Raw genomic sequence first — 55,276 nt, 5'->3', positions numbered from 1 at the left:
TTTCTGCCGGACCCGGTGAGGCGAGGACTTCGTCGTCGCGGACGATCGCGACGATAGAGGCGCCGGTTCGGGTGCGCGTCCTGGTGTCGCCGAGAGGGCGGTCGACGAACGGGCTGCCGGGCCGGACGGTGACCTGGCCCGCGTTGAGGCCAGGCACTTCGCGGGTCAGGTCGGCGAAGCGTTCGGCGATCCGCGGTGCGCCGAGGATCTGGGCGAGCGCCTCGGCCTCTTCGTCGGAGAGCCGGAACACCTCCTGGGCCTGGTCCGGATCGTGCCTGGGATAGACAACGACTTCAAAGTCACCGGTGCGCCTGGCGACAACGCCGATGCGGTCGCCGTCGCGATTCTCGAACTCGAATCGCAGACCGACGCCGGGCAGCAGAACCTCTTTGACATCCATGGGGTTCATACTTCCCGGCCGCGCATCGACTTATGTGCGAACTTCTGCCGATTCGGTGGCGACTCGGCGTGCGGCGGGCTCCCATCCCGGCGGGCCGAAGATATAGCCCAGTCGGTCGCGCCAGCGCGTCGCGTGGCGCACATCGCGGGCAATCGCCACGTATTCGAACGTCTCCAGCTTCCAGATGTTGAAGGTGCCCACCTGTTTGGTCAGGCCGTAGTGCGGCCGGGTGGTCTCCGCCTGAAACGACCCGAACGCCCTGTCGAAGAGTATGAAGATCCCGCCGTAGTTGCGGTCCAAATACTGCTTGTCCATGCCGTGGTGCACGCGGTGGTGTGATGGCGTGTTGAAGACGAATTCGATTGGCCGCCAGAGCTTGTCGATGCGCTCGGTGTGAATCCAGAATTGGTAGACCAGATTGATCGAGAAGGACAGGAACACCAGCCACGGCGGAACGCCGAACAGCGGCAACAACGCCCGCAGAAACACATCGCCGCTGATGTTCCACTTCTGCCGCAACGCCGTGGCGAAATTGAAGTACTGACTTGAGTGATGGGCCTGATGGGTGGCCCAGAAGATGCGCACCCGATGGGCCATCCGGTGATACCAGTAATAGAGGAAGTCGACACCGACGATCGCGATCACCCACGTGTACCACTGGCCCGCGGGCAGATGCCACGGTGCGACGTAGGCATAGAGCGCCGCATATCCCAGCAGGGCGACAAAGTTCAGCACGCCGCTGGTTCCGACGGATACCAGCCCCATCCAGATGCTGGCCCACGCGTCGGCTCGGTGATACGCACCCGACGGTGGCCGCTCGGCCTCGATGTGGGCGAGCTTGCGGGCCGCGGTCCACTCGATGATCAGAAACAGGATGAAAAACGGGACCGCATACATCACGGGGTCGTGCATCAACGGCGGCAGCACATCCGAAAATGTCTTTGCCAAGTCCACGGCGGTACCTCCGCCATGAGTTTAGCTGGCGCGCCGCTAGCGGAAGCTCAGCACCTCAGTGCCCCATGCCGACCGGATGTGCAAGTCGACGTCGTTGACGACGGAGTCGTGCCGGTCGATCACCAGGCAGGCTCGATCAGCATCCTGATACGGCAGCCACTCCGGCTCACCGTCGAGCCCGAGCGGCTTGCCCTGTGTCGTGAAGTTGCGCCAGCGGGCCTGGATGCGCTGCGAAACCAGCTTGCCTGTCTTCATGCCGCCGAGCCTGAACGTGGGGTCCTTGGGGCCGGCGACGAGGTTGCCCCAGACGAAGGGCAGCTCGGTGGCATGCGCACCAGACAGTCGCAGTAGCCGCAACATCGGTGTGGCCCAATCGAATCGGTACAGATAGACCGGCGCGACAGTGCAGTGCCCCTCGGCCAGCCACACCGTTGGCATCCGGAATCCGACGTCGCGCGCAACGCCCATCCCGCGGGCCTTACCCTTCAGGCCTGGGTACGCCGTGTTGATCTGGTCGTCGCTCGGCAACACCAGATGTGGTTGCTCGGCGGCGATCTGGGTGAACATCGCGTTGATCGCCTCGGGAGTGATGGGCATCAGCGGTGACTTCATCCACCGGAACAGCGCCGCCTCGTGCTTGTTCGTGCCGATGATCAGCGGAACGGGATGCGACCGCCCCTCGCGCGCCAACTTGACCGGATGATCGGGCACCAGATCACCGTCGACGATCGGGGCGAAAGCCAGTGTGCCGGGACACTGCACCGGCACATCGTTGAATAACGAGCGCGACGCCTTAACGAGAACCTCAACGGGCGCATCGGTCAATCGGTCGATGTCGTTGTCCCCCAAGCCAAGTGCGGCCAAATACTGGCGGGCCACGCTGCGGGCGCGGATCGGGTCGTAGATCGAGGTGGCCGGTGAGCTCTGCGCGATCGCGCCTGCGAACAGTCCCTCGGCGGCGGGGCTCGTCAGCAGGGTGGTGATGATGCCTGCGCCCGCAGACTCGCCGAACACCGTGACGCGGTCGGGGTCGCCACCGAAGGCGGCGATGTTGTCGCGGACCCAATGTAGGGCGTGGAGCACGTCGCGCAGTCCGAGGTTGCTGTCGAACCGGCGTCGTGGCGTGGAAAACGACGACAGATCGAGGAATCCGAACGCGCCGAGGCGGTAGTTCACGGTGACGACGACCACATCGCCTGCCGCCGCCAGCACGCGGCCGTTATACAGCGGCTGATTGGCCGACCCCAGAACGTAGGCGCCGCCGTGGATCCACACCATCACCGGCCTGCGGGCGCCGTCCGTAATATCCGACGACGCCCAGATGTTCAGCGTGAGGCAGTCGTCGCCCTGCGGCGCGCCGAGGTCGATCGGAATCCGCGGATCGACGGGCTGCGGGCACACCGGTCCCAGGGCGCTTCCGTCTGCGACTTCGGTCCACGGTTCGGGCGGCTGTGGTGCGCGCCACCGAAGTTCGCCGGTCGGCGGGGCGGCGTAGCGCACCCCTAACCACGACGTCACGGCATCGTCGTCGACGCCGCGGACGGGTCCGTAAGCGGTATCCACAACGGTGCTCATATTTCGAGGTTACCCATGGCTAGTACAGCTAACCGGGAGATTCGCGTCACGTGTCGCGGGTAACCAATCCTCGGTTACGTTCGTTGCGTGCGGAAGTGGGTGCTGTTGATCGCGGCGATCGCGGTCGAGGTCGCGGCAACACTGTCTTTGCGGGCGTCGCAAGATCATTCGGCGTGGTTGGTGGTGGTGGCGGCCGGATACCTCGGGTCGTTCATCTTGCTGACGATGGTGCTGCGGACAGGCATGCCAGTCGGGGTGGCCTACGGCATCTGGGGCGCCTGCGGCACGGCGGCCACGGCGGTGCTGGCCGCCGTGATCTTCGGAGATCCGTTCACCTGGCCGATCGTGGTGGGCATCGGGCTAATCATCGCCGGTGTGCTGCTAGTGGAGTTCGGCTCGCAGCGAGCCGCCGCGGACGAATCGTGATGTGGCTGGCGCTTGGCGCCGCGATCATCGTCGAAGTCTTTGCCACGCTGTCGCTTCGCGCCTCCGACGGGTTCCGCAAGAAGGCGTGGATCGCCCCCGTCGTCGCGGGGTATCTCGCCTGCTTCTATCTGCTCTGGCTGTCCCTGTCGCTGGGCATGGCGGTTGGCATCGCCTACGGCGTATGGACGGCCTGCGGCGTCGCCCTGGTCGCCGTCATCGCCCGCTACCTGTTCGACGAACCCCTTACTCCGGTGATGATGCTAGGCATCGGGTTCATCATCGCCGGCGTACTCACGATCGAGATGGCTGCCGCCGTGCACTGAGCGCACCGGCCAGTGCCATCACCGTGAGCCCCGCGATTGGAACGCTCAGTAGACCGACGCGCAGGCTCGTCGCATCGGCAACGACACCGACAAGCAATGGCGCACCGAAGAAGCCGACCCGCATCAGCCACGTCACCACCGTCAACCCGGTGCCTGGGCGGATGCCTGGCAGCTGATCGGCGCCGTGCATGGCGGCAGGTATCAACGTCGCGACACCGAGGCCCGCTGCGGCGAAGCCGGCAATGGTGCCGGGCACACTGGGAAATGCCAGCGCGGCACCCATCCCCGCGGCCGACACGAAACCGCCCGCTCGCACTACCGCCCGCTCGCCGAAGCGATCGACCATCCGGTCGCCAATCGTTCTGCCGATGAACATGAAGCCCACCAACGCGATGTAGCCGAACACCGCGACCGCCCCCGGCGCATCGAGCGTGTCACGCAAATACAGTGTGGCCCAGGAACTTCCAGCATCCTCGACGGTGGCTCCCGCGATCGCTATCACCACCAGGGCAACAAGCGTCGCGTATACCGCGAGGCCCGCGCCTTCCCCGCCCGCTGAGCGCGCCGTCGGATGGTCGTCGTGGTCGGGGCCGCGGAGTAGATATGGATAGGCGACCAAGACAACCGCGCTGAAGACGACACCAGCGATCAACAGGTGCGTGGTCCTCGGCATGTGTATGGCGATCGCGCCTGCACCCATCAGACCGCCGAGGATCGCGCCGACCGCCCAGACCGCGTGGAAGGAGTTGATGATCGAGCGGCCGTAGTTGCGTTGCACGCGAAGGCCGTGCGCGTTCTGGGCGACGTCGGTGATCGCGTCCGAGGCGCCTGCGATGAACAGCGCGGCGGCCAGCATGGGGGGTGTAGTGGCTAGGCCCGCAACGACGACGAACGTTGCGATGCCGATGGTGCCGACCACCGCGACCCGAGATGAGTGGAACCGGCGGATCAGGGCCGCTGCCGCCAGCCCAGCGACCAGAGCGCCCCCAGAGAACGCCGCGATCGCCACGCCGTAGACCGCGTTCGACAGATGCAGGTCGGTCTTGATCTCGGGATAGCGCGGCAACAGGTTGGCGAAGAGCGCCCCGTTGGTCAGGAAAAGCGCCGCGACCGCGACCCGGGCCCGCCGGTCCTGCGCCACCCCGTCGACATTACTTGCACGCGTGGTTCAGCAGCGCCTCGCTGGTGTCCCATAGGTCGCGCGCCTTGTCGCGGTCGTAGGAGTCCGCCGACGACTTGATGGGCCGCTTGCCCTCGAAGTACTGGCCGCTGACCCCGTCAAAGCGCGCGTCGTTGACGAGCGAGGCGAGATGCCGTCCGGAGGCGCGAGTGCTGTTCACGTGCGGCAACACACGCAGCGCGGGGAACAGGTAACGCCACGCGAGGCGCCCCAGCGGCGAATAGTCGCGGGCCAGGCCGGAGCCCGGCATCAGGCCGGGGTCAAACGCGTTGACGGTCACCCCATCACGCCCGCAGCCGAGCCTACGGTCCAGTTCGTAGGTGAACAGCAGGTTGCACAGCTTCGAGGTGGTGTAGCGGCGGCGGCCGTCGGGGTCCGCCGACTTATCCGGACGTGCGAGGTCCTCGGCGGAACTATAGCGGGGATCGGGCATGCCGGTGAGCTTTGTCGGATCGTGAGTTCCGCTGCTGACGACCACGATTCGCGCCGGGGGCGTCAGTGTGTCGAGAAGGCCGTGCACCAACGCGAAATGGCCAAGGTGGTTGACGCCGAACGTCATCTCGACGCCGTCCTCGGTCCACTCGGTGCCCGACACCACCTGGAGGCCCGCGTTGCAGGCGATGGCCTGCAGTGGCGGAAGTGCCTCGGCCGCAACGTCATCGGTGAACGCACGCACCGACGTCAACGATGCGAGGTCCATCGGCATCACTGTGCAGCGCTCCGGCTCGCCTAATACCTCGACGGCCGCCGTGCCACGAACTATGTCTCGGACCGGCAGCACGATGTGCCAGGACGGGTCACTGCCCAGCAGTGCGCGCGCGCATTCCAGACCGAGGCCCGACGTGGCGCCGGTGATGATCGCTGTCCGCGTATTCACTTTTCCTCCAACAGAATTGGGATCAGAGCCGACACGGCCTGGACCAGCCGGCGGTACATCTTTGCGACATCGGTGCCGTCGGGTTCCAGATGTTCGGCGAAGTAGACGCCGTCCGACAGTGCCACGGCCACGGCGGTCAGCTCGGTGACCACGCGGTCGGCCTTCGCGTGCGGCACGCCCGCGGGCAGCAGCTGGGTGATCGCATCGCGGAACTGGCCGATGGCGGTGTCGCGTACGCGGCGGATCACATCGGCCACCGCCGGATCGTTGCCGCGCTCGAGCGACAACATGTAGAACAGCCGAAGAAAATCGGGATGCTGCGCTTGCAGCCTCGACACCACGGCCAGCTGCGCCTCGACGTCTTCTGCCGTTGGGATTGCCGCGAAGAACCGGTCGGCACCGCGCTGCATCACCGCTGCGAGCACGCCTTCCTTCGACCCGAAGTGCCAGTAGATCGAGCTCGGGGGCAGGCCACAGGCCCTCCGGATGTCGCTGATCGAGGTCGCGGCGTAGCCGCGCGTTGACATCAGTCGCTCGGTGGCGTCGAGGATGACCTCGCGGGACTGCTCGCCCTGCTGCTGTTTCTTCGTCAGGTGTGTCTCTGTAGGGATCATTACAGACAGACGGTAGCAGGTGGCCCAATATGAAGCCAGTGCGGATTTCGCGGACTTTTCTCGCAGTCAGTTCACGTTCGACGAAGCGATGGCAGGCTCATGGCTGTGTCTTTCAAGCCGACCGTCCACACCGACGTGTCCACCGACGAGTTGCTCGGCCTCTTCGCGCCGGGCAGCGCCCTCGACGGCGACGGCACGCTGACCGTTGGGGGGTGTCGCCTCGACGCGGTGGCCGAACAGTTCGGCACGCCGGCCATCGTCGTCTCCGAAGACGCCCTTCGGCAACGGGCCCGCGACTATCTCGCCGCGTTCCGCGACCGATGGCCGCGCTGCGACGTGGCGTTTGCGTCAAAGTCGTTCCCGTGCACCGCTGTTCAACGGGTAATGGTCGAAGAGGGATTACATCTCGATGTCGCGGGCGGAGGCGAAATCCTCACCGCACTGAAGGCAGGCGCCGACGCCGGCAAGCTCGTCCTGCACGGCAACGCCAAAAGCGACGAAGAACTCGAGCTGGCCGTCAAACACGGTGTCGGCCTGGTCGTGGTAGACAACTTCGACGACATCGACAGGCTCGAGCGCATCGTGCCCGTTGGGCATCAGCAACCGTGCCTGGTGCGGGTCATCCCCGGTGTCGAGGCCGCTACCCATGCCTCTCAGGCGACGGGCCACGCCGGTTCGAAGTTCGGCCTGATGCCCGACGACGCCCGCGACGCGATCGGCCGGATCGAGCGCAGTGCCAAGATGCGTCTCGACGGCGTGCACACCCACGTCGGGTCGCAGCTGCTCAACGTCGAACAGCTCGCCCAGGCCGTCGAACCCATCGCGAAGCTCGGCACTTTCGACGTCTACGACCTCGGCGGCGGCCTCGGCGTCCGCTACACCTACGACGAAACCCCGCCCAGCCTCGACGACTACGCCGACGCGATGGTCACCCAGGCGAAGGCGCTGTTGCCCGCCGGGGCACGCATCATCGTCGAGCCTGGCCGCAGCATGGTCGCCAACAGCGCGTGCACGGTCTACCGGATCACCACGGTCAAGCGCGGTGTGGTGACGCATGTGGCCGTCGACGGCGGCATGGGCGACAACCTGGAGGTGTCGCTGACCGGGCAGCGGTTTGAGGCCGCAATCGTCAACCGGGTCGGCGGCGGTGAAATGGTCAGCGTCGTCGGCAGGCACTGCGAATCCGGCGATCAGCTCGTCGACGGCGTCCCACTGCAACACCCGGCGATCGGCGACCTGCTCGCCATCCCTGTCACGGGGGCCTACTGCTACACAATGTCCAACCAGTACAACGGCGCGCGCCGAGTCCCGGTTGTATTCGCCCGCAACGGGTATGCCCGGCTTGTGGTGCGACGGGATACCTGGGACGACTTGTTGATGCGCGATGTCGATTAGAAGCGGGCAGGATGGGCGGAATGTCTGAGCTGCCTGCCTCGCTCGTCGAGTTGGCGCGCCGCTACGGCGTGGCAACCGAATACGAGAACTGGACCGGCAGGCAAACCGTCGTTGCCGACTCCACGCTGATCGCGGTGCTCGACGCACTCGGCGTGCCTGCCGCGACCGAGGACGAGCGCACCGCTGCGTTGCGGGCGCACGACCGCGACTACTGGGAACGCGCGCTGCCGCCGGCCATCATCGGTCGCTCGGGGGTGGCGTTGTCGTTCTGGGTCCATGTCACGCACGGCGACTCCGTCGGTCTGTGGCTGCGACTGGAAGACGGCAGCGTGCGGACCGGCCTTCGACAGCTCGAAAACAACAGGGCGCCTTATGATCTCGGTGATCGGCTGGTTGGCGAGGCCACCTTCGAGCTGCCTGCCGACCTGCCGCTCGGCTATCACCAACTGCATCTGCAGATCGGTGGCGCCGATACCAGCACGCTGGTCATCGTCTCCCCCGCGTCTCTCGAACTGCCTGCCAGGCTTGGCCCGAGCCGGGCGTGGGGACTGGCCACGCAGCTGTACAGCGTGCGCTCGCAAAGGTCTTGGGGCGTAGGCGATTTGACCGATCTGACCGACCTCGCGGTGTGGTCGGCATCGCAGCACGGCGCGGCTTTCGTTCTCGTCAACCCGCTACACGCGGCGGCTCCTACCCCGCCGATGGAGCCGTCGCCCTATCTGCCGACATCGCGGCGGTTCATCAACCCCTTGTATCTGCGTGTCGAGGCCATCGACGAATTCGCATACGTCCGCCAGCGCGGCACTGTCCGCAAGTTGCGCCTCGACGTGCAGGCGCTCGCCAAGAAGGCCAAACTGATCGATCGGGACGCCGCATGGAAAGCCAAACGCGCCGCGCTGGAAAGCGTGTACAAAGTCGAACGCTCGGCCGGGCGCGAACTGGCCTACGCCGCCTATCGTCAGCGCGAAGGCCGCAGCCTCGACGACTTCGCCACCTGGTGTGCGCTCGCCGAGCAGTACGGCAACGACTGGCACCAGTGGCCGGAAGAACTCCAGCACCCTTCGAGCCCTTCGGTCGCGGAGTTCGTCGCCAAACACGCCAAGGCCGTCGACTTCCATCGCTGGCTGCAATGGGAGCTCGATGACCAGCTCACCGCAGCGCAGGCCACCGCCGTCCAGGCCGGAATGGAACTCGGCATCATGCACGACCTCGCGGTCGGCGTGGATCCCAACGGCGCTGACGCATGGGCGTTGCAGGACGTGCTGGCGCTCGGCGTCACCGCAGGTGCGCCGCCCGATGCGTTCAACCAGCTCGGTCAGGACTGGTCGCAGCCGCCCTGGCGGCCCGACCAATTGGTAGACCACGCCTACGAGCCGTTTCGAGCATTGGTCAACGCCGTACTGCGGCACGCGGGTGGCGTTCGGATCGACCACATCATCGGCCTGTTCCGGCTGTGGTGGATTCCCAAGGGCGCCCCGCCGACCGAGGGCACCTATGTGCGCTACGACCACGAGGCGATGATCGGTGTCGTGGCGCTCGAGGCGCACCGGGCCGGCGCTGTGGTGGTCGGCGAAGATCTCGGCACGGTCGAGCCCTGGGTGCGCGATTACCTGCGCGAACGCGGGTTGTTCGGCACCTCCATTCTGTGGTTCGAGGCCGACCGCGACGGTGCAGGCGGACCGCTGGCCGCCGAGAAGTGGCGCGAGTACTGCCTGTCGGCGGTGACGACGCACGACTTGCCGCCGACGGCAGGCTACCTGGCTGGCGAACATGTGCGGCTGCGAGAGGAGCTCGGCCTGTTGACCCGGCCTGCTGCCGAGGAACTCGCCGCCGACCAGGCCCAACAGGGAGCGTGGCTGGGCGAGCTGCGCCGGGTGGGCCTACTCGGTGCGGATCCGAGCGTCGACGAGATCGTCCTCGCCCTACACCGATATCTCGGGCGCACCCCCTCCAAGTTGTTGGCGTTGTCGCTCGCCGACGCGGTCGGCGATTTGCGCACCCAGAATCAACCGGGCACCACCGATGAATATCCAAATTGGCGGGTGCCGCTGCGGGGCCCCAACGGGCGAAAACTCCAGCTCGAGGACGTTTTCACCGACTCTCGGGCGGCGGAGCTGGCCGAGGCGATGAAACAGATCGTGCATCCCCCGGTGTAACGCTGAGCGACCCGTCACCGGTTTCACAATTGTCACGGCTGCGATATGTTCGCACCGCACCGACTTAGGGAGAGATCACGTGAAGAAGCTCGTTGCGCTCAGCGGTGGCCTCGTCGCCGCAGGCTCGGTTGCTCTGATCGGCGCTGGTGTCGCTCTCTCGCAGCCCGCACCGGACCCGAGCTCGATGAACGTGGTCGGCGAGCCGTACCAGAAGGCGTTGATGATCCTGAAAAGCCAGGGCGTGAAGGCGTATTTCGGCGGTTCGTTCGGCAGCGTGCTCCCGCAGGCGCAGTGCCTGGTGAATGAGCAGAAGATCACCGCGGGCCACCGGATGCTGTTGATGCTCGACTGCAGCCAGAAGGCGGCCGACGAGCTGGCGGCCATGGGTCCGTCCGGTGGGCCGACCGTCGGCTCCAACGGCGTCACCACGGTGACCCCGACGCCCGTCGTGCCGATTCAGGGCGCCCCCGGCGCGGGCACTCCTCCGGGCTGAGGTTCAACAAGCCTTTTCAGATTCTTCAGCGTCTGGGTCATGTTGCGCCCGACCTGACGTGCCGCCACGCGATCGGCGATGATCCCGAGCAGGTTGCCCGCAGATTCGTAAGCCAGCCGGAAGACGACCTTAGTGCGACCGTCGCCCGTGTCGCGGATCCGGAACCGGCCGCGCAGCGAGACGCCTGAGACTCCGATCCACGCCAGGTCGTGGGCCGGGTCGAACTCCGAAACCTCGACCAGCCCACCGATCGGCACCGAGCCGATCTTCCAGTGCACGGTGTACCGCCCGCCCTTGCCGGCCGGACCGTCGGTGACGCGCTCCCAGCGCTCGAGGCTGGCCATGAACTCCGGATAGCAGTCCGGGTCGCTGACCACCTTCCACACGGTGTCGGGGTCGGCGTCGATGACGCAGTGCCGTTGGACCCTCATCAAGCACCTCGCTTCTTCGCGCAAGCGCTCATCAGCCGATCACCGGGAATCGACGTTCATCAGCGAGCCGGTCGACGCCGGCCTGAAGACTCTCAAGGACCTGCTTGTGCACGACCTCGTCGTCGCCATCGACCTCAATCGGGTCCTGCACCTCGATGGCGATCTTCGTCGGCAGCGGTAACCGCGGCACCATGTCACTGACGACAAGACCCCACGGTGGAGCCAACAGAATGGGGACGCTCTTCAGGCGCGCCAGTTTGTCGACCATCAGCAGCTTGGCGAGCCACTGCCCGCGGTCGAGGAAGAGGGCCGCTTCCTGGCCGCCGATGGAGGCGACGGGCACTATCGGCACACCGGCCTCTCGCGCGAGTTTCACGTAACCCTTACGACCACCGAAGTCGACCTCGTGGCGTTTCCACGATGGCCGGAACACCTCGTAGTCGCCGCCCGGGTACACCAGCAATGCAGCGCCGGATTCCAGTGCCAGCATGGCGTTGTCATGATTGGCGGCGACGGTGCCGAACTTGCGCAGCGAGCCCAGTCCTGGCATCGATACGACCAGATTGTGCGCGAGTTGGTAGAACGGACGCTCAACACCGAAGTACGAGCAGAACGCCAGCGTGAAGACGAACGTGTCGGGCGGAAGGTTGCCGCCGCTGTGATTGCCGACCAGCAACACCGGTCCCTCGCGCGGGATCCGGTCAAGGCCGCGGACCTCGGCGCGGAAATACAGCGACGCCAGCAGCCAGAGGCCGGGTAGCTGCTCGCGGATGTAGTCCGCGTCCCGCTGGTCCAGATCAGCCTTCGGCACCCGCGACGAAACCTGGCGCTTTGTCCATTCGAGTACATCGCCCATCCCCACCATGACGCAGACGTATACCCAGCCGGGTGCGTGCTCAGTCGCGATAATTCGCTTCGGCACTACCTGCTACCCGCGTTCCCACATACTTCCCTAGACTCCCGACGCACGCTGCGGCCACATCGCACCGATGAGGAAATCGACCCTGGTCCCGTCCAGATCCAGGCGCGCGACGTTGCCCCCACCGCCGGAGCCAGTGCCGCCACCGACCGTCGTCATCGGCGCCAACTGCACTCCCGCAGGCAGCACGGCAACGACTGCCGATGGCACCACCGCGTACTGCTCCATCCTGCAGCCAAGCGGAACCACCGGTGGTCATTGCAACAAGGCGACATCCCCAGTCCCACGGTGACAACCCAGGCGAGCGAGACACCACTGCCGACCGAGGACGAGTCTGCGATACGCACGTGCATGCAGCAGACCGGGAAGACACGGATTCAATGCTGGGAAGAAATCCGACGCAGCAATGGTCGTCCGGTCCCGTGAAGTTCGCCGTCATAGCGCCCGCCGCGGCCCGTGTGAGCCCTACACCCTCCCGAGGCGTGCCCGCTCCACACACTCAAAAGGGTTAGCCCGGGTAGTTCTGGCACTCGGTAATAACGGTTTCGACCGTAGATTGCTTGCCATGACCAGCTCTCGAGCGCGTCGAGGACTTTTTACCGCCTGCCGCGATCACGGGTGCAAAGCGGGCGATGCCGGTCGGACGGTCCATGTCGTCGTAGATCGCATCAATGCCACCCCGGGCAAAATAGGCTTCGTGCCAGAAGCCGGTTCCGCCAGAGTCTTTGATGAACTGCTGCCACCAGAGCCTGTGTGGCTCCGAGCGGGTCCACCGTTCCAGGCTGTCTAGGTCGCGCCAGTATTGGCGCATCCCGAGGTGGGGCGGGACCAGCGACCAGATCAGATCGTCGTGTAATAGTAGGCCGTCGGGTTGCTGTTTCCAGGACTTCTGGATCTCTGGTCCGAGCCCGAGCATGCGGACCAGCCCACGCAGACTCCGAGCGCGCATCCCCAGGTAAACCACAACAAGGTCCGGAAACCCGCTTAGGTCAACTGTCTGCCGTTCTACGGTCATTGGTCCTCCTAACCAATCTTGTCCGTGCAATCGCCAGAGCCGGCCGATTCTGCGTCGGTGGCGAAAATGGCTGCGGTTGTGAAGGGTTCGATGTACTGCCGTAGTTCGATTAGGAAGAGGGCGTGCTGATCGAGTCGGGTGTCTTGGTCGGAGGCGGGTTCCCACTTCTGGACGAGCCGCGCTCCACCGTGATCGCCGACGGCAACAACAACGACCACTCCATGTGCCACAACGCAGGATCGGCCGCCGACCGTGTCGGCGTTGGTGACATGGATGCTGGCGTGGACGCTACGCGGCCCGGTGTGAATGATTCGTGCGCCGGCTTCGATGGCGTCGCCGACGAAAACGGGTTGGTGGAACCGGATCCCGGCGATGTAGGACGTGATGACTTCGCTGCCGGTCCAACCGACTCCGCACGCGTAGGCCGCTTCGTCGATCCAGCGCATGACTCGGCCGCCGCGGACGTTGCCGTCGCTGTCGACGTCGGCAGCAGCAGCGCGGAAGCGCAGCGTGGTGCGGGGGGCGGTGCTCCCGTCGGTATAGCTCATGGCATCCATGGCGCCTTCGATGCGTCGGCGCATCCGTACCCGCGCGCGCGCCTGCCGGTGTCGTTGGAGGTCAAGCATCGTGACCGGCGTCCACCGAGGGACTTCGACGGGGTTACCGCCGGTATCGACGGCCACGAAAACGATTGAGCACTGCGCAGTTTGACCTGCTTTGGCGAGGCTGGGGTCACCGGAGCAGATGGTAACGAGGATGTGCATGCTGCTTCGCCCCGTATAGACGAGGTCGGCATGCAGTTCGACGAGTTCGCCGAGGCCGATGGGCCGTTCGAGGTGCAGGTTGCCCACGGACGCGGCAACGCAGTGACCGGCACACCACTGCGCGGCGGTGGCGTAGGCGGCGGTGTCGATCCACTCCAGCAGCGTGCCGCCATCGACGAAGCCGACGTCGCCGACGTCAACGGATTCGACGTGAAAGCGATGGATTATCTTGTGGCAGAAAGCTTTCTGCTGACAGTGCTGCGCGGTTAGCTCTGTCAAGTCGATCCATCGGTCGTGTCCTGCATGTGTCGCCTGCATCTTGATGACCCCCTCTTACCGTGGTTGAAGCCATGATGCATGGGCGCCACGGCGCACGGAATAGAAGCGGTTCGAATCCTGACGTTTCCTTGCATGATTCACAGATATCGTGAGCCGATTCCGGGGTGTCGCCGGTCGGCTAGACGCGAATCTGAGGATTGCGCGAGGAAGCACAGCGATGACGGCGGGTAGAGACCTTGTCGAGATGCCTGGTGGATAAAGCGATTCGGCCCCTCGGCGACCGGCTGCACCGCTGAGCCGACCTGACCGGTCGGAGTCGCGGTCGTCGCCGGCCAGCTGTACGCGCGGTAGAACAACTCTTCGAGCGAAAACCGCCCCCGTCAGGTCCACATCAGGGCCCAACGGCCTCGCACGTACCCGGCGCTGGGACGCAAATATGTGGATTGTGCAAGGAATCGTCGTGATAGGGACGGTTGGGCTTTCCTGGCTGTGACCGCACCCACAAGATCAGCAGCACTGCAGGCCAACAAAGGGGATGGAGAATCATGCAGACAGAACAGCGTCACACCGGTGAAGCGCCGACCAGGTCGGTGGCCGGCAACGTGATTCGGGGTTCACTCGGCAATTTGATCGAGTGGTATGACTGGTATGCCTACGCGGCGTTCAGCATCTACTTCGCGAGCGTGTTCTTCCCGTCGGGAAATCAGACCGCGCAACTGTTGAACACCGCAGGCATTTTCGCGGTCGGCTTCCTCGTCCGGCCGCTCGGCGGCTGGATGTTCGGTAGATACGCCGACCGATTCGGCCGCCGCGCGGCGTTGACGCTTTCGGTGACGCTGATGGGCATCGGTTCTCTCGGGATCGCCGTCCTGCCGGGGTACGCCCAGATCGGCGCCCTGGCGCCGATCCTGCTGGTCGAACTCCGGCTGCTGCAAGGGCTGTCGCTGGGAGGCGAATACGGCACCTCTGCAACGTATTTGAGCGAAGTCGCCACCCCGCACCGTCGCGGCTATTACTCCTCATTCCAATACGTGACGCTGACGAGCGGCCAGCTTCTGGCGCTGGGTGTGCAGATCATCTTGCAGCAGTTCCTCACCTCGGCGCAGATGCACGGCTGGGGTTGGCGGATCGCGTTCGTCATCGGAGCGGCGGCCGCGGTGACCGTGATGTGGCTACGGCGCACGATGGACGAGTCGGAGAACTACAAACTCGCCGTCCGGGAGAGCGCCGCGGACGGCGAACGCGGCAGCCTGAAGCTGTTGCTCTGCTATCCGCGGGAGTGCCTGACCGTCGTCGGTCTTACGCTTGGCGGCACCATCGCGTTCTACACGTTCACGACGTACATGCAGAAGTTCATGATCAACACGGCCGGCTTGCCGAAAGAGCAGGTGACGTGGATCAACTTCGTCGCGCTACTGATCTTTGTGTGCATTCAGCCGGCGTTCGGCGCATTGTCGGACCGGATCGGCCGGCGACCGCTGCTGATCGCGTTCGGGGTCGGCGCGACGCTGTGCACCGTCCCGCTGCTCACCGCCGTATCGCACGCGCGCTCCGCGCTGCCCGCGTTCGGGCTGATGATGATCGGCCTGTTCATCGTGTCGGGCTATACGTCGATCAATGCCGTGGTGAAGGCGGAGTTGTTCCCCGCCCGGATCCGCGCGCTGGGCGTCGGCGTGCCCTATGCCCTCACGGTCGCGATCTTCGGTGGCAGCACGGAGTACGTCGCGTTGGGCTTGAAGAACATCGGTCACGAAAGCTGGTTCTTCTTCTACGTCGCCGGCGCTGCGCTGATCTCGCTGTTGGTCTATGTCTTCATGGGCGAATCGTCGCGGCGCTCGCAGTTGGAGCGCGAAACCCGTGAGCTCGATCCCCGGACACGAGAACAGGCCAAAGTCGATGAGGTTGTGGCCGACCCTGCTTAGCATCAGCGCCATGCAGGTGCTGCTTGTCGAGGATGACGAGGGGGTCGCGTCGGCGCTGGCCGAACTTCTCGGCCACGCCGGCGCGTCGGTCATCCACACCGTGCGTGGCTCCGATGCCCTGCATCGGGTCAAGGGTTGCGATCTGGTGTTGCTGGATTTGGGACTGCCCGATATGGACGGCCTGGATGTGCTGCGTACGCTGCGGCGGGCGTCGGCGGTACCGGTGATCATCATGACCGCCCGAGACAGCGACGGCGCGGTGGTGCTCGGGCTACGCGCCGGGGCCGACGACTACCTCGTCAAGCCCGTCCGTAAAGCCGTGCTGCTGGCCCGGATTGAGGCCGTCATGCGACGCATGCGCCGCGTCGGGGGCGACGCCTCGGTCTCACCGGGTCCGGTGGTTGCCGGTCCCGTCACCATCGACCGCGAGCGCCATGAGGTGACGGTTGACGGAACCCGGCAACCGCTGACCAAGACCGAGTACCAGATTCTTGTCACACTGGCCGCCCGCCAAGGGGAGGCGGTGAGTCGCGAGGAGTTGATGCTCGAAGTGTGGGGCACCGCGGTGGTTGGCCGGTCGCGGTCATTGGACTTCTTCATTGGGCAGATCAGGGCAAAGCTGACGGGGCTTCCGCTGCAGACGGTGCGCGGGTTCGGTTTTCGGCTGGACGCCTGACATGGGCCTGCGGGTTCGCGCCATCCTCGTCGTGCTGTTGCTTGCGGCGGTGGCGGCACTGGCCGTACCTCTGACACTGAGTCTGGCGGATCGCCGCACCGCGGCCCTCGCCGCCGAACGCGACCGCCAGCTCGCCGCGCTGGCCGACGCGGCCGCCAGTCCAGATACGCCGTTGCAGCGCCTGGTCGACCGCTACTCCGAGGTGTACGGGGAAGGTCTGCTCATCGTCGACTCCGATGGGCACACCCTGGCATCACGCGGACTTGACGTCTCCGACCCTGGCGTCTCGACAGCGACAACCCACGCTCTCGTCGACGCGCCTGCGTCGCAGTGGGATCCCGTTCTTCCCTGGGACAGAGACCGGCTTCTGGCCACCGCGGGCCTGCGACGCGATGGGGAACTTGTCGGCGCCGTCGTGTTGGCGGTCGACCCGAAGGTGGCAGCGCGCAACGTCGCGGTCGGCTGGCTCTGGGTGGCAGCCGGCTGTCTGGTCTTGCTCGTGCTGGCCGTGGTGGTCGGACGCTCACTTACCCGGTGGGTGCTGCGCCCACTGGACGGGCTGGAGCGCGCCGTCGCCGAGATGACCGAAGGGATCGCCGGGCCGCCCGCAGATGTGGCGGGGCCACCTGAACTGCGTCACTTCACCGCGGCGTTCAACACGATGGCACAGGTGGTGTGGGCGTCGCTGGACCGTCAACGGCGGCTGATTGCCGACGCGTCGCACCAGTTGCGCAATCCCCTCGCGGCGGTTCGTCTGCGCGCCGACACCCTCGAAAACTACCTGATCGAGGACGGGTGGCCGACGTACAGCGCGCTGTCCGCGGAGCTGGACCGTTTTGAAAACCTGCTGGAACAGCTGTTGCGCCTGGCCCGCGCTGAGCAGGTAAGCGGCAGCCGCAAAGTCGGTCTAGCCACCACGGCAGCAGGGTCGGCCGACCTCGCGGATGTGATCGCCGAACGCGTGGCGTACTGGCAGCCGATTCTCGACAGTGAAGACCAGCTACTGGACAACCGTTCGAATCATCCTGGGCCGGTTGTGCAACTGGCTCGCCATGATGTGGAGCAGTTGCTTGATGTTGCGCTGGAGAACGCGCTGCGCTACGCCGGATCGGGCGCCACGGTCACCGTGTCAACTGCACATGCCGGCGATGCCGTCGAGTTGATCGTGAGCGACGACGGCTGCGGACTGCCCGACGAGGACCTTGCGCGGGCTGCTACCCGCTTCTGGCGAGCCGAAAACGACGGCGGCGGGACCGGCCTCGGACTGGCGATCGCCGCCGAGATCACCGCGGGACACGGTGGGACGATCTCGGTGGAAAAGGCTCCAGAGGGTGGCGTTCTGGTCCGTTACCGGCTTCCAGCGGCAGGTGAATCAGCATGAGGTACAACCGGTCTGGGGAGTTGAGTCGTCGCACATTCATCGCCGCGACAGCGGCGTTGGTCGCCGCATGCAGCATCCGAGGCGACCCCAGCGGACGCGTGCGGCTCGCCGCAGGACAACGGGGTGGACTCTATCTGGCGTTCGCCCAGATTCTCGCCGACCGCGTCCAGGCCCGCTACCCGGGCATTACCGTCGACGTGGTCTCGACAGAGGGCAGTGTCGACAACATCGCGCTGCTCCGCACAGGGGATGTCGACATGGGGCTTTCGCTGGGCGACGTTGCCGAGCGGGACCGCGCCGCCAGCCACGTCGGCACCGCACCGCTGGCGGTGGCCCGGGTATACGAGAACTATCTGCAGGTGATCGTGCGCGAATCCGCTGCAGCGAAACAGCTTTCAGACCTCGAGGGCCGGCACGTCTCTATAGGCGCCCCTGGAACCGGCGCCGCGGTGACCGGCCAGGTGCTCTTCGATGCTGCTGGCCTGACCGGGCGCGTAGACACCCGAGGATATCGCCTGCAGGAGGGACTATCTGGGCTCGCGGACGGCACTCTTGACGCAATGGTGTGGTCGGGCGGCGTACCGACACCGGCGATCGCCGACCTCGACGCGACATTGCCGCTGCGAATGCTCGACATCGGCACACTGGCAGTACCGATGGCCGACAGCTCCGGTTATCCCTACCTCGCGCGCCGAGTACCCAGCGGCGAGTACGTGCCTCCCGGCATACGGACCATCGGTGTGCCCGACCTGCTGCTGTGCCGCCAAGACACTGCCGCCGACCTGGTGGGCGCAGTCGTGGACGTACTCGCCACTGACGCACCGCAATTAGTACCGCCCTACGTTCGAGGGCTGCAGTACCTCGCCCCTCCCACGATGATCCAGACCGGTCTCATCCAACTGCATCCGGCCGCCGTCGACGAGTACCGCAGGCTGCATGGTTGAACGTGAATCTGTGAATCGTGCAAGGAAATTCGCCGTAGGACCCATCTTCTCTTCCTGGCCGAGGTGATTGGCGACACCATAGGGATTAGACAGCACGACCGAGGGGGAGACAATGATCAAGAAAGCGTTGACGTGTGCCACGTGAACCTGGCGAATCTACCGATTGCACAAGGCTTCCGGCTCGCAGAAATCATGTCCATTTCTCGGCAGCGATGATCGCACGACACACGGCGATGACGATGCCGACGCCCCGACGGGAGACACCACATGGCCACCAACGGAAAGGCATTACTGGCCGGGGCAATCGCCGGGCTGATGGTCATCGGCGTGGCCTACTGGTGGAACCGGAGCGACGACCATGCCCCGCGACAAGGCTGTGCCACCGTTGTGGTGATGGCGTCGGTCGAAAAGGCTGACCTGATGGGCGAAGCCGCCAACCGATACAACACCTCCGATCGCCGCGTGAATGGAAGCTGCTACGGAATCACCATCACTGCAACGGCTTCCGGCATCGCGGAGTCCAGGCTTGCCGAGGCCGGCTGGGACACGGCCTGGGGTCCGGCACCGGACGCCTGGTCACCGGCGGCGTCGACGTGGTTGCAACTGCTCCGCCACGACCGCACCGCCCACGACCGACCCGACGTCCTGCCCGCCAAGGCGGAGTCGGTGGTCTCCACACCGATCGTCGTGGCGATGCCCGAGCCGATGGCGTCTGCGCTGGGCTGGCCCGATACCGCGATCGGCTGGGCCGACCTGCTCAACCTCGCCAATCACCCTGAAGGGTGGGGCGTTAAAGGCCATCCGGAATGGGGAGCCTTCAAGTTGGGCAAGACCAACCCCAACATCTCCACCACAGGCCTGTCCGCCACCGTCGGGGTATTCGTAGCTGCCACCGGCATGTCCGGCGACCTGACCCTGGACACCCTGAAAGATCCGCGCGTGCGCAGTTTTGTTGCCGGCGTGGAGAATTCGGTCACACACTACGGCGACACCGCGCTCACATTCCTGACCAACTTACAACGCGCCGACGACGCCGGGTCGGCGCTCGGCTACGTCGGCGCGGTAACCGTCGAAGAGAAGTCCGTCGCGGACTACAACAACGGCAACCCCACCGGCAATCTCGAGGCCGCCGGCCAGCACGGCAGGCCGCGAGTCCCACTGGTCGCGATCTATCCCAAAGAGGGAACGCTCAACAGCGACAACCCGTTAGCGGCGCTGCAAGCGCCGTGGTCAGATGCGGGTAAGCAGGCCGGCGCCAAGGACTTCCTGGCATTCCTGCGCGAGCCCGCGCAGCAACAACTATTTACCGACGCCGGATTCCGCAGCTACGACGGCCATCCCGGTAAGGCCATCTCCGATGCCAACTATTTGCACGCAGACATTGGCGTTCCCATACTCGCCCCGCCGAGCCCGCCGGTCCTGGCGGCGGTCCGCGCCACCTGGGCCGAACTGCGAAAGAAGGCGCACCTGTTGCTCGTGCTGGATGTCTCAGGGTCAATGGGACAGTCGACCGGCGGCGGCAAGACCAGGCTGGAGCTCGCGCAGGCCGCGGCGGTACATGGCCTGGGCCAGTTGTCCGACACCGATGAGGTCGGGTTGTGGATATTCCCGGACGAAGGCCAGGTGTATTGGCAATACCTGCCTATCGAGCCGCTTGGCCCACAGCGAACGGAGATGACCAACCGCATCCAGCAGCTGATCCCGTCGGGCGGCACACCGCTATACGCCGTCACACGCAAGGCAGCCGAACAGGCCCGCACGACCGCGCGTGCGGACACGATCAACGCCATCGTGGTCATGACCGACGGCAAGAATGAGAATCCGGACGACACCGATCTCGACGGACTGATCCGCCAACTCACTGACGATGCTTCCGAGGACGGCGTTCGGGTCTTCACCATCGCGTACGGAAAGGACGCCGACCTGGACACTCTTAAACGCATCTCCGAGGCCTCGCGAGCCGCCGCATACGACGCCTCCGACCCGCTGACGATCGACACCGTGTTCACCAACGTCCTGTCGAACTTCTAATGGCGAACAACGGCTTTCGGACACGCTTGCTGGTGAGCATGCGCGACCCGTGGGTACTGCTCTGGTCGATTTTCGACGGCGCAATGACGTGGGCGTGTGGTGTTCCCATTCCGTTGGCCGCGGCCAGCGCAGCCGTGACGCTCGGCACGGCAGCAGGGTTCACTGCTCTGGGAACGAAATATCGCAAGACACCTGCCCGGACGCTGCGCGTCGGCACAGGGCAGCACCGGCTGATCGACCTGCTCGACGGTCACGTGCGCTCACTGCAGGCACTGCAGCGCAACGGCCTACCGGTTGTCGCGCAGCCGAAGGCGCAAGACGCACTTGGTGCCGCCGACGCCGCCCGCCCCTCCTTACTGAAGATGGCCGGAGCGGTGGACACCCTCGACGAGGCCATCTCGGCCGCCCGCAAAGTAACCGGCCAGGGCGAACACGCGGCAGAGACGATCAACAACACGGTCGGCCGACTGACGGAACGGCGGGCCAAACTCATTGGAAAGCTCACTGCTGCGGTAGATGAGGTTGCCACCGTATACGCCGGGCTACTAGAACTGTCGGCCACAGCACTCACCATGGACGTTTCGTTGGACGACGAAGACCTCGGCGCGATCAACGACTCAGTGACCGTGCTCCAGATGACCCTGGCCGAACTGGAGGCCGACGCGACGAAGCTATCGAACGAAGCCCTGCGTCAGGCCTCTGCGTAGAACGAACTGATCGCCACCAAACCGGACCGAACAGTTCCGCCGGCGACTCGACACGGGTTAAGTTCATCGGTCATCCGCCAGAACTTGAATCCATCCCCGTCATCCGGAGTCGCATTTGACCAGCAACAGTCCATCTCATGCCGACCATCTTGGCCTGACGTGAAGTTCGCCGTCGTCGCCCCCGTCGCGGCGGGCATCACCGCCGATCCTGGCTGGATGTCTGCCTTCGCCCGACATGTCGAAGCCTGTGGATTCGAGTCGATCGTGGCGGTGGAGCACACCGTTCTGATGGCGCAGTACGACAGCCTGTACCCCTATGACGAATCCGGGCGGGTCGAACTGCCCGCGGACTGTCCAGTCCCCGATCCACTAGGCCTGCTCGCGTTCATAGCCGGCCAAACGGAGAGCCTGGGCCTTGCCACAGGTGTTCTGGTGCTGCCCAATCACCATCCCGTTGGTCTGGCCAAGCGTGTGGCCACGGTTGATGCGCTGTCGGGCGGACGGCTTCGGCTCTGCGTCGGAGTGGGTTGGCTCAAGGAAGAGATCGAGGCCTGCGGCGCGGAGTTCGCCAGCCGCGGGCGTCGCGCGGATGAACAGATCGAGGTGATGCGGCTGTTGTGGGACGACCGACCGCAGGGCGCGAGCTTTCACGGTGAGTTCTTTGAATTCGACTACGCCGCTTGCTATCCCAAACCCGTCGGTCGGGTACCGATTCACATCGGCGGGCACAGCACCGCGGCCGCCCGCCGGGCGGGGCGGCTGGGTGACGGCTTCCAGCCGCTCGGCGTCGGCGGACCCCGATTGGCCGAACTGATCCGGATCATGCGCGACGAGGCGACAACGGCCCGCCGCGACCCGAATGCGCTCGAACTGTCGCTCGGCCACCTGGTCACCAAGATCGACGGTGACCGCGCCGACAAACTCGCGGGACTCGGCGCTGACAGAATCGTGCTCGCCATGCCGCCCGCAACCGATCTCGGGGAGGCGTGTGACGAGTTGTCGGCGTGCGCCCAACGGTTGGGGCTGATGTCATGAGCCTCAACGCTTTTGATCGGCTCGCCCTGGCCGATCTGGTGCACCTGTACGCATCGGCAGTGGACGACCGGCGGTTCGACGATGTGGTCGAGTTGTTCACGGAGACTGCGGAACTACGACTGCCCGATCCGCCTCGATCGCTCGAGCCGGTGCATCGTCACCACGGGCGCGACGGTGTTCGCGCAGCGATGGCCGCACTGGCCGCGGTGAACCGAACAGAGCATGCCATCGTCGGCGAGGTGTACGCCGCAAGGGATGACGACAGTGACTACGCGCTGGGGCGGATCACCTGTATCGCTCATCATTGGTCGGTCAGCGGCGAGCAGATCACCGACCTGGTCTGGCATCTGCGCTACGACGACGAGTATCTGCGCACCCGCGCGGGTTGGCGCATCCATGGCCGAGCCCTGACCATCAACGCTATCGAGACCCGTTCGGTGCGCCGTCTTCGAGGGCGGCCATGAGGCGGTCGAGCAGGGGCCGCTGACCCTTCAGCAGCTTCACATTGGCCTCGGCAACGGAAAACCAACCGACACGGTCGATTTCGGGAAATTCGCGGATGTTGCCCGATCCTTTCGGCCACTCGAGTTCGAAGGTGTTGCTGACCGTGCCGTCGAGGTCGAGGTCGCCGCGAACGGCGAACGCCGTGATCACCTTGCCGCTCGGCTGCTTCAACGGCGCGAAGTCGATGCGCGGCCCGTCGGGCGGCGTCTTGCCGAGTTCCTCCTCGAACTCGCGCTGCGCGACGGTCCACGGATCCTCACCGTCGACATACTCCCCCTTCGGAATCGACCATGCCCCTTCGTCTTTGCGTGCCCAGAACGGGCCGCCGGGATGGCCGATCAGCACCTCGACGCCGCCGTGGGTATTCCGGTACAGCAGCAGCCCCGCACTCAGCTTCGGCATCAGACCGGCGTCGGCTCGCTGATCTTGACCAATGTCTTTCCGATGTTGGCCCCGGTGAACAACCCGTTGAGGGCGTCGACGCATGATTCGATGCCTTCGAAGATGGTCTGGCGGTGCACGAGCTTGCCGTCGGCCTCCCACTGTCGCAACGAGGCGAACGCTTCGTCGAAGCGGCCCCACTCGTCGAGGGCGTTGAAGCCCTGCATGGTCGCCGTCCTCGACAGCAGGTTGACGTAGTTGGCAGGGCCGGGGTGCTCTCCGGTCAAATAGCTGGAGATGACGCCGCACAGCACGACCCGCGCCTTCGGCGCCAGCCGGCCGAGCACCGCGTCGAGGATCGGCCCGCCCACGTTGTCGAAGTACACGTTGACGCCCTTAGGGCAGTGCTCCTTGAGCGCGCCGGCGACATCGCCGGCCTTGTAGTCGATGCACGCGTCGAACCCGAAGTCCTCCACAACCGCCTTGCACTTGCGCGGTCCGCCTGCGATTCCCACCACCCGCGCACCGGCGATTTTAGCGATCTGCCCGGCCACCGACCCCGTCGCGCCTGCCGCCGCCGACACCACCACGGTCTCCCCCGGTTGGGGCTTGCCGATGTCGGTCATGCCGAAGTAGGCGGTGGCACCGGTTGGGCCGTAGACGGACATGATCGCGAGTTGGTCGGTCTCCCCTGGGATGGGTGTGGTGAAGATGTCATCGCGGATGAGCACGTACTCCTGGAATCCGGTCAGTGTGGTGACGACGTCGCCGACGGCGTACGCATCGCAACGCGACTCGACCACCTCACCGATCCCGGCCGCGCGGATGATGTCGCCGAGTTGCAGGGCGGGCAGGTAGCCGGGCTGGCCGTCGAGCCAGGTGCGGGCGGCGGCATCGATGCCGACGTAGGTGGTGCGCACCAGCGCCTCGCCGTCGGCCGGCTCGGGTGCGGGTGTGGCGACCAGCTCGGTGTCGTCGGGCTGTACCAGACCGGACGGGCGGCGGCGCAGCAGGATCTGGCGGTTCGTCAGCTCAGGCACATGGCGAACCTACCGAACGCTAGGCCCGTTTTTGCAGCGCTTCCTGACCAAACTGTCCGACTGTCAGCGAGCCGTCCGGCAACACCAGCTCGCCCGCCTCGACGCGGTTGCGCAGATACGCGAACGTCTGCGCGGTCTGAGCGAACAGGTGCTCACCGGCGCGCAGGGTGGGCCGGGCCTTGCCGTCGCGAGAAGCGAACTGCGGCAACGGTTTCACCTCGGTGTGGTAGTCGACGTTGAAGAACAGCGGGAACGAGTAGCGCTCCTCGGCCACTTTGCGGACGCGGTGGCTGGTCGCCACGTAGGCACCGTTGGTCCACAGTTCCAGCATGTCGCCGATGTTCACGACGAAGGTGTCGGGCACCGGCGGCACATCGATCCACTCGCCGGCGCCATTGAGCACCTCCAGGCCGGGCGCGGTGGGTTTGAGCAGCGTGAAGCATTCGTAGTCGGTGTGCGCGCCGATCCCCTCGCCGTCCACGGCGTCGGGGTTGTACGGGTAGTGGATGAGCCGCAGCTGGCTCGGCGTCTTGGTCGCGTGCTTGGCGAACGTGTCGGGGTCCTCACCGAGCGCCACTGCGAATGCCCACAACAGTCGGTGCCCGACATCGAGCACGGCTTGGTAGTAGGCGGTGACCGCGTCGGCGAACCCCGGCAGGTTCGGCCAGGTGTTGGGACCGAGCATCGGGTTGCCCGCGACATAGTCGGGGTCGTCGGCCGGCAGATCCAGCGCGGTGTCGAATGCCTCCTTCATCTCAGGCATTCCGGTTGCGAGGCCTTCTTCGCCGGCGGGCACATAACCGCGATGACATTTCGACAGCCCGATGTAGTGCCGCATCTTCTCCTCGAGCGGCAACGCGAAGAACTGCTTCGTCGCCGCGAGCATGTGCTCGAACAGCGCGTCTTCGACGCCGGCGCCGCTGATGTAGAGGAATCCGACTTCGGCCGCCGCCTTGCCGATCTCACTGGCCACCCGCTCGCGCTCGGCCGGTTCCGGCGAGCTCAGCCCGCTGATGTCAACAATCGGCACTGACGTGAATGACGTTGCGCCACTCATAGATCCACTTCTCCTTCGCTATCCTCAATGCACCATCGGACACCGTTGGCCGTCAGATCACTACCGTTGAGCTGCGGATCAAGCGCCGTCCATTGAGGGTCGCCGATTGTGCCGACGACCACACCGCGCCGATCTGCCCAGCCGAACTGCGAGCCGGCACCCAGCAGGATCGCCTCCCTCGCGAACAGTGCCCAGCAAGCCTCAGCCGGACCGTCCTGGCGGACCCAGTGTTCGACGTAGTCCTCGTGCACGCCGACTTCAATCAATACGCCTGCCTCCCAATGCATTCGCCCCGCATCGGGAAACGGCCCAGGCGGCTCGACATCGATGAGGCGTTGCCATTCGAACACTTCGTCCACCTGGCCGAGTCGGCCGGCGAAACCGCGGGTGTCGACGTAGCCGGTGATGCCCTGCAACCAAACGACTTCGGTGCCGGTGTCGCGTGCGCCGTCGGCCGTGATCAACAGGGTGCGTCGCCACAGGCCGGCGCATTCGGCCATCAGAACGGTCATGCCGATGCCTCCCAGTTGGTTTGCAGCTGGGCCATTCCGTCGGCGGTGGGCGTGCCGAACGCCCGGACGCGCGCGAGGCCGCCGTCCGGATACGCCTGCACCCGCAGTGCCGTGATGTCCGTCGCGTCCACCACGAACACCTGACGAGCGTCGGCTGCGACACGGGTGCGGGCCAGCACAGGCACGTCGAACGGCACCAACGCCCAGCCGTGTTCGCCGCAGGGCCTGGCTCGGCTGCCCAGCACCGCCACCTCCGGTGAGGCGTTGAACACGAAGCGGCTGGTGTCGATCTCGATCCGCCGCAAGTCGGCCGGCACGGCGAACGAGATCATCACCGCGTCGTGGGTGTCGGGACCGATGTCTCGGCGGCGTCGGGTCTCCCACCCGTCGCCCATGGTGTGTGGCCGGTCCGGCGCGATCAGCGAGCTCGCGTTGGAATAGAAACTGTCAGAAGACCATTCGACGCGACCGCCATGCTCGACACAAGAAACCTCGACGGTGACACCTGCCCAGAGCGCCGGGTCAGGAATGACCTCGCCGTACACCCGCAACCGTGCGACTCCCCCGTCGGATTCCAAGTTCAGCCGCACGTGCGTGTATCGGCGTGGATCGTCGACGGCAAAGGTGTTGTGGGAGTCGGACTTCAGAGCGACGGTGCCGACGACCGTCGTCCACTGCACGGCCTGCGCAATGGGATCGACGACTGGATCGAGGACACACGCCTCGATGCGGCAACCGGTTGGATGGTTTCCGGTGAAGAAGCGGGTGTCGACGTCGATCGCATGCAACCGGCCACCGACTCCGAGCCGCACGATCGCCCAATCGCCGCCGGTGTGTCGGCGGGTCTCCCAGCCGTCGACGACCTCACCGCGCAAGTCGTATGTGCCTGCGACGAAAGCGGGTTCGCTCGGGTCGATCAACCGCTCCTTGAACCCGAATGATTCGTCGCTGGCGGCCACAACACTGCCACCCATGGTGCGCGAGGCGAGATCCAGATCCATCGGTCACATGCCCAATGACGACGACAGCGGCCAGTGGCTGCGTGGGTTATCCGGGCCCGCCGCATATGCGCCGACCTTGCTGGTGCTCAGCCCAAGTCCGACCAACGCCTGGGCAAGCGCAACCGCGGCGGCCACTCCATCGACGGCGGGCACGCCGAGTTTGGCTGTGATCGCTCCGGTGACACCGGCCATTCCGGCGCAGCCGAGGCAAATAACGTCGGCGCCGTCCTCGGCGATGGCCTTCGCCGCCTCGTCGAGGATCGCCTGCACGGCGCCTGCTGGGTTCGCGTCCACCTCAGCGGTGCCGAGCCCGCAGGCCCGCACCGACGCGCAGTGCGCATCGAGGCCCGCGACCATCAGTCTGTCCTCGATCGGCGGGATCGAGCGGCCCAGCGTGGTCACAACCGAGAACCGCCGGCCGATCAGATGCGCGACATGCGCGGCGGCTTCCGCGATGTCCAGCACGGGCACCGTCAGCATCTCCTGCAGTGCGTCCTTGCCGTGCTCGCCGAAACCCGCCAGCACCACCGCGTCGTAGTCGAATTCGCCTGCCGCGAGCATCGTCGCCACGACGTCCATCACCCCGACCGCCGACAGGTAGCTCTCGCCAGCGGAGTCGATGGCCGTCGATCCGAAGCGCGGGTTGAGCGCGAGGATCTCGGTGCCCACGCTGGCTGCGGATGTTGCCGCCGCGGCAATCTCGGCCGTCATCGACTCCGACGTATTCGGGTTGAGGACAAGGATTCTCATGCGCGCTGGCTTACTCGCTCGTAGATCAGCCTGCCGGCGAGCCAGGTCTGCGCCACCGAACCGCGCAGCACCGCACCGTCGTACGGAGTGACCGCATGGCGGTGTCGCAGCACGGACGCGTGCACGGTCTGCTCGACGTCCGGCTCGAATGCGCACAGATCCGCCCGCTGACCCACCGCGATCCGTCCCCGGTCGGCCAGCCCGGCAAGGCCCGCAGGGCGTTCCGACATCCAGGCACAGAGCTGCGCAAGCCCGAACCCGCGGTCGGCAGCATGCGTCCACACGGCGCGTGGTCCGACCTCGAGAGAACTGATGCCGCCGAACACACAACCGAAATCACCGGCCGCCTTCATCGTCTGCGCACACGGCGAGTGATCCGACACGATCATGTCCAGCGTGCCGTCGGCCAGCCCCTGCCACAGCAGTCCGCGGTTGTCTGCGTCACGAATCGGCGGGCACGACGCGAACTGTGTCGCCCCGTCCGGGATGTCTTCCGCGGCGAAAGTCAGGTAGTGCGGGCAGGTTTCGGCGGTGATGCGCACACCGGATCGCTTGGCCTCGGCGAGCATCGGGAGCACGAGGGCACTGGACACGTGCACGACGTGCATCCGGACCCCTGTCTCGATCGCGGCGTCGATGATAAGAGCGACCGCGTCTTCCTCGGATGCGTCGGGCCGTGACCTCAGGAATGATTCGTAGCGCCGTCCGTACGGTGCAGGACTGTCAGCGATGACGTGCTGGCTCTCCGCGTGCACCAGCAACACCGCGCCGATGTCGGCGATGCGCGAGGCCGCACGACGGAACTCGTCGGCGTCCAGATGCGGGAAGTTCGGGTTGCCCGAGTCGGTGAGAAAGCACTTGAAGCCACGCACTCCTGCGGCGGCCAGGTCGGCGAGCTCATCGAGATTGCCGGGCACCACTCCGCCCCAGAACTCCACATCGACTTCGCAGTTGCCTTGCGCCGCTTCGCGTTTGCGCCGCAGTGCCGCGACGGTCGTGGTCACCGGCTCGCTGTCCAGAGGCATGTCCACCAGGGTGGTGATGCCGGCTGCCACCGCTGCCGCCGTCGCTGTGGCAAAGCCCTCCCAATCGGTGCCCGGCTCGTTGATGTGCACGTGGGTGTCGACGAAGCCCGGCATGAGCACGGTGGAATGCGGCAACCGAATCTGCTCACGGCCGTCGAACTCGTCGGGAAAACCAATCGCACGGATCACGCCATCGGCTACGGCCACCGCGGCGGGCCGGATCCGGCCGTCGATCACCGCCTTCTCGGCGCGGATGACCAGATCCACTACGCGAATCTGTCGTGAAAGTGACGAGTCAATTCCGGCCACACATGTGGATCGTGCCCTGGAATCAGTTGGTAGCCCTTCTCTTTGGCCAGCTTCTTCAGTTTGCGGATCGGCTCGATGGTCTCCTCCGGCTGCACGCCGATGAAGCCGCCGATGGCCAACTCGTGCTCGATGTTCTCCGTGAGGTCGGCGGCGTCGAACGCGAATACGAAGCCGTCGCCACCGACCGATTCGTCGAGTTCGACCACGAAGCTCTGGTGCCCAGGGGTGTGCCCGTACGTCGGCACCGCGGTGATTCCCGGGGCGATCTCCGCTTCGCCGTCGGCCAGCCGCCACTCGATGCGTGGATCGTCGAAGTCGATCCTGGCGATCGCGTGGTGCTCGGGTTCGGGATGGTTGGACAGTCCGTACTCGAGCTCGCGTCGCTGCGCATGCACCGGTACCTTGCCTGCGAACAGCTTCAGGCCGCCTGCGTGGTCGTGGTGCAGGTGGCTGACCGCGACCGTGTGGATGTCGTCGATGTCGACGCCGATGTCGTGCAGCGACTGTTCGATCGGTTCACCCGGGCCCGGCAGCACCGGGATGTACTCGACTGTCGGGTAGAACCGCCGGTACAGCGCGGGATCCCGGATCAGCGCGGTGTTGAACCCGGTGTCGAGCAACACCCAGCCGCCGTCGGTCGCCAGCAGCACACCCGGTACGGGCTCGCGCAAGCGCTCCTCGGGTGGAGTGCCGTAGACCGAGATGGCCTTCGGCAGCTCCTCCCAGCCCAGTGTCAGCAGGACGATCCGATGTACTTTGCCCATCGGATCACCCTACGGACAGCGCAGCGATCCGCAGCGAGTTTGGATTCGACACCGCGTGTGCCTGTTCCACGCCCTTCAGCCATGGTTGGGCGACCACGAAGTCGTCGACATCGGCGACGTTCAACCAGCAGCCGGTCTCCTCGGCTGCAGCGCCCGCATCCGAATACGGTTGTGGCGCACCGTTCGGTAGGCCTTGGGCCAGCGCGGCGCTCACCTTCGGTGACGAGCAGCCCAGGTAATTGATGCCGCCGTCCTTGTCCCACGAAATGTGGCCCCATGTGTAGGGCGACGGCGCGTCCGGCCAGACCAGGTTGGCGAAGATGTCGGGAGCCGACTTCATGTCGGTGCCGATCCAGCCGTAGATCTCCGAGGTCGGGTATCCCTGCACCTTCGCGGTGATACCCGCCGCCGCGAGCTGGGTCTGCACCAGATTGCTGACCAACTGCATGTCCGGGTTACTGGTGTCGTAGCCGATGGTGATCGACTTCTGGTCGGCAGGCAGCCCGGCGGCGATCTTCGTCAACGCCGCGGGGTCGTGCTTCGGGTTCTGTTTCCCGTACTCGGCGGCCAGCACGTACGGCGGATACATCTGCGCGCCGACCTTGCCGCGCCCGAAATACGTCTGCTTGACCAACTGGTCGACGTCGATGGTGTCCATCACCGCGGTGCGGGTGGCCTGGTCGGCCATGATGCCCTTGTTCGGATTGATGTAGAGGAAGCCCGACATCATCGTTGGCAACGAATAGTGCGAATATTTCGAGTTGTTCAGATACTGCTCGACCGCCGACGACGGCAGGTCATGCAGGATTGCGGCGAGCTGACCGTTGTTGAACTGCAGCTGCTGCGCGGAAGTGTCGGTGATCACCGGCAGTTCGACCTTCTCGAAATACGGCTTCGGGCCCCAGTAGTCGGGGAATGACGCCAGCCCGTAGTGCGACCCGACCTGCGCGTCGGTCAGCGTGTACGGACCGGTGCCGAGGTCGTGAGTGGTCAGATAATTCTGTGCGAAGTCCGAGCCTGCGTTCTTCTGCAGTCCGGTCGGGCTCATCATGCGCGGGCCGTACGGCGAAGCGAGATAGTCGAGGAACTCAGAGTTCGGATTCTTCAGGGTGATTGTGACGCCGTAATCCCCTTGCGTCGTAATCGATTCGATGTCCTTGACCATGTACGCGGGCCCACCGTTGACGGCCAGCCGGCGGTCGAAAGACGCCTTGACGGCGTCCGACTTGAACGGAGTTCCGTCATGGAACTTCACGCCCTCACGCAGTTTGAGAGTGAACACCTTGTTGTCGGGCGACGCGGTGTACTCGGTGGCCAGCAGCGGTTCCAGTTCGGCCTTGGCCTGCCCACCCTTGAACTGCAGCAGACCCTCGTACAGGTTTGTCGTCAGCAGCAACCCCTGCCCGGCGTAGTAGATGTCGGGGTCCGGCGGCTGGCCCGGGTCCTGCAGGAACGACAGGTGCAGCACCTTGTCGGTCGGTGCCGCGTTGGGGGTGCTAGATCCGGAATCCGAACCGCCGCAGGCCGATAGGGTCAACATCGCGGCTGCCGCCACCGCCAGTAGTCGCTTGTTCATTGAGCTGCTCCTTCGAGGACGGGTTCTTCCAGCTGTGCAAACGCGGCGAGGATCTCCTCGGTGGTGCGCATCGCGCCGGTCTGCAGGTATTCCATGGCGGCCAATGCCGCGTCGTGCAGGTATTGCGACGATCCACCGACGCAATCGGTGACGACGCGGACGTAGTAGTCACGCTGATGCGCATCGGCGAAGGTGTAATGCACGCACACATCGGTCAGGCCGCCGATCAAAATCAGCGTCGATGCCCGCAAACCGCGGAGCACGATCTCGAAATCCGTTCCGATGAAACCCGAGTAGCGCCGCTTGACGATGTGAAACTCGTCAGGCAGCGGCCGCAGCGACGGTTCGAGGTCGGTGCCGGGTCGGCCTTCGACGCAGTGCACCCCTTCGGTGCCGTCCAGTTCGCGGCCGAAGTCCACCCCGCTGGGCCGGTGTACCTCCTGGAAGAACACCACCGGCACGCCGGCAGCGCGCGCCGCCGCGACGAGTTTCTCGGCGCGCTCGACCCGCTCGGCATGGCCGGGCATGTGTGGAATTCCCACGTCCGCCACGGGCATTGCGCCGCTCTGTTGAATATCGACGACAACCAGCACGGGATTGCCCACGATCAGTGGCTGTGTTGGCACCTAACCTCCTCCTACCGCTATTCGTGGATCGGCCGCCGCCTGCAAGAGGTCGACCGCAGTGTTGATGGCGACATACAGCACGCCCAGCATCAAGGTGACGCCCGCGATCGCAGGAAAATCCGCGACCGGGATGCTCTGGGCGATGTATTGACCGATGCCGGGCCAGCCGAAGACCTGCTCGACCACCAGCACGCCTGAGAACATCAAGCCGACCTGAAGACCGGTCATCGACAGCGCCCCGCTGACGGAATTGCGCAGCACGTGTCCGACCATGATCCGACCCTCTGAAAGGCCTTTGGCCCGAGCCGTTCTCGCGTAGTCGCTGTCGGCCTCGGTCAGAAGACTCGACCGCAGCACCCGGCCGATCGCCACCGCAGGGCCGAGCGCGATCACCACCGCGGGAAGGATGAGGTGGTGCAGCGCGTCCGCGAAAACGTCGAACCGTCCCGCCAGTAGCCCGTCGACGGTCAGCATTCCGGTCGGTCCGGTCGGCGGATTGGCCACGCTGATCCTGCCGTTCGCGGGCACCCAGCCAAGTTTTTGGTAGAACACGATCAGGCCGAGGATGCCGAGCAGGAACATCGGTGCAGACGCGCCGGTGAACAGCACCGCCCGAAGCACACCTGCGCCAGGCCATTTCAGCGTCGTGCCGAAAGCCAGCAGCCCAGCCAGGATCAGCGCGAGGCCGAGGCCTGACAGTGCCAGTTCGAGCGTCGCAGGGAAGAAGTCACCAAGGTCGCTGCTCACTGGGTGCCTGGTGCGAAACGACTGGCCCAGATCGCCGCGAACGGCCGAGGTCAGGTAATTCCAGAACTGGTTGATCATCGGCTGATCTAGGCCCAGCGTGTGGCGTCGGGCGGCGACGGCGTCAGCGGAGGCGTTCGCGCCGAGTTGCGCCTTCACCGGATCCATCGGCGAAATGTGCTGCAGCACAAACATCACCGCGATGAGCGCGACGAGAATAGCGACCATCGCGCCTACTCGATACAGGATGAATTTCTGCATGACCTAGCTCGTCTTCATCAGGTTGCGCAGACCGTCGCCCGCGAGGTTGGCGGCGAGGGCGAGGACCAGGACGGCGACGCCCGGCATCACGGGCACCCACCACTGTTGGAGGAAGTAGGTCAGGTTGCGGGCGGTGTCCGCGCCGAGCTCAGGTGCCGGTGCGGCCTGGCCGAGGCCGAGGAACGACAGCGCGGCCAGTGTGAGGATCAGGTTGCCGATGTCGAGGCTGGCGGCCACCAATGAGTTCGGCACCGCGCCCGGCAGTAGATGTCTGCTGGCCAATCGAATTGGCCCGACACCCGCCAGTCGGGCGGCCTCGACGTGTGGGCGAGCGGCGAGGCGAGCAACCTCACCGCGCACTAGCCTCGCGTAGAACGGCCACCAGACGATCGACACCGCGATCAGCGTGTGCACGAATCCCGGTCCGAGGGCCGCGACTACAGCGATCGCCAGCACCGGCGCGGGCAGCGACAGGAACGCGTCGGTGATCCGCATCAGCAGGCTGTCGACCCAACCGCCCGTCGCGCCTGCGATCAGCCCGACAAGGCCTCCGATCAGCAGCCCGACCGCGACTACCACCAGGGCCGCGAACCAACTGGCCCGCACGCCGTACAGCACGCGGCTGAGGATGTCGCGGCCGATCGCGTCGCTGCCGAGCAAGAAGCCGTCCTTGCCGGGCGCCTGCAGCGGCATACCCGCCGGCACCAGCGGGTCATGCGGCGAAATCACGGGCACCGCGACCGCTACGATCGTCACGATCACAACCAGACTGACGGCGGCCCAATTCATCAGCGTGGGTGACGATTTCGGCAACGAAAAGCTGCGTATCCGACCGCGCGTCAACACGCCTGCTGGCAGTGCAATGGCCATCTCAGCTCGCCTTCCGCTCGATACAGGCGATTTGGTGCGGACTTCCCGGCGCCCCCTCGAGCCGCACGTCGAGTTGGCTCTCGGAGCAGGTGTCGATGGCGACCGGGCAGCGTGGGTGGAAGGCGCAGCCGCTGGGCGGAGACAGCGGGCTCGCGGGTTCACCTGGGAGCACCCGCGATTCGCGACCAAGGTCAGGAATCGAGTCGACGAGCGCCCTGGTGTAGGGATGCACAGGATTGTTGATGACGTCGTCGGCGGGGCCGATCTCGACGATGCGGCCGAGATACATCACCGCGATGCGGTCGGCAACGACCCGCGCGACCGACAGGTCATGCGTCACGAATACCACTGACATGTCCAACGTCCGCCGAAGGTCGCCGATGAGGTTGAGTACCGAAGCCGCCAACGACACGTCGAGGGCGCTGGTCGGTTCGTCGCACAGCAGCACCGCCGGCGGCACCACAGTTGCCCGCGCCAGCGACACCCGTTGGCGCTGACCGCCTGACAGCTGGCCAGCCCGTGACTTCGCGATGTCCAGTGGCAGGCCGACGCGTTGCAGCACCTCGGCGACCGCGTCCTGTCTTTGGCTGCGGGACAACCCGTTTCCACGCAGCCGTTCGGTGATCAGCTCTCCGACCGACAGCCACGGCGTCAGCGATGCGCCCGCGTCCTGGAACACCATCTGCGGTCGCTGGCCGCCGGCCAGATCGACGGTCCCGGATGTGGCTTTCTCGAGACTCGCGATGACACGTAGCAGGGTGGACTTCCCCGATCCGCTTTCGCCGACCAGCGCGACCGATTCGCCGTGCCCGACGGTCAATGAAATGCCGCGCAGCGCTTGAAGTTTGCCGAATGACTTGATCACTTCGTGCAGCACCACCGCGGGTGGCTCGGAGGATTCGGTGACCTCCGACTCCGGCTCGATGTCCTCGGTGGTGGTCGTCAGGCGCGAGCCGAGTTCCGTCGACACCGCATCGAACGGCAGAATGCAGGCGCTGACCCTGCCAGGTGCGATCGTGATCGGGCCGGGCGGCGTCGCCTCACACGCCGGGGTGGCGAGCACACAACGTGGCGCGAACGCGCATCCCGGCAGTGGCGCCACCGGACTGGGCACCGAACCGGCCAGTGCCGCGAGCTTGCGATGCCTGGCGGTGTCCAGAGTCAGCCGGGAGCGCAGTAGGCCATGCGTGTATGGGTGTGCCGGTCGACCGAGAACATCTGCGGTAGGCCCGATTTCGGCGACCCGACCGGCATAGAGCACCGCGATGCGGTCGGAGATCTGTGCGGCCACGCCAAGGTCATGGGTGATGAACACGATGCTGCAACCGATTTCGTCGCGCAGTCGCAGCAGCAGCCGCAGGACCTGCGCCTGCACCGTGACGTCGAGCGCGGTGGTCGGTTCGTCGGCGATGATCAGCTCGGGATTGCCTGAGATCGCGATCGCGATCATCACCCGCTGCCGCAGCCCTCCGGAGAGCTCGTGCGGGTAGGCCCTAAACCGCCGCTTGGGTTCCGGGATCCCGACCGCGGTGAGCAGCTTGAGCGCTTCCTCGTCGCTGCCCGCCGCCTCGGCAACCTGCTTGCCGATCCGCATCGTAGGGTTCAGCGACGTCATCGGGTCCTGAAAGATGGCGCCGAGGTCGAGGCGGCGGACCTTGCGCAGCGTCTTCGCGTCGCCGTTCACCATGTCGGTGCCCGTCACCGTCACCGAGCCCTGCACCCGGGCGCGCGGCAGCAGCCCGAGCAGGGTGAACCCGAGGACGCTCTTTCCTGACCCCGATTCGCCGACCAGACCCAGGATCTCGCCGGGCGCGATGTCCAGGGACACGCCGCGCAGGGCATGTACGTCCTTGCCGTTACGGCGGAACGTGACGTGCAGATCGGTGATTGCCGCGACCCGCGCAACATCAGCCGAGGCCTCGGCGTCGACCTCAGATACAGCGCTACTCATCCACAGCTCCTGCCACCCCCGCCTGTCACTTGACAGTTTTCAGTGGGCGCCCCGGTGGTGGGTGTCGCTGCTGTAACCAATCTGGTGCGCTGCGTAACCGATTCGTGTCACGCGTTTCTGTCGTGTGACAGAAACGCATATCCGCTGTTCAGTAGGTCACGATGGGACCATGTCGATCACTCGTGCGGGCCGCCCACGGCTGACGACCCAGCGCCGGCCCGGCACTACCGCCCGCGACGAGATCCTCGATGCCGCGGGCGAACTCTTTACCACCCTCGGTTATACGGGCACCTCGACCCGCACCATCGCCGAAGCCGTCGGCATCCGGCAGGCATCGCTGTATCACTACTTCAAGACCAAGGACGACATCCTGTGCGCCTTGCTCAGCCAGACCGTGACGCCGACGCTGACGATCGTCGACAGCCTGTCGGCGGCCGAGCCTGCGCTCAGCGCTGCCGAGCACCTGCATGCGCTGGCGTTGTTTGACGGCAGGCAGTTGTTGGACGGCCGCTGGAATCTCGGCGCGCTATACCTGCAGCCCGAACTGCGCGGGGCGCGACTCGAGCCGTTCTGGTCGGACCGCGAGCGACTGCGCCTGCATTACCTGGCTGTGAGCAAGGCAATCGTCGCGGACACCGGCGTGGATGAGGCAGCCGCCGATCTGCCGTTCCGGTTGGTGGAGTCGTTGGTCAACATGTGGGCTAAACAGCCCAGACCGGACCGAGCGCGGTTACCGGAACATGTTGCGGATGCCTGTATTCGGGTGCTGGGCATGCCGGAGAGCGCCACGCAGGCACTGCGCGCGCGTAGTCGGCTCGAACTGGGCAGGCACGCCCGCTAGTACTTGCGGTCGCCCTCACTGTCATCGAAGAACGCCCAGTGACCGTCGTCGGCCTTGACCTCCATGCGCCAGCCGAGTTCGGGGTCGGCCTTCTGGTCGACGAACCAGGCATGCGCGTCATCGGCGCTTTCGATGTCTTTGGTGTCGACAACCTCACCCTTGGGGTTCAACACGCGATACGTAGCCATGCCCGTAGCGTTCCCGCTTCGACGGACTTGAATCAGTCCGGTTTCGGCATCGGGATGCCTTCACTGGCGTGGAACCGCGCCTCCTCCTCGGACGCCAGCCCCATCGACACCACCGAACGATCGAAGAACACGTCGGTGAGATAGGCCAGGGACACGGCCCAGCGGTTGACGAACCGCGGGATCGCGTACAGGTGGTAGGCGCGGGTGACGGTCTTGGCGGGCAACCCGGACAACTGGATGTTGAGCGGGTTGGCGACGGCGTGGCGCGGTCCGAGATCGACCACCAAGCCCATGTTGCGGTGCTTGTAGTTCTTCGGCTTCCCGTAGCCAAGGCTCGCGGCGACGTTGTGCGCCAACACCTTTCCCTGCCGGATGGCGTGCTGTGCCGTCGGCGGGGTGATGTTGCCTGGCTGCGTGACGTCGGGCACCGCTGCGGCATCGCCCGCGGAGAACACGTCGGGATGGCCGGGTACCGTAAGATTCGTCCCGACCGTCAGCCTGCCCTTCTCCGTTGGCAGGCCGAGCTTTTCGATCAGTGGAGCACCGGTCACCCCGGTCACCCATGCCACGGTGTGTGTGCGGAGCAGTGAATCATCACTGAGCACAACGTGTTCGGCGTGAACTTCCTTCAGCGTGACGCCGAGCCGGACGTCGATGCCACGCGATCTCAACACCCGCATCGCCGCAGCGCCCAGCTTCTCCCCCACCTCGGGCATCACCTGTTCGGCAAGATCGAGCAACACGAATTTGACGTCAGCCGGGTCGAAATCCATTTGTCTGGCCGCCGAGTCGGCGAGTGCGCGCAGCTGCACGACGAGTTCGGTGCCCGAATACGACGCGCCGACGACGACGATCGTTCTGCGCGCCGCGGCGCGACCGGGATCGTCATCGACATCGGCGAGTTCGAGCTGCTCCAGCACGTGGTCGCGCAGGTATAGCGCTTCGGCCGTCGACTTCAGCCCGCGGGCGTGCTCGGCGAGACCGGGCACGTCGAACAAGCGGGTCACCGAACCCGGGGTCAGGACAAGGCGATCCCACGGCAGGCTGCGGGCGCGCTCCTCGGGGTCGGTGAACGTGACGGTGCGATCCTCGAAGTCGATGCCATCGACCCTGCCGCGAATGTGCTGCACGCCGTGCAACGCGTTGGCAAGTGGAATCGCCACGAACCGGGCGTCGACCACGCCGCCGGCTACATCGGGCAACAGCGGGGTGTACAGCATGTAGTCGGCAGGGGAGATGATCGAGATGTCGACCGACGCATTGTGTCTGCGCAGTTTTCTCGACAGGTGCCGAGCGCATTCGAAGCCAGTGAATCCGCTGCCGACGATTACCACAGAGGCCATTGCCCCCAACTGTACGACTACGGGCTATAGAGCAGCGTGCTGAACTTCATCGCGAGCCAGGGCTTGCGGCCGCCGGGCCGTAGCTGTCCGCGCAGCACGGGTGACAGCTGCCCGATCCTGCCGTAGCCGAGCAACAGGAAGGCGACGGGGTCCGCGGTGATCACGCAGTCGGCCCTCTCACCGGCCGCGGTGACGACCGCGGTGCCGTCGGCCACTGCCAGCCGGTAGCTGGGCCCGCCGCGCATCCGCAACTCGAAGCTGATGCGGGTGCCCGCAGCGCGCTGCGGTCGCAGGTATTGCGGCGCGACGGCCAGCACGCCGGGTATCACCAGGAACGCGTCGGCCTTGTCGATCGGCCATTCAAGCTTGGCCGTCCGCGAGATGTCGAGGCCGTGGATGAGCTGCTCGCCGAGCAGCAGGGTAGCCATAGTCGCGGGCCCGATCACCAAACCGTTTGGTGTTTGGATCTCGACGCCCGGATTGGCGGTGGCGGCCGCGTTCAGGTAGGCGTCGGCGGCGACCTCGAGCATGTCGGCCAACGTGTGCAGGTTGCGCTCGGGCACCTCCTCGAGATGACGGGCGTTGACCTTCGCGCTGAGCGCCGAGGGTGATTCGGTCGGTCGATTGGGGTGGGTCATATAGCCGTTGGCGTGACGTGTCAGTGCCTGGGTGTAGTCACGGAGATCACCGACGACGTGTGCGGCGGTCTCCGCGGCGGTCCAGATCAGACCGGGCGCGGGTGCATCGGGCTTGTCGATGCGACGCCAGAGGTCGGCGCTTCTCGCGATGGCGCCGCGCAGCGCGTTCAGAGTCGGGCCGTACGCGTGACGGGCGTCCTCGCACGGGCCGGTGAGTTGCGCGGGGGCTGATGTCATAGAGCAACTATTTCACATAACGTCACTATGTCAATAGGGTATTCTCGGTCTACCGAGGAGGAGGACTAGATGTCGGACCAGCCCGCTACCTTGCGCGGCGAACAGGTCGCGCAAACGCGAGCGGCGCTGATCGCGGCAGGACGCAGGCTGTTCGGTGAAAACGGGTTCCGCGCGACGTCGGTCGAAGACTTGGCGCGCGAAGCCCGTGTCACAACGGGGGCGCTGTATCACCACTTCCCCACGAAGACAGCGCTTTTCGAGGCGGTGTTCGTGCAGGCGCACACCGATCTGATGACGGCGTCTGCAAAGGCGGCGCACGGAGCGTCGGACGGCATCGACGAACTGGCGCGTGCCTTTGAGGCATTCCTCGATGGCGTGCTGCAGCCGGATCTGCAGCGCATCTTGATCGTCGACGGTCCCGCGGTGCTTGGTCTGGCACGCTACACCGAACTCGACGAGCGCTATGCGCACGCGGCGATCGTGCATTCGCTGACCGACGCCGCGCGGGCGGGCACCATCACCGTCGAGGACCCCGAAACCGCGACTCGGCTGCTGCTCGGCGCGCTGACCCGCGGCGCGATGCTGATTGCCAACTCGCCCGATCCGGTCGAGACGCGACACGCAGTCGCTAAGTCCATGCGGGCACTGTTATCGAGCTTCACTCCGTCACGCTGATGAGGGAGGCTGGACGCATGACGCGTCCGCTGCGCCGGTTCGACCCGTTCCGGCCGCTCGACATGCTGACGTCGCTGTGGTCGACGGCGGCGGTCGCGCCGGTCAGCACCGGGGCGGCGGCGGCCTACCGGACGTTGTTCATGACGGTGCGCCGGCTGGTGGTGGGGCGTCGGCTGGCGGTGCGGCTGGATGACGGCGATCTGATGCTGACGGTCACCGAATTCGACTCTCGGCTCGACATCCGCGGGTTGTCGGTGGGCCAGCTCAACGATGTCCGGCTTGCCGCGCGTGACATCTATTGGAATGGACATCGATTCGACCAGGCGACTGCGGTGATGCATAACGTGCACATGAAGCCGACAGCGCCACCGGTGCTGGTGGCCGCGCCGGTCGAGTTGACCTTGGAGATCCCCACCCCGGTGCTCGACGATTTGTTTCGGTGGGCGGTGCCGCGGCTGTCCGGTGAGGTCGGCGCTGATGGGGTCGCTCGACTGCGGTTGTCCCGCAGACCGCTGCTGGGACACGTGGAGGTCGATGCGCACCTCGACGGGTCGACGCTGTGGCTCAAGCCGCGCGGTCTGGCTGTGCGGCGGTCCCAGTGGAGGCTGCCTGTGCGGACACCTGCGTATCCGGTGCGGCTGCCGGAGCTTCCGCATGGCCTCACCCTGACGGGCATCAGCTTTGCGCCAGGGGTTGTGCGTCTGGAAGGCACGCTGCCGGAGTGGCGGATGGATGTCCCGCGAAAACGCTTGGAGGACATCCTCAATCAGCTCAGCGTCGTCGGCGTGCCGCTGAATCTTGCCAGGGTGGGCCGGTTCTTCTAGGAGCGGGAGCGCGAAATGCGTTGCGGGCATTGCGTTCGGCGCATTCCTTGCCGTCGCCTTCCTGCAGCGCTACGCCAAGCATCCCTGAATCCGAACGGTGCGTTGACCGCTTGCGGGCGCCTCTTTGCCGTCACGTCGCGGTAGCGACATCTGCGGTCAGAACGGTGGAGGGTCGTCGTCCCCTGGAGGCGGTGGGCGTGTCGGGAAATAGGCGTCGTCGCAATTGTTTTCGAGGTTTTGGCGGAGTTCGTGGTTGCGGGCGCGTTCTTCGTCGATGCGGTTGGCCCGGTCTTGGGCCCGGGTGCTCCTGCGGCGCGGCATCTTCAGTCCACGACTGGGCTGGGCGCTAGGCGCATTGGTCGGTGTGTCGACCGGCGCGGTGGGTCGGCACAGAGATGGAAACAGCAGCCGGCTACCCGGGTACGTAGTTGAGGTCTGCCCGCTTGGGCTGGTCCAGATGACGGTGCCATCAGGTAGTTGTCGGTCTGACCAGCCGCAGAATGTCTTGAGCAGGTGGTGTTTTCGACAGAGGCATTTGATGTTCGACGCACACGTCGGCCCGTCCGGATACGGGATCGTGTGGTCCAAGTCGCAATGATCTGCCGGTTCGTTGCAGCCGGGGAATCGACATGTCAGATCGCGACAGCGGACAAACCGCGCCAACGCCGCCGAGGGCGCATACCGGGGCTCGGGCTGGCTGTCACCGGGATGAATCACCGGCCGAATCGTCGCGGTGGCAGCCAGTTTGGCCGCCAGTAACGGTGCGGGCAGAATCCCGCCACCCATCACCACAGCCGGGTTGGTGTTCGGGCTGCCCGTCGGCGCGGGCTGCGCCAACGCCTGGGCAATGCTCATCTTCCGCAGCTCTGCGGTGCTGGGCCCGGGCGCCTCGGCCCCATCCAGCTGCGCGTCGGTGTCGTCGGTGAGGCTGTGCTGGTCGGCGATCACGTTCACCACCACCGCGCTGGGCGTCTTGGCTGCCGCAGTGCACTCAGCGTCCCCGCACAGGCACCGCAGCCGGTCAGCACCGTGCCCCAGCGCGCCCAATGCGTCGCTGCGGCGCTGATCGAGCGTGCGCGGATCGGCCGCACACACCGCGCCTGCCATCGCCTCCAACCGATGATCCAGCGCGGCGCCGTCCTGGCTCAATAACGTGGCCTGCAGATAGGACACCCCCGCTGCCGTTGGCGGCGTCCACGACATCCACATGCCGGCCCCGGGCACTGGTTTCAATGCGGCGCACCGCATCGGGGTCAACCCGATCCACCCAGTAATCGATGGCGGCCTCGACCGTGGCCACCGACATCGACCCCCAGCCCACCGCCGCCCCGGCCAACTCCACATCCACCTTGGCCGCCGCTTCGGCGTCGCGGATCAGCGCGGTGCGATACACGATCGCATTGACCTGCCGGTAGGAAATCCGGCCGGTGGCAAACACCTCGGCCACCCGCGGCAGCCGCTCGCGCAGCGCCATGGCGATCAGCAACTGATGTGAGGCCACCCCCAGGGACACGTCGTGGGCCGCCGCCACCTCAGCAGCCACCGCGTCCCAATTGTCGACACACCACTGTTCCCGCTCGGCGCAATCATCGGCCGACATCCGCGCGGCAAGCACATCGGCGATCGCGAACAACCGCCGAGCACACGCGGCGTTTTCTACCCGCGCCCACGCCCCCACCGCGCCGGCACCACAGGCACCGGCGGCAGCCTCCGCGAGTTGATCGAACATATGAGCGAAGCTACCCACCCCCCGCGACGCGGAGCGGGTGAAACCTCGGCGCCTATCTCAATCTGTGGATGAATTCGCGCCTGGGGATAACCGGCCGCGAAACCTGCTGCCTAAGCACGCCGGACGTGATAGCTGTCACCGGCATGTGCATAGCCGAAATTTATCCGCTGACCAGCCGCTTTAAAGGTCTAGACATTATGAAAGGACATCAAGATGAAGAAGTTCGGACTCACAACAGCGGTGGTCGCTGGCGCAGGTGCCGCGATCATCGGGCTGGCGGCTCCGGCAGCCGCCGCGCCGACCGGCCCCGGCAACGCTCAACAGACAATCAACGAGCTGCGGGCCCAGGGTTACACCGTGATCGTGAACCGGATCGGCACCGGCCCGCTCGACCAGGCCGCCGTCGTCGCCGTTCGGCCCGGCCAGACTTATTCGCGCACGGACACTGGCGTTCCCGGTGCCGGAAATGACATCTACACCACCGTCACCGGCATGACGGTATTCGTGGACGTGAAGTAAGTCATATCGGCGAGGAGGGGCATCCAATTGGGTGCCCCTCCTTCGTATTTGGGCGATGCTGTAGCCGTGATCGAACTGGCGCGCTACCAGGAGGGGCCGTCAGAAGGGCGGCGACCGCGGGAGCGTCGCAGGTCGAAGCCGCGGTTCGTCGCTAGAGTCGCGGTGTGCCCGGGTACTCCCGATACGTCGCGATAGGCGATAGCCAAACCGAAGGGCTCTGGGACGGCGACGACGCAGTCGGCCTGAGAGGATTCGCTGACCGACTCGCCGAGATCGTCGACGCGCACCACCCTGGTCTGGAGTACGCCAACCTCGCCGTGCGCGGCAGGCGGATCCGCGACCTCCTCGACGACCAACTGCCGAAGGCGCTGGAGATGCAGCCTGACCTCGTGACGGTCTGCATCGGCATGAACGACGTGACGCGGCCGGGCCCCTACTTCGACGATGCCCTCGCCGAACTCGAAGATTTGTATGCCCAACTCGCCCTGTCGCGCGCAACCGTCGTCACCACGACATTCCCCGACATCGCGCAGATCATCCCGATCGGCCGCCTGCTCGTGGCGCGGGTCCTGCGCATCAACGCCGAGATCAGGCGGGCCTCAGATTGGTACGACTTCCGGCTCGTCGATCTCTTTCATGCGCCGTCCATGGCGGACCCCGACACGTGGAGCGCCGATCGCGTACACGGCTCGCCGCGGGGCCACGCATTGTTCGCCGCCGCGGCCGCTGAAGCGTTGAATTTGCCTGGGAGCAACCATGATTGGGCCGAACTTGGAAATAGACCCCGACGCCAGACGCTGCGGTCGAAGGCGTACTCACAGGTGCTGTGGACCCAGAACATGCTCATGCCGTGGTTGTGGCGGCATGTGCGCGGCCGGTCGGCGGGCGATGGCCGGGGCCCGAGAAGGCCATTGCTCGAATCCGTCGCGACCTAGCGCCCAAAGCCTTAGAAGCCGAGAAGCCCCAGCGGGATCGGCGACTCGCCGTTGGCGATCGAGGACACAGCGGTCGGGCAGAACGGCGAAATCGCGATGCCCGTGAACATGGTCGCCGGGCCCAGCGACATACCGCCCGCGTCCGCGACCTTGGCGGCGACGTCGGCGGCGTCCTGGCCGGGCTCGGCAAGCATCGGGCACACCTGCTGGCCAAGAGCGGCCGCATTCGTCGGGTCCGCGGCGCCGATCCCGGCGTCCGTCAGCGCGGAAAGAAACGCGTCATCAGTGGTGTCGGCCTGCGCAGGCGCCGCCCATATCAGGCCGGAAGCCATCACGCCGGCGGATAGGACGAGGGCGATTCCTTTGCGGAACACCGCTGAAGCGTAGCCTCAAACGCCGGTCCAGGCCGCATCGATACTGTTCGCGACGTCGATGACCTTGGCTTTTTGCGACGCCGGGCTGTCGATCTCGCCCGAGACGTGCGCTGCGATGAACCGCCTGACCTCGGCGTCGATGTTGCCCAAGACCCGTACCACCTCCGCGCGCAGCGACTTGGACGTCACGTGGATGGAGATGTCGGACGAGCGCGGCTTCTCCACGTCGAGAATCAATAGCAGCGGTTCAGCGGCACGTGCCGTGGCACACAGCGTGATCTCACCGAACACCATGAACTTCGGCTTGTCGATCCGCAGGTCGACGACCATGTCGATCTCGAGTGGGATCCGGATATCGAAGGTGATCTCTTCGCCCATCGTGCGGGTCACCCGGGGATCCATGATCCTGACCTTCGCGGTGACCTTCGCGATCTTGCCCGGGCCTTGACCCATCGGGCCCATCTCGAACGCGTCTCCCGCGATCGCGGCGATCGCGTTGCAGACCCGCTCCTCGCTGACGGCGATCTCGAAGAACTTCCGCCCGAACTGCTCATAGGTCATGTAGTTATCGACGTCCATGGTCCTGTAACCGTCTCACGTCCTACTCAAGCCGCCTCGCTGAACACGCGGATCCTCGTGATCGCTACGGGTTCAGTACCCACTTCCGCAAAGATCACGCTGCGCTGCCCGGCGCGTTCGACGGCGGCGACGACGGCATGCCCGGATCCGATGAGCTTGCGCCAGCGCGCCCCGGACAAATGCTTGAGCAGGTCGCCCGCGCTCAGCGGACGGTCGTCGCCGCTGGAAATGCGCACCTGTGCGGCGAGCCGCCTGCGCACGCCGACCTCGTCGCCAGCGCACGCCGCGTCCAGGAATCGCGCGACGGCGCCCTTGGCGCCGCTGCCGAAACCTCGGAAACCGCCGAGGAATCCGAGGGCGCCGACCAGACCCTGGTTGCGCAGCAGCAGGTTTGACAGCTGTAGGCCTGCGGGCACAGCGCGGACGCCACCGCGCAGAAATTGGCCGACCATTGCCGGCAACTCCCAAAAAGCCGACAGCGCAGCGATTTTCAGCTCGCCGCCCTCGTCGGTCAGGTCGTAGCGGATGTACACAGGCACCCGCAACGTCAGCGTCGAGGCCATCGTCACCTCGAGCTCGCCGTCGCGGACCACGGTCGGGCCGACGACGATGTCGAACTCCGGGTGATAGCGGATCACCCGGGGACCGATGAACGTGTCGTAGAAGGCGCCGATCGCCCCCACCCCCGTGTGCGGCGTCGACCCGACCGGGTCCTCGATCCGACCGGCGGAGGTAAACAGCCCGACCCAGGCCTTGCGATCGCGCGCGCCCGCAGCCGCCGGCGATCGCTCGGCAGTCGCCAGCATGTCGGCGCGCGTGAAGGTCATATGGGTTGCCTACCACCTGGCCTTGGCCTCAGTCGACTACTTGACGATGCGCAGGCACACTGTGATTACCGCAATGTCGCGGGGCATGGCTAGCAGGAGGAACCGCAATGAGCAGCAACGGGCCTTTCGGGTTCGACCCCGATGAATTTGATCGGGTGGTCCGCGAGGCCGGTGAGGGCCTGCGCGACGCGCTCGAAGGAGTGAGCAGGTTCTTCACGACGTCCGGAGAACGTGCCGGGTGGGCCACGATGTTCGACGAGTTCGCGCGCCATTCGCGCGGCAGGGCCGAGCCGGAGACGACTGGCGAGACCGGCGACGGTGTCTGGGCGATCTACACCGTCGACGACGATGGCGGTGCCCACATCGAGCAGGTCTATCCGACCGAACTGGATGCGCTGAGAGCGAACAAGAGCAACACCGATGCGACGCGGAAAGTGCGCTTCCTTCCGTACGGCATCGCGGTCAGCGTGCTCGACGCCGACGGCGCCCCTGACGACACCGAGTAACTACTCGAAGCACCGGCGCATGCCCGCCAGCATCGTGGTGTGTGCGTGGACCGCTTCGCGTACCGTCATCGCCGCCAGAGCGCGGGGCGCCTCGATGCGCATCCGTTCGGTGATCCGCGTTCCCGCGCTGATCGGCTCAAAGCTCACCGTCGTACGCAGCCGGACCCGCGGGAATTGACGCGCCTCAGCGGTGATGGGGCCCACGTTTGGTACCCGCAGCCGCGCCACGTAGCTGATCCGTAAGTTCAACGGCCCCAGCGGAATCCGGTCCTGCACCCGATAGCTCTGACTGTACCCGTCCGCGGTCTGATGCCGATCGGTCGCGCGCACCGCCACCACTAGGGGGTGCACCAATTTGATGTTTTCGAGGTCGACGTAGAACTCACGGACCTCCTGGGGTGGCGCGGGGATCTCCTCCGAGACAGTGCGCTCCGCGTGCGCCACCCACCAACTCACGTCTGGGCGGCCGGCGTCGCGCCAAGCACCCGCTGGATATCGGGCCTCATCTGCTGCAGCTGCTGCCCCGCATAACCCCAGGCGTGGATGCCCTCGGGGAAGTTGAACACGGCGTTGTTCCCGCCCGCGGCGAGGTAGGCGTCGGCGAACGCCTTGTTCGAGTCGGTCGCCATGCCCTCGAGGAAGCCGAGTCCGCCGATTGGAGCGTCCGGGCTGGCCAGTGCGGGATCTGTCGGTGTGCCGTTGCCGCAGTAGATCCACAGCCGGGTGCCGTTGGCGGCCAGCCTGCCGGCCTGGACCGTGGGATCGTTGCGGGCCCAGGCCGGGTCGCCGGGCGGACCCCACATGGCGTCGCGACCGAAGCCGCCGTTCCACGTCATGGCGATGCCGACTTGGCCGGGATCCGCCGAAAGGTTCAGGAAGCCCGACAACGATCCGGCGTAGATGAACTGCTGCGGGTGATAGGCGGCGAGCACTAGTGCCGAGGATCCGCCCATCGAGAAGCCCACGATCGCGTTGCCGGTCGGCGGCGTGCCCTTATGCGCGGAGAGCCAGGCCGGCAATTCCTGGGTCAGAAAGGTCTCCCACTTGTAGGTGTAGGTCCCGTTGTTGCCGACGGCCGGTCCGTACCAGTCGCTGTAGAAGCTCGACTTGCCGCCGACAGGCATTACAAGCGACATGCCTGATCCGTTGAACCAGTCGAACGCCTGGGTGTTGATGTCCCAGCCGTTGAGGTCGTCGCCAGCCTCCATGCTGTCCAACAGGTACACCGCATGGGCGGCCGGACCGCCGCTGAGGAATTCGACTTTGATGTTGCGGCCCATGCCCTGCGATGGCACCTCAAAGTATTCGATCGGCAGCGCCGGATTTGAGAAGGCATGTGCTGTCGCGGTACCGCCCGCGACATTGACCAACCCCGGCACCAGCACGGTCGCGAACGCTGCGCTGGCGAGCCATTTCACCCAGCCGCTGGACTTCCCTCCCATGAACGCCATGGCTCCCCTTCACCTCGGCCCCGACCCCCAATGAGCGGACGATACGCGCAGCAGGTGCATCACCAGCCACTTTTCGGCCACGGTTGGCGATTGTTATAAAAACAACAACAATGGCGGTATGGATCGCGACCAGCTCATCGACCTGGCCCGCCGCGCGGTGAAACTCGCACGTGACAAGACGACTGACCTCACCCCGACGGAGCACATCGTCGCCGCGAACACCTACACCTCACCCCAGCGCCACGCGCAGGACAGGGCGCTACTGATGGCCAGCCCCCAGCTCGTCGGATATGTGTCCGAACTCCCCCGCCCGGGCACGTATTGCACCAAGACGGTGATGGGCCGTTCGGTTCTGCTGACCCGCAGCGCCGACAACACCGTGCGGGCGTTCGACAACGTGTGCCTGCACCGCCAGTCACGTATCACCGAGGGCTGCGGCGCCGCGCGACGACTCGCCTGTCCGTACCACTCGTGGACCTACGACCTCGACGGCAACCTCGTCGGCGTCCCAGGAAAGGAAGGGTTTCCCGAAACAGGCTCGGGCCCTGGGAAACTCGCCGAGTTCCCCGCTGCCGAGTGTGCGGGCTTCCTCTGGATGTCACTGGACCGCGAAGCAACCCTCGATATCCCGGCGTTCCTCGGACCGTTGGCCGACGAACTCGAATCCTGGGGCATCGGGCGATGGGCGCCGTTGGGTGAGAAGGTGCTCGACTGCCCGATCAACTGGAAACTCGCGATCGATACGTTTGCCGAGAACTACCACTTCGCTACCGTGCACAAGACGACTTTCGCGACCATCGCGCGCAGCAACTGCACGGTGTTCGATTCGTTCGGTCCGCATCATCGACTTGTTTTCCCCCTCAACGGAATTCTCGACCTCGAGAACCTTCCCGAGGAGCAGTGGGATCCGCTGCAGGCGATGGTCGTCATCTACGCGCTGTTCCCCAACATCGTGCTGTCGTGCACGATCGCCAATGGGGAACTGTTCCGGGTCTATCCCGCCGACGTGCCGGGCCGCTCAATCACCGTGCACCAGAACTCAACACCGCTGGACCTGTCCGACGAGGCGACGGCCGCCGGTGCGGCCGCGGTGTTCGATTATGCGCACGCCACGGTCCGCGACGAGGACTACGCTCTTGTGGCGGGCCTTCAGGCCAACCTCGAGTCAGGGGCCCGCAAACATCTGGTGTTCGGCCGCAACGAACCCGGGCTACAGCACCGCCATCAGACGTGGGAGGAGGCGCTGCCCCGCCGAACGTGAACCTATGTGCGAGATTTCGCGATCTCTTCGAGCACAAGGTCTCGTTCGGCGGGGTCTGCCACCGCGGCAATCTCGGCCAGTTCCCAGTCGCGGTAGAGTGCCAGCGATCGCTCGTAGAACGCAAAGCCGCTCACCGGGTTTCCGCGGAACGTCCCGCGGTATCGATAGGGCCCTTCCATGTACTCCAGTGGCAACGCGTGCGCGGGCGCAGGCACCAACGGCTCGCCGACCAGGTCCAGCTCGAGCTGACGCGACGTCAATCGATGCCGATCGGGCATGTAACGCACGGTCGACGGCGGCGGAACCAGCGTCTTGACTTCGTCGGGCCAGCGCACGTAACTGTAGACGGCGACCTCGATGTCATCGGCGTACTCGGGATCACTGTCGGGTGAACACGTCGTCGCACCCGAAAAAGGTTGCAGCGCATTGTGGTCAGTGCGGTCGAACTGCCGCCAGATCGACAGGTCGACGCCGTTGTCGAGGTTGATCGTGCGCCACTCGTGCGCCCGTGACCGAATATCGCCTGTTGGCCCTCCACTGTTGGCGACCAACGGAAACCACTGGCGATCGACGTGACCCGCACTCCCGGCGACCTTTTCGTCCACCGCCCCCCAACGAAGCGTGCCGGTCATGGCCATCCGCGTCTGGAAGTAGGAGTACGTCGCGGCTTGGCCGAAGCACTCGATCTTTCCGTTGTACCTCGCGCCGCCCAGCGGGACCGGGGCCCGCGACGGCGTGATGTGCAGGTCCAGTCTCATGGCGTCGCCTCGCGCATCCGCGCCAACCAGCGTGACGTCATACGTGTACGGCACCAAATGACCGTGCTCATCGCGACACGTCCGCCACACGGCCTGGCCCGCGTCGCTGTCGTACGTCAGCTCCAGGTGGCCGTCCTCAACCGACATCTTGGGCTGCGCCCCCGGCGCCATGTTTGCAGGCGGCATGTCGTAGTCGGTGTAGGTGCCGTACTCGCCGGTGTCGAGATCAAACAGCGCGAACGTGTGAAAGTCGGCGACGATCGACTGGCCCGGCCGGTTCTTGTTGAAGATCGTCAGAAACGCGAATTGGCGGCCACTGCCGGCAGTCAACTCCCCCGCGATGAACCAGGTATCCGACTCGCAATCGGAGTGATTGCCTTCGGCCGCCGGGAAGTTGAGCTGCGGGTCTCCCGGCACCAAGTCGAACGGATACGCGCACCAATCCGGGTTGTCCACGGCACACCTGCCTTTTTTGCTATGTTTACAGCAATAGCAACTTTAGCGGTCCAGACGGGCGGTGACGCCGTGATGAGTGACATCGGCAAGCGCTTTCCGTTCGACGCCTACCCGAAGGGCTGGTTTCAGGTCGCGTACAGCCGAGAGGTCGTGGCGGGTCGAGTCGTCGCGCTTCACTATTTCGGCCGACGGCTGATCTGTTATCGCGGCAACTCCGGTAACCCGTTTGTGCTCGACGCGTACTGCCCGCACCTTGGTGCCGACATCGCCGTCGGCGGTACGGTGACCGACGACTGCATCACCTGTCCGTTTCACGGCTGGCGCTTCGACGGCACCGGTTCGAATGTCGAGATCCCGTACGCGAAGACGGTGAACCGCACGGCCCGGCTGCGGGCGTGGCCGACCGTCGAGCGGGCAGGCACAATCTTCGTCTGGCACTCGGAAGCGCCGACCGAACCGGAATGGGAACTGCCGAAAATCCCCGAGAGTGAGGACGCCGCCTTCACCTTCCATGCACCCGACTCCGCCCGCTGGCGCTTCCGGTCCCATCCGCAGGAGGTATTCGAAAACACCGTCGACATCGCGCATTTCGCGACCGTGCACGGAGTATCCGGATTCGGCAAGCTCGATCTTGAGACCGATGCGCATCGGCTGCGGGCGGTCGCCGAGGTGACGTTTCAGACCCCGCGCGGTCCCGTGTCGGGGGCAGTCGACTCCGAGCTGTTTGGGTTGGGGCTCGACGTGGTCCGGCATCGCGGGCTCGGCCGGTCGTGCACGCTGTTGACCGTCACCCCGATCGACGGAGAATTCGTGGACGCCCGCTACACCTTCTTCGTGCAGACCGAGCCGGAGACCGGTGAGATGACGCGAATGGGTCTTGGCTTCGCCCGCGATTTCTGCAAGCAGATCGAACAGGACATCCCCGTTTGGGAGAACAAGATTTACCGCGACCGTCCGCAGCTGGCTCGCGGCGAAGGCGCGATCACTGAGTTCCGCGCGTGGGCGCGGCAGTCCTATGAGGAGGCGTACGCGTGAGATCCCTTGTCTACGAAAAGCTCTACATCGGGGGCACTTGGCAGGAGCCAGCCACCGGGCAGCGGCTCTCGGTGATCTCGCCGCACAGTGAAGAGCCGATCGGTGAGACGCCGGAAGCGTCTCCCGAAGATGTCGACAAGGCGGTGACGGCCGCAAGGAACGCGTTCGACCACGGGCCGTGGCCGCGGATGACGCCCGCCGAGCGGATGGAGAAGATCGAGAAGCTGGCGGCGGTCTACAGCGGTCACACCGACGAGATGGCCGACCTGATCACCGCGGAGATGGGCTCGCCGCGCAGTTTCAGCAGGCTCGGACAGGCCGCAGGCGCGGTCGCACAGATGCATCTGAACCTGGCAACAGCACGCGAATTCCCGTGGGCCGAGCGCCGGCAGGGGTTGTTCGGTGAGGTGCATGTGCGCCGGGCTCCCGTCGGCGTCGTCGGCGCCATCGTCCCGTGGAACGTGCCGCAGTTTCTGATCATGCCGAAGCTCGTCCCCGCCCTCATCGCCGGCTGCACGGTGGTAGTCAAACCGGCGCCCGAAACACCTTTGGATGCAATGTGGTTGGCGGAGATGCTGGACGAAATCGACTTGCCTGAGGGGGTGGTCTCGATCGTTCCCGGCGGCCGCGAGACGGGTGAGGCGCTGGTCTGCCATCCCGAGGTGGACAAGATCTCATTCACCGGCTCCTCGGCGACCGGCAGGCGCATCGCGGCCCTGTGCGGTGAACAGCTCAAGCGGGTGAGCCTGGAGCTCGGTGGCAAATCTGCGGCGATCATCCTCGATGATGCTGACATCGACCGCACCGTCAAGCATCTGAAGACGGCGAGCCTGATGAACAACGGGCAAGCGTGCGTCGCACAAACCCGGATTCTGGTCAGCGAACGCCGACACGATGACGTCGTCGATGCGCTCGCGGAGATGATGGCGGGGCTACAGGTCGGTGATCCCGCCGACGACGCCACCGACATCGGACCGCTCGTGGCGCAGCGACAGCAGGATCGCGTGCAGGGCTACATCAAGAAAGGCGTTGACGAAGGCGCGCGAATCGTGTTGGGCGGCACCGACAAACCGCGCGATCGTGGTTGGTATGTCCAGCCGACGTTGTTCGCGGATGCGAACAACGAGATGCGCATCGCGCGTGAGGAGATCTTCGGTCCGGTGCTGACGGTGCTGAAGTACACCGACGAGAAGGACGCTGTCCGCATCGCCAATGACAGCGACTACGGGTTGGCTGGTTCGGTGTGGACGGCCGACGCGGCGCACGGCCTGGAGATTGCCGCCGAGATCCGTGCGGGCACCTACGGCATCAACATGTACACACTCGACACCAGCGCTCCGTTCGGCGGATTCAAGCAGTCCGGCATCGGGCGCGAGTTCGGCTCCGAAGGCCTGTCCGAATACGTCGAGCTGCAGTCGACCGTAAGCGCGGACAAGCTGCCAGAGTTCTAGCCCCGCAGTTCAAGCGTAACCTCTGCGGGACAGCACAATTCGTCGCGCTGATTGAAGACACCGATCTCGAGAGCGACCAGGTACCGCGGCCCATCGCCGGAGGTGTCGATGCGCTTGCCGGCCACCCTGCTGCGCGCCACCATCGAATCGCCCGCATAGATCGACCCCAGCAATGACACCTTGCGCCTGACCACCCTGCTGTACGGTCCGCCGAAGTCGGTGGCGATCCGATCGATGAACCCCGCGATGTGCATCGTGTTGACGAAAATCGTTGGGTGGCCATGGTCTTTCGCATACTCCGGGTTGAAGTGCCACGGCACGTAATCCCACGTCGTACCGGCGTTCATCACCACTCGTTCGTAGCTGATCTGGTCAACCACCTCGGGCAGCTGCGCCTGCACGGCGACCTCGTCCCACGTCATCGGTCGGCCGCCGGCGTGAATCGGAACAAAGAGTTCGTGCAGGCGGCGACGACGGCGCCGTCGCCCCGGCGATAGGTCTCCAGCGTCTCGATGAAATGCCCTGCGCCGACGCGGGTCTTCTTCTCCGGCGACACCGACACCACCTCCTCGACCACGCTGAGCATGTCGCCCTCCAGCACCGGCAACAAGTACTCGGCGTCGTTGGAGGCATTGATGATCGCGGTGCCGGGCAACGGAACCCGGACGGCTATCGACGCCGTCGGAGGTTGGCCATTCGGCACCCACGGCGGCGGCATCAGCAGACCGATCAGCAAGGCAGGAGGCGCGACCAGGCCACCCCACGCCGATTTCGCGAATTCGGCATCCCAGTACGACGGGTTGGGGTCGCGCACCATCGATGCGAAGTGCTGGATGCGCGCGCCACTCACCGCGGTGCCCGCGAACCTCGGCTCGGTACGCGTGCCGACCATCTGAACTGCGTCTTCGTATGTGCCGAACGCGAATTCGTAGGAAAGGTCTGCTGTCACACCGGCAGCGCGCTCTCCCGCGCCGCGAGATCCCATTCGAGTTCGCGCGACGTGAAGTACCAGCCACCGCGTTCGTAGATGAGCTGATCGGTATACGTCCCGGTGGCGCGAAGTTCGGCGCCGACGAACACCAACCCGACGCATCGCTGCGTGGCGTCAACCCCGTCGACGGTGATCTCATGGTCGACGGTGACGAGTCGCTTGCCGTCGCCACCGTTGAACGCCGCGCGCAGGTCGGTGAATTTCTCCCCGCCCCGAACGACCGTGGCACCGGAGTGACGAAAAGTCGTGATCCACCCGTCCAGGTCACCCGTCGAGTACGCCCGGTTATATCGGGCGTTCAAGTTCAGGATGGCCGCACGTCCTGCCAGGCCGTCCAGTACGAACTGCTGTTGGTATGTCAACGTCATGTTGTCTCCCGTCCTACCGGCTCAACACGTAGCCGTGCGCTTCGCGGTCCCAGGCGCCTGCGCCCAGCCCCCTGTTGCGGAGCACGTCCTTGCGCACGCGCCCGATCGCGTTCTTCGGAATCTGCTCGAGCACTTCCAGGTACCGCGGCACGCAGAAGTACGGCATCCGGACCGAGCAGAAGTCGAGCAACTCGGCGTAGTCCATCACCGCGTCGGGTCGCAACGTCACGACCACCAGGATGTCGTCTTCGCCGAGATCGCTCGGGATTCCAACGGCGGCGGCCTCCACTACGGCCGGATGACGCATCACTGCCTGTTCGACTTCGACTGAGGACACGTTCTCACCGCGCCGTCGCAGGGAATCCTTCACGCGGTCGACATAGGTCAGGTTGTTGTCGCTGTCCAGAAAACCGAGATCGCCGGTCCGGAACCACTCCGCGTGGGGGTCGACCTGCAGTGGGGGCCCGCCGGACACCGACGCCACATACCCCTCGCTCATCGCATGCGGTCTCCGCGCCCGGCAGGCAATCTCCCCTACCATACCCTCGGGTACGGGTTGATCGAGCAAATCGACAATCCGCACCTCGAAATCAGGATTGACCCGACCAGATGTCCCCGGTTTGCCGTCGTCCGACACCGCCTTGTAGGCGACCGGAAAGGCCTCGGTCATGCCGTACATCGTCACGACCCGGCAGCGGTATCGCGCCTCGATGGCGCGATACATGTCGGCCGCGATGGGCGCCGCCGAGATGAACCGAAGGCCGATCTCGGCGTCGCGCGGATCGGGCGGCAGGTTCCACAGCATGGACACCATCGCGCCCGCGCCCGCGAAACCGATCGCGCCGCACGACCGTATCTCGTCCCACACCTCGCTCGGGTGAAACGCTGCGGCCAGCACGCTGGTCCCGCCGACCAACATGGGCGCCAGCACCGTCGGTGCCGCGCTGAGATGGAAAAGCGGCATGGCGGTCCACACCACATCACCAGCCGCGAGTTCCCACGTCGACGCGACGGTGGACGCTGCGGTGAACAGGTAGCCCCACGTGGTGACGACCGCCTTCGACGGCCCGGTGGTGCCCGACGTGAAGAACAGCGCGATGTCGTCGGGGCCCGCGGCGGCTCGTGACGGTGGCTCGGTCGACGCGGCCTCCAGCGCATCAGCGAGCGAATCACCTTGCACCAGAATTGATCTCAACGTGTCAACCTCGCCTGCCACTTCGTCGAGACGGGTCCTCCGCTCGTCGGTGATGGCCACCGCGGCCCGCGACAGCCGCAGCGTGTGCAGGAGGAACTCACCCTTGCTCGCCGCGTTGACCGCCGCGGGGACGGCGCCGATGCGCGCAGCGCCGAGCCAGAAGTACACCCATTCCGGGCACGTGCCGGTGAACAGCGCGACAGTCTCGCCCCGCTCGACACCGAGAT

Annotated in this window: 59 protein-coding genes and 2 pseudogenes (2 of these 61 cut by a window edge); 22 read left to right on the top strand and 39 right to left on the bottom strand. The window is 65.6% G+C overall.

Annotated elements, in window-relative coordinates:
• The 3 genes in view from MYCSM_RS15610 to MYCSM_RS15600 are tightly spaced (at most 36 nt apart) and all read right to left on the bottom strand, a layout consistent with a single transcriptional unit that may run on beyond the window.
• On the bottom strand, window positions 1–400 hold the 5' portion of the coding sequence (locus MYCSM_RS15610) for a cation:proton antiporter regulatory subunit (RefSeq protein ID WP_015307127.1). The gene continues 83 nt to the left of window position 1, outside the view; the window shows 400 of its 483 coding nt (coding positions 1–400); the start codon lies at window positions 398–400; the stop codon falls past the left edge of the window.
• A gap of 30 nt (window positions 401–430) precedes the next feature.
• A complete protein-coding gene (locus MYCSM_RS15605; protein ID WP_015307126.1) occupies window positions 431–1,354 on the bottom strand; it encodes a sterol desaturase family protein in 924 nt (307 codons plus the stop codon).
• Window positions 1,355–1,390: 36 nt separating this feature from the next.
• The gene (locus tag MYCSM_RS15600; RefSeq protein WP_015307125.1) at window positions 1,391–2,929 is read right to left on the bottom strand and encodes a carboxylesterase/lipase family protein; all 1,539 of its coding nucleotides are present in this window, start codon (window positions 2,927–2,929) and stop codon (window positions 1,391–1,393) included.
• A gap of 87 nt (window positions 2,930–3,016) precedes the next feature.
• On the opposite strand from MYCSM_RS15600, the gene MYCSM_RS15595 reads away from it, so the two are divergent.
• Both MYCSM_RS15595 and MYCSM_RS15590 read left to right on the top strand, forming a co-directional pair.
• Window positions 3,017–3,355: a DMT family transporter gene (locus MYCSM_RS15595; RefSeq protein ID WP_041312158.1), complete on the top strand. Its 339-nt coding sequence runs from the start codon at window positions 3,017–3,019 to the stop codon at window positions 3,353–3,355.
• Entirely contained in the window at window positions 3,355–3,678 is a 324-nt protein-coding gene (locus MYCSM_RS15590) for a DMT family transporter (RefSeq protein ID WP_015307123.1), read from the top strand. Before MYCSM_RS15595 ends, MYCSM_RS15590 begins: the two co-directional genes overlap by 1 nt.
• On the opposite strand, the gene MYCSM_RS15585 is transcribed toward MYCSM_RS15590, so the two are convergent.
• Genes MYCSM_RS15585 through MYCSM_RS15575 form a run of 3 tightly spaced genes read right to left on the bottom strand, consistent with a single transcriptional unit; the run spans window position 3,647 to window position 6,349 of the window.
• Entirely contained in the window at window positions 3,647–4,819 is a 1,173-nt protein-coding gene (locus tag MYCSM_RS15585; protein ID WP_015307122.1) for an MFS transporter, read from the bottom strand. The genes MYCSM_RS15590 and MYCSM_RS15585 overlap by 32 nt on opposite strands.
• Window positions 4,820–4,829: 10 nt before the next feature.
• Window positions 4,830–5,735: an SDR family NAD(P)-dependent oxidoreductase gene (locus tag MYCSM_RS15580; RefSeq protein WP_015307121.1), complete on the bottom strand. Its 906-nt coding sequence runs from the start codon at window positions 5,733–5,735 to the stop codon at window positions 4,830–4,832.
• On the bottom strand, window positions 5,732–6,349 hold the full coding sequence (locus MYCSM_RS15575) for a TetR/AcrR family transcriptional regulator (RefSeq protein ID WP_015307120.1): 618 nt from the start codon (window positions 6,347–6,349) through the stop codon (window positions 5,732–5,734). Before MYCSM_RS15575 ends, MYCSM_RS15580 begins: the two co-directional genes overlap by 4 nt.
• Before the next feature lie 99 nt (window positions 6,350–6,448).
• On the opposite strand from MYCSM_RS15575, the gene lysA reads away from it, so the two are divergent.
• The 3 genes from lysA to MYCSM_RS15560 all read left to right on the top strand — a co-directional run bounded on the left by lysA (window position 6,449) and on the right by MYCSM_RS15560 (window position 10,393).
• On the top strand, window positions 6,449–7,744 hold the full coding sequence (lysA, locus tag MYCSM_RS15570; protein WP_015307119.1) for a diaminopimelate decarboxylase: 1,296 nt from the start codon (window positions 6,449–6,451) through the stop codon (window positions 7,742–7,744).
• Between the two features lie 20 nt (window positions 7,745–7,764).
• Window positions 7,765–9,900 (top strand): 4-alpha-glucanotransferase, encoded by a 2,136-nt coding sequence (gene malQ, locus MYCSM_RS15565; protein WP_015307118.1) that lies wholly within the window; start codon window positions 7,765–7,767, stop codon window positions 9,898–9,900.
• Window positions 9,901–9,979: 79 nt separating this feature from the next.
• Window positions 9,980–10,393 (top strand): hypothetical protein, encoded by a 414-nt coding sequence (locus MYCSM_RS15560; protein WP_015307117.1) that lies wholly within the window; start codon window positions 9,980–9,982, stop codon window positions 10,391–10,393.
• Here the strand turns inward: MYCSM_RS15560 and MYCSM_RS15555 are convergent.
• The 6 genes and pseudogenes from MYCSM_RS15555 to MYCSM_RS39060 all read right to left on the bottom strand — a co-directional run.
• A complete protein-coding gene (locus MYCSM_RS15555; RefSeq protein ID WP_015307116.1) occupies window positions 10,357–10,824 on the bottom strand; it encodes an SRPBCC family protein in 468 nt (155 codons plus the stop codon). The two genes, MYCSM_RS15560 and MYCSM_RS15555, sit on opposite strands and share 37 nt — an antisense overlap.
• 31 nt (window positions 10,825–10,855) lie before the next feature.
• A complete protein-coding gene (locus tag MYCSM_RS15550) occupies window positions 10,856–11,689 on the bottom strand; it encodes a lysophospholipid acyltransferase family protein (RefSeq protein WP_015307115.1) in 834 nt (277 codons plus the stop codon).
• 87 nt (window positions 11,690–11,776) lie between these two features.
• Window positions 11,777–11,992 (bottom strand): hypothetical protein, encoded by a 216-nt coding sequence (locus MYCSM_RS15545; protein WP_157681336.1) that lies wholly within the window; start codon window positions 11,990–11,992, stop codon window positions 11,777–11,779.
• A gap of 259 nt (window positions 11,993–12,251) precedes the next feature.
• Window positions 12,252–12,758, bottom strand: coding sequence for a monooxygenase family protein (locus MYCSM_RS15540; RefSeq protein ID WP_015307113.1), 507 nt, complete (start codon window positions 12,756–12,758; stop codon window positions 12,252–12,254).
• Between the two features lie 8 nt (window positions 12,759–12,766).
• Window positions 12,767–13,441, bottom strand: coding sequence for an acyl-CoA thioesterase (locus MYCSM_RS35990; RefSeq protein WP_051073756.1), 675 nt, complete (start codon window positions 13,439–13,441; stop codon window positions 12,767–12,769).
• 99 nt (window positions 13,442–13,540) lie between these two features.
• Window positions 13,541–13,840, bottom strand: a pseudogene (locus tag MYCSM_RS39060) (hotdog domain-containing protein); the annotation flags it as partial.
• 506 nt (window positions 13,841–14,346) lie between these two features.
• Here MYCSM_RS39060 and MYCSM_RS15530 point away from each other — a divergent pair.
• From MYCSM_RS15530 to MYCSM_RS15495, 8 genes are all read left to right on the top strand, one after another.
• A complete protein-coding gene (locus MYCSM_RS15530; protein ID WP_015307111.1) occupies window positions 14,347–15,723 on the top strand; it encodes an MFS transporter in 1,377 nt (458 codons plus the stop codon).
• 10 nt (window positions 15,724–15,733) lie between these two features.
• The gene (locus MYCSM_RS15525) at window positions 15,734–16,399 is read left to right on the top strand and encodes a response regulator transcription factor (protein ID WP_041312153.1); all 666 of its coding nucleotides are present in this window, start codon (window positions 15,734–15,736) and stop codon (window positions 16,397–16,399) included.
• Between the two features lies 1 nt (window position 16,400).
• Window positions 16,401–17,780 carry a sensor histidine kinase gene (locus tag MYCSM_RS15520; protein ID WP_015307109.1) on the top strand — a complete coding sequence of 460 codons (1,380 nt, stop codon included), beginning with the start codon at window positions 16,401–16,403 and terminating at the stop codon, window positions 17,778–17,780.
• Window positions 17,777–18,724, top strand: coding sequence for a TAXI family TRAP transporter solute-binding subunit (locus MYCSM_RS15515; RefSeq protein ID WP_015307108.1), 948 nt, complete (start codon window positions 17,777–17,779; stop codon window positions 18,722–18,724). The genes MYCSM_RS15520 and MYCSM_RS15515 overlap by 4 nt, the downstream gene beginning before the upstream one ends.
• A gap of 267 nt (window positions 18,725–18,991) precedes the next feature.
• On the top strand, window positions 18,992–20,755 hold the full coding sequence (locus MYCSM_RS15510) for a substrate-binding and VWA domain-containing protein (protein ID WP_015307107.1): 1,764 nt from the start codon (window positions 18,992–18,994) through the stop codon (window positions 20,753–20,755).
• Window positions 20,756–20,787: 32 nt separating this feature from the next.
• Window positions 20,788–21,462, top strand: a complete 675-nt coding sequence (locus tag MYCSM_RS15505) for a hypothetical protein (RefSeq protein WP_157681335.1) — start codon at window positions 20,788–20,790, stop codon at window positions 21,460–21,462.
• Window positions 21,463–21,621: 159 nt separating this feature from the next.
• Window positions 21,622–22,497, top strand: a complete 876-nt coding sequence (locus tag MYCSM_RS15500) for an LLM class F420-dependent oxidoreductase (RefSeq protein ID WP_015307105.1) — start codon at window positions 21,622–21,624, stop codon at window positions 22,495–22,497.
• The gene (locus tag MYCSM_RS15495; RefSeq protein WP_015307104.1) at window positions 22,494–22,961 is read left to right on the top strand and encodes a nuclear transport factor 2 family protein; all 468 of its coding nucleotides are present in this window, start codon (window positions 22,494–22,496) and stop codon (window positions 22,959–22,961) included. Before MYCSM_RS15500 ends, MYCSM_RS15495 begins: the two co-directional genes overlap by 4 nt.
• Here MYCSM_RS15495 and MYCSM_RS15490 read toward each other — a convergent pair.
• The 13 genes from MYCSM_RS15490 to MYCSM_RS15430 are packed head-to-tail and all read right to left on the bottom strand — an operon-like array spanning window position 22,918 to window position 35,868.
• On the bottom strand, window positions 22,918–23,403 hold the full coding sequence (locus MYCSM_RS15490; RefSeq protein ID WP_015307103.1) for an NUDIX domain-containing protein: 486 nt from the start codon (window positions 23,401–23,403) through the stop codon (window positions 22,918–22,920). The two genes, MYCSM_RS15495 and MYCSM_RS15490, sit on opposite strands and share 44 nt — an antisense overlap.
• Complete coding sequence (locus MYCSM_RS15485; protein ID WP_015307102.1) at window positions 23,403–24,422, bottom strand: NADP-dependent oxidoreductase; 1,020 nt, start codon at window positions 24,420–24,422, stop codon at window positions 23,403–23,405. The genes MYCSM_RS15490 and MYCSM_RS15485 overlap by 1 nt, the downstream gene beginning before the upstream one ends.
• A gap of 19 nt (window positions 24,423–24,441) precedes the next feature.
• A complete protein-coding gene (locus tag MYCSM_RS15480; RefSeq protein ID WP_015307101.1) occupies window positions 24,442–25,479 on the bottom strand; it encodes an isopenicillin N synthase family dioxygenase in 1,038 nt (345 codons plus the stop codon).
• The gene (locus MYCSM_RS15475; RefSeq protein ID WP_015307100.1) at window positions 25,476–25,991 is read right to left on the bottom strand and encodes a hypothetical protein; all 516 of its coding nucleotides are present in this window, start codon (window positions 25,989–25,991) and stop codon (window positions 25,476–25,478) included. The genes MYCSM_RS15480 and MYCSM_RS15475 overlap by 4 nt, the downstream gene beginning before the upstream one ends.
• On the bottom strand, window positions 25,988–26,992 hold the full coding sequence (gene alc, locus MYCSM_RS15470) for an allantoicase (RefSeq protein WP_015307099.1): 1,005 nt from the start codon (window positions 26,990–26,992) through the stop codon (window positions 25,988–25,990). The genes MYCSM_RS15475 and alc overlap by 4 nt, the downstream gene beginning before the upstream one ends.
• A gap of 3 nt (window positions 26,993–26,995) precedes the next feature.
• Window positions 26,996–27,742, bottom strand: coding sequence for an aspartate/glutamate racemase family protein (locus MYCSM_RS15465; RefSeq protein ID WP_015307098.1), 747 nt, complete (start codon window positions 27,740–27,742; stop codon window positions 26,996–26,998).
• The gene (gene allB, locus MYCSM_RS15460) at window positions 27,739–29,034 is read right to left on the bottom strand and encodes an allantoinase AllB (RefSeq protein ID WP_015307097.1); all 1,296 of its coding nucleotides are present in this window, start codon (window positions 29,032–29,034) and stop codon (window positions 27,739–27,741) included. Before allB ends, MYCSM_RS15465 begins: the two co-directional genes overlap by 4 nt.
• On the bottom strand, window positions 29,034–29,840 hold the full coding sequence (locus MYCSM_RS15455) for an N-acyl homoserine lactonase family protein (protein WP_015307096.1): 807 nt from the start codon (window positions 29,838–29,840) through the stop codon (window positions 29,034–29,036). The genes allB and MYCSM_RS15455 overlap by 1 nt, the downstream gene beginning before the upstream one ends.
• 4 nt (window positions 29,841–29,844) lie before the next feature.
• The gene (locus tag MYCSM_RS15450) at window positions 29,845–31,416 is read right to left on the bottom strand and encodes an ABC transporter substrate-binding protein (RefSeq protein WP_015307095.1); all 1,572 of its coding nucleotides are present in this window, start codon (window positions 31,414–31,416) and stop codon (window positions 29,845–29,847) included.
• Complete coding sequence (locus tag MYCSM_RS15445) at window positions 31,413–32,042, bottom strand: cysteine hydrolase family protein (protein WP_015307094.1); 630 nt, start codon at window positions 32,040–32,042, stop codon at window positions 31,413–31,415. Before MYCSM_RS15445 ends, MYCSM_RS15450 begins: the two co-directional genes overlap by 4 nt.
• The gene (locus MYCSM_RS15440) at window positions 32,043–33,047 is read right to left on the bottom strand and encodes an ABC transporter permease (protein ID WP_015307093.1); all 1,005 of its coding nucleotides are present in this window, start codon (window positions 33,045–33,047) and stop codon (window positions 32,043–32,045) included.
• Between the two features lie 3 nt (window positions 33,048–33,050).
• Window positions 33,051–33,917: an ABC transporter permease gene (locus MYCSM_RS15435; RefSeq protein ID WP_015307092.1), complete on the bottom strand. Its 867-nt coding sequence runs from the start codon at window positions 33,915–33,917 to the stop codon at window positions 33,051–33,053.
• Window position 33,918: 1 nt separating this feature from the next.
• Entirely contained in the window at window positions 33,919–35,868 is a 1,950-nt protein-coding gene (locus MYCSM_RS15430; RefSeq protein ID WP_015307091.1) for a dipeptide ABC transporter ATP-binding protein, read from the bottom strand.
• A gap of 169 nt (window positions 35,869–36,037) precedes the next feature.
• Here MYCSM_RS15430 and MYCSM_RS15425 point away from each other — a divergent pair, with 169 nt between their 5' ends.
• Complete coding sequence (locus MYCSM_RS15425) at window positions 36,038–36,709, top strand: TetR/AcrR family transcriptional regulator (RefSeq protein WP_015307090.1); 672 nt, start codon at window positions 36,038–36,040, stop codon at window positions 36,707–36,709.
• On the opposite strand, the gene MYCSM_RS15420 is transcribed toward MYCSM_RS15425, so the two are convergent.
• Genes MYCSM_RS15420 through MYCSM_RS35985 form a run of 3 tightly spaced genes read right to left on the bottom strand, consistent with a single transcriptional unit; the run spans window position 36,706 to window position 39,115 of the window.
• Window positions 36,706–36,897 (bottom strand): hypothetical protein, encoded by a 192-nt coding sequence (locus MYCSM_RS15420; protein WP_015307089.1) that lies wholly within the window; start codon window positions 36,895–36,897, stop codon window positions 36,706–36,708. The genes MYCSM_RS15425 and MYCSM_RS15420 overlap by 4 nt on opposite strands.
• Window positions 36,898–36,929: 32 nt before the next feature.
• Window positions 36,930–38,240 (bottom strand): NAD(P)/FAD-dependent oxidoreductase, encoded by a 1,311-nt coding sequence (locus tag MYCSM_RS15415; RefSeq protein WP_015307088.1) that lies wholly within the window; start codon window positions 38,238–38,240, stop codon window positions 36,930–36,932.
• A gap of 17 nt (window positions 38,241–38,257) precedes the next feature.
• Window positions 38,258–39,115, bottom strand: a complete 858-nt coding sequence (locus MYCSM_RS35985) for a maleylpyruvate isomerase N-terminal domain-containing protein (RefSeq protein ID WP_015307087.1) — start codon at window positions 39,113–39,115, stop codon at window positions 38,258–38,260.
• A gap of 69 nt (window positions 39,116–39,184) precedes the next feature.
• Between MYCSM_RS35985 and MYCSM_RS15405 the strand changes: the two genes are divergently transcribed.
• Both MYCSM_RS15405 and MYCSM_RS15400 read left to right on the top strand, forming a co-directional pair.
• Window positions 39,185–39,790 carry a TetR/AcrR family transcriptional regulator gene (locus MYCSM_RS15405; RefSeq protein ID WP_015307086.1) on the top strand — a complete coding sequence of 202 codons (606 nt, stop codon included), beginning with the start codon at window positions 39,185–39,187 and terminating at the stop codon, window positions 39,788–39,790.
• A gap of 17 nt (window positions 39,791–39,807) precedes the next feature.
• The gene (locus MYCSM_RS15400) at window positions 39,808–40,614 is read left to right on the top strand and encodes a hypothetical protein (protein ID WP_015307085.1); all 807 of its coding nucleotides are present in this window, start codon (window positions 39,808–39,810) and stop codon (window positions 40,612–40,614) included.
• Window positions 40,615–40,770: 156 nt separating this feature from the next.
• Here MYCSM_RS15400 and MYCSM_RS15395 read toward each other — a convergent pair.
• A pseudogene (locus MYCSM_RS15395) lies at window positions 40,771–42,343 on the bottom strand (DUF222 domain-containing protein).
• A gap of 213 nt (window positions 42,344–42,556) precedes the next feature.
• Here MYCSM_RS15395 and MYCSM_RS15390 point away from each other — a divergent pair.
• Both MYCSM_RS15390 and MYCSM_RS15385 read left to right on the top strand, forming a co-directional pair.
• Window positions 42,557–42,862 (top strand): hypothetical protein, encoded by a 306-nt coding sequence (locus MYCSM_RS15390; protein WP_015307084.1) that lies wholly within the window; start codon window positions 42,557–42,559, stop codon window positions 42,860–42,862.
• A 164-nt stretch (window positions 42,863–43,026) separates the two neighbouring features.
• Complete coding sequence (locus MYCSM_RS15385; RefSeq protein WP_015307083.1) at window positions 43,027–43,797, top strand: SGNH/GDSL hydrolase family protein; 771 nt, start codon at window positions 43,027–43,029, stop codon at window positions 43,795–43,797.
• An 11-nt stretch (window positions 43,798–43,808) separates the two neighbouring features.
• On the opposite strand, the gene MYCSM_RS15380 is transcribed toward MYCSM_RS15385, so the two are convergent.
• From MYCSM_RS15380 to MYCSM_RS15370, 3 genes are read right to left on the bottom strand one after another with little or no spacing between them, the layout of a single operon-like run.
• Entirely contained in the window at window positions 43,809–44,171 is a 363-nt protein-coding gene (locus tag MYCSM_RS15380; RefSeq protein WP_015307082.1) for a DUF732 domain-containing protein, read from the bottom strand.
• A 15-nt stretch (window positions 44,172–44,186) separates the two neighbouring features.
• Window positions 44,187–44,750 (bottom strand): hypothetical protein, encoded by a 564-nt coding sequence (locus MYCSM_RS15375; RefSeq protein WP_015307081.1) that lies wholly within the window; start codon window positions 44,748–44,750, stop codon window positions 44,187–44,189.
• Between the two features lie 26 nt (window positions 44,751–44,776).
• Window positions 44,777–45,577, bottom strand: a complete 801-nt coding sequence (locus tag MYCSM_RS15370; protein WP_015307080.1) for a ketosteroid isomerase family protein — start codon at window positions 45,575–45,577, stop codon at window positions 44,777–44,779.
• Window positions 45,578–45,684: 107 nt separating this feature from the next.
• Here MYCSM_RS15370 and MYCSM_RS15365 point away from each other — a divergent pair, with 107 nt between their 5' ends.
• Window positions 45,685–46,083, top strand: a complete 399-nt coding sequence (locus tag MYCSM_RS15365) for a hypothetical protein (protein ID WP_015307079.1) — start codon at window positions 45,685–45,687, stop codon at window positions 46,081–46,083.
• Here the strand turns inward: MYCSM_RS15365 and MYCSM_RS15360 are convergent, their stop codons facing one another.
• Both MYCSM_RS15360 and MYCSM_RS15355 read right to left on the bottom strand, forming a co-directional pair.
• The gene (locus MYCSM_RS15360) at window positions 46,084–46,539 is read right to left on the bottom strand and encodes an SRPBCC family protein (RefSeq protein ID WP_041312148.1); all 456 of its coding nucleotides are present in this window, start codon (window positions 46,537–46,539) and stop codon (window positions 46,084–46,086) included.
• The gene (locus MYCSM_RS15355; protein ID WP_015307077.1) at window positions 46,536–47,534 is read right to left on the bottom strand and encodes an esterase family protein; all 999 of its coding nucleotides are present in this window, start codon (window positions 47,532–47,534) and stop codon (window positions 46,536–46,538) included. Before MYCSM_RS15355 ends, MYCSM_RS15360 begins: the two co-directional genes overlap by 4 nt.
• A gap of 118 nt (window positions 47,535–47,652) precedes the next feature.
• On the opposite strand from MYCSM_RS15355, the gene MYCSM_RS15350 reads away from it, so the two are divergent.
• Window positions 47,653–48,795: an aromatic ring-hydroxylating oxygenase subunit alpha gene (locus MYCSM_RS15350; RefSeq protein WP_015307076.1), complete on the top strand. Its 1,143-nt coding sequence runs from the start codon at window positions 47,653–47,655 to the stop codon at window positions 48,793–48,795.
• Between the two features lie 2 nt (window positions 48,796–48,797).
• Here MYCSM_RS15350 and MYCSM_RS15345 read toward each other — a convergent pair whose 3' ends face one another.
• The gene (locus MYCSM_RS15345) at window positions 48,798–50,009 is read right to left on the bottom strand and encodes a lipocalin-like domain-containing protein (RefSeq protein WP_015307075.1); all 1,212 of its coding nucleotides are present in this window, start codon (window positions 50,007–50,009) and stop codon (window positions 48,798–48,800) included.
• 72 nt (window positions 50,010–50,081) lie between these two features.
• On the opposite strand from MYCSM_RS15345, the gene MYCSM_RS15340 reads away from it, so the two are divergent.
• Complete coding sequence (locus MYCSM_RS15340) at window positions 50,082–51,044, top strand: Rieske 2Fe-2S domain-containing protein (protein ID WP_015307074.1); 963 nt, start codon at window positions 50,082–50,084, stop codon at window positions 51,042–51,044.
• Complete coding sequence (locus MYCSM_RS15335) at window positions 51,041–52,495, top strand: aldehyde dehydrogenase (RefSeq protein ID WP_015307073.1); 1,455 nt, start codon at window positions 51,041–51,043, stop codon at window positions 52,493–52,495. Before MYCSM_RS15340 ends, MYCSM_RS15335 begins: the two co-directional genes overlap by 4 nt.
• Here MYCSM_RS15335 and MYCSM_RS15330 read toward each other — a convergent pair.
• The 4 genes in view from MYCSM_RS15330 to MYCSM_RS15315 are tightly spaced (at most 13 nt apart) and all read right to left on the bottom strand, a layout consistent with a single transcriptional unit that may run on beyond the window.
• The gene (locus MYCSM_RS15330; RefSeq protein WP_015307072.1) at window positions 52,492–52,917 is read right to left on the bottom strand and encodes a MaoC/PaaZ C-terminal domain-containing protein; all 426 of its coding nucleotides are present in this window, start codon (window positions 52,915–52,917) and stop codon (window positions 52,492–52,494) included. The two genes, MYCSM_RS15335 and MYCSM_RS15330, sit on opposite strands and share 4 nt — an antisense overlap.
• A complete protein-coding gene (locus tag MYCSM_RS15325) occupies window positions 52,914–53,480 on the bottom strand; it encodes an FAS1-like dehydratase domain-containing protein (RefSeq protein WP_083906291.1) in 567 nt (188 codons plus the stop codon). The genes MYCSM_RS15330 and MYCSM_RS15325 overlap by 4 nt, the downstream gene beginning before the upstream one ends.
• On the bottom strand, window positions 53,441–53,854 hold the full coding sequence (locus MYCSM_RS15320) for a nuclear transport factor 2 family protein (protein ID WP_015307070.1): 414 nt from the start codon (window positions 53,852–53,854) through the stop codon (window positions 53,441–53,443). Before MYCSM_RS15320 ends, MYCSM_RS15325 begins: the two co-directional genes overlap by 40 nt.
• Window positions 53,855–53,867: 13 nt before the next feature.
• Window positions 53,868–55,276 carry the 3' portion of an AMP-binding protein gene (locus MYCSM_RS15315; RefSeq protein WP_015307069.1) on the bottom strand. Its footprint extends 148 nt past the window's final position, so only the last 1,409 of its 1,557 coding nucleotides appear in the window; its start codon lies beyond the right edge, outside the window — the gene reads right to left on this strand; it ends in the stop codon at window positions 53,868–53,870.

It is taken from the genome of Mycobacterium sp. JS623, from assembly GCF_000328565.1.
Taxonomy (GTDB): Bacteria; Actinomycetota; Actinomycetes; order Mycobacteriales; family Mycobacteriaceae; genus Mycobacterium.
Note: the sequence above shows the minus strand (reverse complement) of the source record. Positions and strands in the feature narration are given on the sequence as shown.

Coding starts and splice junctions, on each gene's coding strand:
- MYCSM_RS15600 (WP_015307125.1), bottom strand. CDS start 2,929: ATGAGCACCGTTGTGGATACCGCTTACGGACCCGTCCGCGGCGTCGAC.
- MYCSM_RS15590 (WP_015307123.1), top strand. CDS start 3,355: ATGTGGCTGGCGCTTGGCGCCGCGATCATCGTCGAAGTCTTTGCCACG.
- MYCSM_RS15575 (WP_015307120.1), bottom strand. CDS start 6,349: ATGATCCCTACAGAGACACACCTGACGAAGAAACAGCAGCAGGGCGAG.
- lysA (WP_015307119.1), top strand. CDS start 6,449: ATGGCTGTGTCTTTCAAGCCGACCGTCCACACCGACGTGTCCACCGAC.
- malQ (WP_015307118.1), top strand. CDS start 7,765: ATGTCTGAGCTGCCTGCCTCGCTCGTCGAGTTGGCGCGCCGCTACGGC.
- MYCSM_RS15555 (WP_015307116.1), bottom strand. CDS start 10,824: ATGAGGGTCCAACGGCACTGCGTCATCGACGCCGACCCCGACACCGTG.
- MYCSM_RS15550 (WP_015307115.1), bottom strand. CDS start 11,689: ATGGTGGGGATGGGCGATGTACTCGAATGGACAAAGCGCCAGGTTTCG.
- MYCSM_RS15540 (WP_015307113.1), bottom strand. CDS start 12,758: ATGACCGTAGAACGGCAGACAGTTGACCTAAGCGGGTTTCCGGACCTT.
- MYCSM_RS15530 (WP_015307111.1), top strand. CDS start 14,347: ATGCAGACAGAACAGCGTCACACCGGTGAAGCGCCGACCAGGTCGGTG.
- MYCSM_RS15525 (WP_041312153.1), top strand. CDS start 15,734: ATGCAGGTGCTGCTTGTCGAGGATGACGAGGGGGTCGCGTCGGCGCTG.
- MYCSM_RS15520 (WP_015307109.1), top strand. CDS start 16,401: ATGGGCCTGCGGGTTCGCGCCATCCTCGTCGTGCTGTTGCTTGCGGCG.
- MYCSM_RS15515 (WP_015307108.1), top strand. CDS start 17,777: ATGAGGTACAACCGGTCTGGGGAGTTGAGTCGTCGCACATTCATCGCC.
- MYCSM_RS15510 (WP_015307107.1), top strand. CDS start 18,992: ATGGCCACCAACGGAAAGGCATTACTGGCCGGGGCAATCGCCGGGCTG.
- MYCSM_RS15495 (WP_015307104.1), top strand. CDS start 22,494: ATGAGCCTCAACGCTTTTGATCGGCTCGCCCTGGCCGATCTGGTGCAC.
- MYCSM_RS15490 (WP_015307103.1), bottom strand. CDS start 23,403: ATGCCGAAGCTGAGTGCGGGGCTGCTGCTGTACCGGAATACCCACGGC.
- MYCSM_RS15480 (WP_015307101.1), bottom strand. CDS start 25,479: ATGAGTGGCGCAACGTCATTCACGTCAGTGCCGATTGTTGACATCAGC.
- MYCSM_RS15475 (WP_015307100.1), bottom strand. CDS start 25,991: ATGACCGTTCTGATGGCCGAATGCGCCGGCCTGTGGCGACGCACCCTG.
- alc (WP_015307099.1), bottom strand. CDS start 26,992: ATGGATCTGGATCTCGCCTCGCGCACCATGGGTGGCAGTGTTGTGGCC.
- MYCSM_RS15465 (WP_015307098.1), bottom strand. CDS start 27,742: ATGAGAATCCTTGTCCTCAACCCGAATACGTCGGAGTCGATGACGGCC.
- MYCSM_RS15455 (WP_015307096.1), bottom strand. CDS start 29,840: ATGGGCAAAGTACATCGGATCGTCCTGCTGACACTGGGCTGGGAGGAG.
- MYCSM_RS15450 (WP_015307095.1), bottom strand. CDS start 31,416: ATGAACAAGCGACTACTGGCGGTGGCGGCAGCCGCGATGTTGACCCTA.
- MYCSM_RS15440 (WP_015307093.1), bottom strand. CDS start 33,047: ATGCAGAAATTCATCCTGTATCGAGTAGGCGCGATGGTCGCTATTCTC.
- MYCSM_RS15435 (WP_015307092.1), bottom strand. CDS start 33,917: ATGGCCATTGCACTGCCAGCAGGCGTGTTGACGCGCGGTCGGATACGC.
- MYCSM_RS15430 (WP_015307091.1), bottom strand. CDS start 35,868: ATGAGTAGCGCTGTATCTGAGGTCGACGCCGAGGCCTCGGCTGATGTT.
- MYCSM_RS15425 (WP_015307090.1), top strand. CDS start 36,038: ATGTCGATCACTCGTGCGGGCCGCCCACGGCTGACGACCCAGCGCCGG.
- MYCSM_RS15420 (WP_015307089.1), bottom strand. CDS start 36,897: ATGGCTACGTATCGCGTGTTGAACCCCAAGGGTGAGGTTGTCGACACC.
- MYCSM_RS15415 (WP_015307088.1), bottom strand. CDS start 38,240: ATGGCCTCTGTGGTAATCGTCGGCAGCGGATTCACTGGCTTCGAATGC.
- MYCSM_RS35985 (WP_015307087.1), bottom strand. CDS start 39,115: ATGACATCAGCCCCCGCGCAACTCACCGGCCCGTGCGAGGACGCCCGT.
- MYCSM_RS15405 (WP_015307086.1), top strand. CDS start 39,185: ATGTCGGACCAGCCCGCTACCTTGCGCGGCGAACAGGTCGCGCAAACG.
- MYCSM_RS15400 (WP_015307085.1), top strand. CDS start 39,808: ATGACGCGTCCGCTGCGCCGGTTCGACCCGTTCCGGCCGCTCGACATG.
- MYCSM_RS15390 (WP_015307084.1), top strand. CDS start 42,557: ATGAAGAAGTTCGGACTCACAACAGCGGTGGTCGCTGGCGCAGGTGCC.
- MYCSM_RS15375 (WP_015307081.1), bottom strand. CDS start 44,750: ATGGACGTCGATAACTACATGACCTATGAGCAGTTCGGGCGGAAGTTC.
- MYCSM_RS15370 (WP_015307080.1), bottom strand. CDS start 45,577: ATGACCTTCACGCGCGCCGACATGCTGGCGACTGCCGAGCGATCGCCG.
- MYCSM_RS15365 (WP_015307079.1), top strand. CDS start 45,685: ATGAGCAGCAACGGGCCTTTCGGGTTCGACCCCGATGAATTTGATCGG.
- MYCSM_RS15355 (WP_015307077.1), bottom strand. CDS start 47,534: ATGGCGTTCATGGGAGGGAAGTCCAGCGGCTGGGTGAAATGGCTCGCC.
- MYCSM_RS15350 (WP_015307076.1), top strand. CDS start 47,653: ATGGATCGCGACCAGCTCATCGACCTGGCCCGCCGCGCGGTGAAACTC.
- MYCSM_RS15340 (WP_015307074.1), top strand. CDS start 50,082: ATGAGTGACATCGGCAAGCGCTTTCCGTTCGACGCCTACCCGAAGGGC.
- MYCSM_RS15330 (WP_015307072.1), bottom strand. CDS start 52,917: ATGACGTGGGACGAGGTCGCCGTGCAGGCGCAGCTGCCCGAGGTGGTT.
- MYCSM_RS15325 (WP_083906291.1), bottom strand. CDS start 53,480: ATGGGATCTCGCGGCGCGGGAGAGCGCGCTGCCGGTGTGACAGCAGAC.
- MYCSM_RS15320 (WP_015307070.1), bottom strand. CDS start 53,854: ATGACGTTGACATACCAACAGCAGTTCGTACTGGACGGCCTGGCAGGA.